Raw genomic sequence first — 57,671 nt, forward strand, 5'->3', positions numbered from 1 at the left:
CTGTTTCTTCAACATCATCTGTTTTGCTGAGGTCAATATAATTTTCCGCTCCTCTGTAACTGCTGCCTCGATCAAAGTTTCTTAAGACTTTGCGCAATGCTTCGGTAGCAACATGCTGATTTGCGGTATTTACGGTTGTATAAACGTGAAAACCTTGAGTGTAGGCTTCTTCGCCATATTTTTCATATAGTTCCTGACGAACCATTTCTGCTACATACAACGCGTTTTGATCAATTTTTTGTACAAATCGCTCATAATGTAATTCTTCTTTTAATGCGTCGTCACGTTGCTGAGACGTAATCATCCCTTCTTCCAGCATATTATTCAGGATATAAGTTTGCCGCAGTTTGGCGCGTTCAGGATTCACAATGGGATTATATGCAGAAGGAGCCTTAGGTAGGCCGGCCAGCATGGCAGCCTCGGCCAAAGTCAAATCCTTAACATTTTTGTTGAAATAAATCTGCGCTGCCGAAGCAAATCCGTAAGCACGCTGCCCCAAGTAAATTTGGTTGAAGTAAAGCTCTAAAATCTTATCCTTGCTCAAGGATTGTTCAATTTTATAGGCTAAAAGTGCTTCATTAAATTTTCGGGTAAATGTACGTTCACTGCTTAAATAGAAGTTTTTGGCAACCTGTTGCGTAATAGTGCTTGCACCAGATTGAACGCCTCCCGCAACGATATTACTAATCGCTGCTCGGGCAATGCCCCAAACATCTACGCCCCAATGTTCGTAAAAGCGTTTGTCTTCTGCGGCAATAACCGCGTTCTTGAGAATATCGGGGAAGTCGTTGATTTTGGTAAATTCACGCCGTTGCTCACCATAGACGCCAATAATTTGCCCGTCTGCCGAGTAAATGGTCAATGGCATTTTGGGTTGGTAGTGTTGTAAGGAGTCTAAGGGGGGGAGTTTGGGGTAGGTTACTAAAATTGCTATAGCAATCAATCCAGTAGTAAAAATTGCTAGGCCTAACATCAAACCGATACAGGTTGTTATAATCTTTTTAATCATGACTAGGTAATAATTTTGCCATTATTGGTATTAAATAAAGTAAAATAGATATCGATTTCTATAAAACACGGCATTTCTCGTGTAAAGAGGAAGTCCTTTACGGATATCGAAACAGTTACTCACTCCTAATAATACAGGGAAATCTTATGATTGGCTTATCAAAAAACCCTAAAAATACAACTGGTAAGGCTGGAAAGTCCTCTTCAGGGTTAAGCAACCGTTCTTCCATCGGCATCGATATTAGTCAGCATGCCATCAAGATGGTTCAGCTGTCAGGGCGTAGTTTAAACCAAATTCAGTTGGAAAAATACGTTATTACTAAATTACCTAAAAATATTGTAAAAGGTAACAAAATTCAAGATTACGACCAGCTTGTTACTTATTTGCAACATGCATATTCGCAATTACGCAGTTCTTGCAAGAATATTATTGCAGCTATCCCTCAAGGATTGGCGACGATTGAGCAAGTGGTTTATTCACAAAAAGATACTGAGTTGGATTTGGATGAATTTGCAGAATCTGAAATCTCCTCGATCGGGCCTATCGATGAAATAAACTATGATTATCAGGTCGTAGGTGCGTCTGTTATTCCGGCAGGGCAGCAGATTTTGACGGTTGCAGCGCGTAAGGATGATGTTGAGCCTATGATCGAAATGTTTGAGGGGGCGGGATTGTCCTTATCGGCGTTAGATTTGGATTTATTGGCGCAGCATAATGCCTTCGTATTTTGGATTAACCAGTACGCTCCTGAATTAACAAATGAAAAAGTTGCTATATTTGGGATTTATGCAACACAGATGTATGCGCTGATTATCCAGAATGGGCAAATCCTATACAAGCAGGAAATGCCTGTAAGTACTGAGCAATTGAACCAATTGATTCAACGTACATATCAGGTTACAGAAGAAAAAGCTGCTCAAATGATGGTATCTACGAGCAAGCCAACTGATTATCAAACACAAATCGCAGACCGCTTCAATGTTCAAGTGGCTCAGGAAGTGCAAAGAGTACTACAGTTTTATTACACCACACAGCCGACAGATGCTTTTTCGAATGTAAAGCATATTTTATTAACTGGTTCTGCATCACAACAGACTGGTTTGGCTGAAAGCATTTTTTCGCAGACAAATACAGCGACACAATGTATTCAACCAGTTACATATGTGGAGCGAGGTGGTAAGGTCGATTTGTCACAGTTACAAGTTGATGCTTCTGCTTTGACACTTGCATTTGGATTAGCATTAAGGGGATTGTAATATGACTGAATTAATTAAAATTAACCTTCTTCCATATAGAGAAGAAATTAAGCAACGTAAAAGACAGCAATTTAAAATTTTGATGCTTTCTTCGTTATTAATAGGAGTTGGTTTATCTGCAATAGCTTATTTAGCGATCAATAATGCTATTAGTGATCAAGAAAGTAGGAATGCATTTTTGGAAGCAGAAATTACCAAGTTAGATAATGATTTAGGAGAAATAAAAAAATTACAGCAGGAAAAAGAAAACTTCTTAGCTAAAAAGCAAAAAGTCGAGGAGTTGCAAGAAAAACGCTCCCAAGCTGCATATATCATCGACAGTTTGAATGTGGTTATTCCAGATAATACTTATATCACATCTCTTGATGCAGAAAATCCGACCTCTTATAAGATTACAGGCCGAGCGATTAGCGATAATAAAATTGCCATGTTTATGCGATCTTTGCCAAGTACAGGTATTTTTATGCAGCCAGAACTCTTGGAAATTAAGAAAATTGATAATTATCAAGAGTTTAATGTTAAATCTATGATTGGTTCCGCGAGTATTCCAGTCAAGTCGGAGAGAGAAGTAATTAATGATGATTCGACGAAAGCACAGAACGGGGAGGAAAAGTAAATGGCCTCAGCTAAAGTAAAAAATTTGGATATTCAGAATTTATATTTGTTGAATCCTGCTGCAAAGTTTGTATTAGCTGCGTTAGCGATTGCAGGAGTATTGGCTGTTGGTTATGCAGCAGTATTTCGTGAACAGCTGGAAACACTCTCAACCCAAGAGGAAAGGGAAGCCGAGTTAAAGGAAACATATACGAAAAAGAGCATTGAGGCTGCAAGTTTAGATAACTTAAAAGCCGAATTAGCCTCTATTCGTTCTTCATTTGACATCTTGCTAAAACAGCTGCCGACTGATGCTGAAATTCCTACTTTGATTCAAGAATTGCACCAGGCAGGTTCAGCAAACGGTCTTCGTTTAGATAGTGTAATTCCACAGGTTCCAGTCAATGATGGGCCGATACAGAAGTTGCCGTATGAAATATCGATTACGGGTAAATATAATCAGATTAATCAATTTGCTAGAGATGTTGGTGGGTTGTCGCGGATTATTACATTAGAGTCGTTAAAAGTATCGCATGTCTCAGATGGTAAAAATAGCAAAGATATTAAAAACGATACTTTGATACTCAGAGCAATTGCGACGACGTATAAAGCCCGCCCAGCAGATGAAGTAGCAGCAGAACTTGCCACTCAGCAGAGTCAGGCACAGGGGAATTCAGAAAATGGCCAAGCCAATTCTGAACAAAAATAATAAATGATAGGAAAATCATGAAAAATAAAATTTTCTTACTTACAAGTATCCTGTCATTGACGGGGTGTACACCGGCATATGACGATTTGAATGAGTGGATGACTAAGACACGTCAGGATGCTAAGTCTCATATCATTCCATTTGAGGCTCCGGTAGTGAACCCTCCGGCTGTTTATAATCCACCAGCTTACAGTGGTTTAAATGCATTCGATTTTCGACGGTTGGATAATGCACCTAAAGGTAGCAACGCTCCAAATCCTAATCGTCCAAAAGAAGCATTGGAAGCATTCAGTTTGGAAAATATGCGGTACGTAGGGATGCTGAGCAATGGCAGTAAAACTGCCGGTTTTATTGATGTAAATGGACATGTCTATACAGTTTATCCAGGGAACTATATCGGACAAAATTATGGAAAAATCCAAAGCATTACTGATGATTTGATTGTTTTGACAGAGTTGGTTGAGGATAGTTCGGGCAATTGGATTTATCGAAAGGCGGAATTGCCATTAAGCAATAATGCTGAAAATAGTTCAAATGATGCCAGTAATGCTTCAGCAACGAATTCAAACTAATTTAAGGGGTCTCACTTCATGAAAACTAAGAATATGACGAAATTATTTGCTGGCATCAGTATGATTGCAGCAGCACAAATTGCATTGGCTGGTAATATTACTGATATTAATGTATCAACTTTGCCGGATAGTCAAAAAATTATCAAAATCCGTTTTGACCGGGATGTGATTAGCCCGAGCGGCTTTGTTACATCCACTCCGTCCCGAATTGCCTTGGATTTTGCCAAAACAAATATTCAATTGGCTCAACCTGTATTGGAATACGCGGATCCTTTGTTAAATCAAATTACTGCGGCTCAGAATAATGACCGATCTCGCATTGTTTTGGGATTGAATAAAGCGGCGCAATATAATACCGAAGTCCATGGTAATGAAGTATGGGTATTCGTTACAGAATCATCTGATCGAACCACAACTTCTGCGGCTATTTCAAATAATGCAAATGCACGTCAGAAGGCAGGCTCGTCTGAAGCAGTTAAACAAACGGTAAATTCAGCTAATATTGACTTCAGGAAGGGTGCACATAACTCAGGTATTGTGGAATTGAATGCGCCTGATTTCACAGGAAAACCTGAAGTGAAGCAACAACGTGATCGGGTTATTATTACTCTGAAAAATTATCCGTTGCCGACACAAGCGCAACGCAGTTTGGATGTTGCCGATTTCAGTACACCGGTTAAAAATATTACGTTAAAACGTATTGGAAATGATGCTCAACTCATTATTCGCAATAATGGCAATTGGGATTTCAATACCAAAGCTGCAAATGGTCAATTTGCTTTTGAAGTAATGCCTAAGTCCGCAAGTACGGAATCAAGTGGGCTGAATGCAAATCCAAACAAATCTTTCCGCGGCCGTAAAATTTCCCTGGACTTCCAAGATGTTGAAGTACGTACCATTTTGCAAATCCTTGCGAAGGAGTCAGGGGTCAATATCGTGGCCAGTGATTCCGTGAATGGCAAAATGACACTTTCTTTAAAAGATGTGCCTTGGGATCAGGCTTTGGATTTGGTTATGCAGGCGCGTAATTTGGATATGCGCCGACAAGGCAATATTATCAATATCGCACCTCGTGATGAATTGTTAGCTAAAGATAAGGCTTTCTTGCAGGCGGAGAAAGAGATTGCCGAACTGGGGCCTTTATATTCCCAAACTTTCCAATTGAAGTATAAGAATGTAGAAGAGTTCCGGAAAATTTTGCGTTTGGACGACAACAATAGTGGAAACTCCAATGGTAGAAATACCTTGTTGAGCGGCCGTGGCAGTGCGCTGATTGATCCTGCAACGAATACTTTGATTATTACGGATAATCGGAATGTTGTAGAAAAATTCCGTAAGTTGATTGAGGAATTGGATGTACCGACTCGTCAAGTTATGGTTGAAGCCCGTATCGTTGAAGCAAAAGACGGTTTTTCGCGTGATTTGGGCGTGAAATTCGGTGTCGCAGGTTCCAAAGGACGCAACGCTTGGGGTAACTCTTGGAGTAATGCGCAAGATAACCATAATACTAATTCGGCTGTTTTGCGAGGTGATGCAAATTACCGTACATGGTCTTTGCAACCGAATATTAGCCTGCCTGCGGCAGCGGCGACTAATAATATTGCTTTGGTGCGAGCTTTGTCATCGGGTGCATTAGGTTTGGAAATTTCTGCTTCGGAAGCTACCGGTAAAAGTAAGACCATTTCTAATCCGCGTGTCCTGACACAAGACCGTAGAGAAGCTACTATTGAGTCTGGTACTGAAATTCCGTATCAGGAGGCATCTTCCAGTGGTGCAACCTCGGTATCGTTCAAAAAAGCCGTGCTGGGCTTAACGGTAACGCCGAATGTAACGCCTGATGGTCAAGTTATCATGACTGTAAAAATTACCAAGGATACACCGCAAGACTGTACAGTGGACTCTTTGATTACGAAATGTATTCAGACTAAAAACTTGAATACTCAGGCAATGGTGGAAGATGGTGGTACGTTGATCGTTGGTGGCATCTACGAAGAAGATAATAGCGATACGATTAATAAAGTACCATTATTGGGCGATTTGCCAGTGGTGGGTAATTTGTTCAAGTCCCGTGCGAAAAAAGAAGAGCGTCGCGAATTGCTGGTTTTCATCACTCCGCGAATTATGGATGGTGTAGGCAGCAATCTCCGCTACTAAAATTGGAAAAGGCGTATGCTCGGAAGGGTATATGCCTTTTTTAATTGATACGAAGTAGATAGGGAGTTTTAGGGTTTTTTGTTTATTTTGGAAGGAATATGGTGAAATATCCATAAATGGTGATAGCTATATTCGATGATGTATTTCTATTCCCTGATGAGTTCAATCTAGACTTGCAGAGCGAGAGATTGGGTTTTTATACACTGAGGCTACTTTCATTCTAAATTGTTTGTGACAAATGAGTGGGGCAAAGCTGCTATTACTATAAATAGGTCGTCTGAAAACATCACGTAATCTTTAATACCATCCATGGTCTTAGGTAAGCAGGGTTAAACACGATATAATCGGTATTGTCGGAAAACTAAGTATAAATAAGCGCCAACGCATGCCTGGCAGTATTCATAAATCTTGTATCGGATGAACACCTTCATGGAAAAGCTCAATGGTAATTTAATTCTTATCGGATTGATGGGGGCAGGAAAAACAACGCTGGGAAGGCAGTTTGCTCAAATGTATGATTGCCCGTTTTATGATAGTGATTTGGAAATTTGCTCAGCATCAGGTGTTTCTATTTCCACTATTTTCGAGATGGAGGGAGAGGAAGGATTTCGCCACCGTGAGACTTTGATGCTGAAAAAGCTGTCGGCATTAAACGGCATTGTGTTGTCGACGGGAGGTGGCTCGGTTTTGCGTGAAGAAAACCGACGTTTCTTGCGTGAGCATGGTACGGTGGTTTATTTGCATGCATTACCTGAGGTGCTGTTGGAGCGTACACGTTATGATAGCAGCCGCCCGCTTTTAAAAACGGACGATCCTTTAAAAAAATTACGCGAATTGTATATGGTTCGGGATCCGATTTATCGTGAGACCGCGCATATCGTTATAGAGTCGGAGAGCTGTGCTAAAACCCTTCGAAAATTGGTTGAATGTTTGGATGGGCAGAAATTCATTGAATATGATGATTGAAGGTGTTGCCTTTGTTGATTAGGTCGTCTGAAATGTAAAAACGGTTTCAGACGACCTTTAGTTATATGTTTGCCCCCCCCCCTATTGGTTTTGCTTGATAAAATGTTCTTTATCTAGCTAGTCAGTTTTCAATAGAGCGGTAAGCGTATATTATTTTGCGTTGTTACTACATGATTTATTTTGACAAGGAGTCTTCTCCTATGCGTACTTTGACTGTTCAAACTCCGTCTCACCAATATCCTATTTTTATCGGGTATGACCTTATCGGGCAGGCTGATAGTTTACTTAAGCCTTATTTGAATAAAACAGCCGCAATCATAACCAACGAGACTGTTGCGCCTTTATATCTGAAAAATCTTCAAATGAGTTTGGACAGAATCGGTATCAGGCATTTCAGCATTATCTTGCCGGATGGCGAAAAATATAAAAACTGGCAGACATTGAACCTTATTTTTGACGGATTGATGGAAAACAGAGCCGAACGGAAAACTACACTAATTGCATTGGGTGGCGGGGTAATCGGCGATATGGTCGGCTTTGCCGCTGCAACGTACCAACGAGGTACGCCGTTTATCCAAATTCCGACAACTTTGTTGAGTCAGGTGGATTCATCCGTTGGTGGGAAGACGGGTGTCAACCATCCGCTTGGAAAAAATATGATTGGTGCGTTTTACCAACCGCAGGCGGTCTTAGCTGATTTGGAAACATTGAAGACCTTGCCGCGCCGAGAATTATCGGCAGGTATGGCGGAAGTTATTAAATATGGTGCGCTTGGCGATGTTGATTTCTTTGAGTGGTTGGAACAAAACGTTGCGGATTTGATGGCGCAAAACCAAGAGAAATTGACGCAGGCGGTATATCACTGCTGCAAAATGAAAGCCGATATTGTTGCCAAAGATGAAACCGAACAAGGTATCCGCGCGTGGCTTAATCTCGGCCATACTTTCGGACACGCCATCGAGGCGGAAATGGGTTACGGAGTATGGTTGCATGGTGAGGCAGTAGCAGCGGGTTGCGTGCTGGCAGGTAGATTATCCGAAGAATTGGGTAAAATTTCCGATGCGGACACACGTCGAATCGCTGTTTTAATGGAGGCTGCAGGATTGCCGTCATCGCCGCCTAAATTCCCGTTTGAAAAATGGATCAGCCATATGAGCCATGACAAAAAGGTCAGTAGCGGCGTGATGCGTTTTATCGGGCTGAACCGTTTGGGGGAAGCCAATATCACTGAAGTGAGCGATATTGATATTTTAAAGCAGACTTTGCAGTCGTATTTGTAATGTGCATTCCAGTAAATATGCCGTGCATATTCATTGTCGCATGAGTCAAAATAGAGAAGGTCGTCTGAAAAGTTTTCAGACGACCTTTTATATGATTAAGGTAGGAGTGGAGTTTGTATCAAACCGAGTTTTTCATCAAAGCCAAACATGATATTCATATTCTGAACAGCTTGTCCTGCCGCCCCTTTAACTAAGTTGTCGATGACGGACAGAGCGATCCATACATTGTCAGATGAAGATTTTTGGATGCTGATACGGCAAAGGTTCGCACCGCGCACGCTGCGGGTTTCTGGTGTTGAGCCGGCCGGCATGATGTCCACAAAAGGGCTGTCCCGATAAAATTCGCGTAAAACAGCTTCCGGATTACAACCGTCCTCAAGATGAAGGTATAAAGTGGCGTGCATACCTCGGATCATGGGTGTCAGATGGGGAACGAAGATGAAATGTTCGGCAATTCCTGGTTGCAATGTGGCGATGGTTTGCCGAATTTCGGGCTGGTGTCGGTGTCCCGTAATGCCGTAGGCTTTAAAATTATCTCCGGCTTCGCAAAGCAGTGAGCCGGTATTGGCTTTCCGACCTGCGCCGGATACGCCTGATTTACAGTCCGCAATCAGCGGCATATGTGGTTTCAGACGACCTTCTTTCAGCAGAGGGAGTAAAGGCAGTGAAACGCAGGTCGGATAACAACCGGGGTTGGCAACGATTTGTGCAGATGCGATGGCATCTCGGTTTAATTCACTTAATCCGTACACCGCTTGAGGAACAATATCCGGGCTGGCGTGCTTCATTTTGTACCAATGTTCCCATGTGGAAATATCCTGTATACGAAAGTCAGCGGATAAGTCGACGATGCGGATACCTTTTTCCAAAAGACGAGGAGCATCGTTCATGGCGATTCCATTTGGGGTGGCGAAAAAGACAATATCGCATTTTTCCAAACCGGCGTGTTCGGGTGTTTGAAAGGTCAGATCGTAGATTCCCCTCAGACTGGGAAAGTAATCGGAAACTGCTTTACCTGACTCGCTGCGGCTGGTTACCGTTGTAATTTCAATATTCGGATGACTGCTGAGAAGCCGCAAAAGCTCTACGCCGGTGTAGCCTGTTGCACCGACAACGCCGACTTTGATTTTCGAATTCATAGATTTCTCCAAGGGTAATTTTTAGATGTAGGCAGATTTGCCGGTATCGACTTCGTTCGAATACTGTTGTCCATTATAGAGGAACGGTGATGTATAGTGGAAACAGCCACTATGAGCAATACGAAACGGTACTGACATATATAAAAGAAAAGTCGTCTGAAAACATGGAAGACGAGTTTTCAGACGACCTTTAAAGGGAAACCACCTAATGGTTATTCCTGTTCATACAGAATAAATGGTGAGGAACCTATTTTATTTTAAACAGTTATAGAGCAATCTCTACTCAAAACAGCAATGAAGTAGGATCTCCGTCTGCCGGCAGATCATATTTTGGATAGGAAGGTGTAGAAGCTGCCGGTGGAGAGGTGTATTCGGCAGCTTTGGGTTTTCTCGGTGAGTATGCCGAAGCTGCTTTCGGAGTCGGAGTATCTTCCGCATCTATTTCGATTTCAGAACCGGCGGGCAATACTTCATCTTTCACAGGGGTGGGTTTCGGCATGACTTTCGGTTTGCTGAAGGTACTGGAGCCGCTCATCCATGCCAAGGATTTCAGCGGGGTTTTCAATTTGACGCCTTTAGCACAGGTCAAACAGTTTGCCGCCCCGGTACGCGCCTTCAAAATTGCATCGATACGGGCGGCATTAATCGTTTTGCTGTGCGCCTTAGCCCAAGCGGCAATACTTTTTTTCAGGGCATCGGTATCGAGGTTCTTTTTATTGTAAGGATCGCGATATGCAGCCAGCCAAAGATTTTTATTGGCATCTTCGTTGAGGCTGGCAAGTTGGTAAATGACGGAAGCAGGGGCGCCGGTTGCGATGGTTTTTGCAAACTCAAGCGCATCCGGAGATTTCATTCGCACGCAACCGTGGCTGCGGACACCCGGTACGCTGGCAGGCGCGTTCGTGCCGTGAATGCCCAAACTGAATTTCGGGTCGCCCAAACGGACAAAAACAGGACCCAGAGGATTATTGGGGCCGGGAGGTACGGATTTGACGCCGTCTCCGCGTTCTTTCTGAATAGATTTCGGAATGTGCCAAGTAGGATTAAAAGCTTTGGCTCCGATTTTGTGTTCCCCAAGGTTGGTTTGGGTCATGGCTTTGCCGACAGCAACAGGATAAATTTTTGTTAGTTGTCCGTCGGTATAGAGGAACAGACGCTGTTGCGGAATGTTGATGACAACATGTTGACCTTGTGAAACGGGCGAAACATCAGGAACGGGTGTGTTGGCAGTTGCGTAGGCGGTCAGAGCCGCGAGGCTTGTACTGAAGAGAATTTTTTTCATGTTTTAAAATTTAAAAAGGGGGGGGGAGGAAATATTTCGGGCAATCATACCTGAATCTTTTTGGTTTTGTGCGAGAATATGCGTTTTTGCAAACAAAATGTGCCCTGTCGGGCAAAATGGATTTTCTTGATGAAGATGCGGACAGATAACAGGCAATATGAGAGCGAGGCGGATATTTTTTCTTTGGATTATGAAGGAAGAGGTGTCGCGCGCGTTAATGGTAAGGCATTGTTTATTGAGGGAGCGATGCCGGGAGAGCGGGTGCGGTTTGAAATCATCCGTTCGAAAAAACAATTTGATGAAGCACGGGTTATTGACATCATCCGATATTCGGAAAATCGAGTTGAGCCGAAGTGTAGGTATTTTGATACATGCGGTGGTTGTTCAATACAGCACATTGATTCGACAGCCCAGATTGCATTTAAACAACGCATTATGGAAGAGCAGTTGGAACGCATCGGCAAAATCCGACCCAAGCAGATTCTCCCAGCTATATATGGAACACCATGGCATTATCGGGAGCGTGCCAGACTGAGTATTTTAAAGGATGCAGGTGGTCGTCTGAAAATCGGTTTTAAGGCAAAAAAGAGTCATGAAGTGATTGATGTCGATTCATGTATGGTGTTGCCGGCTCATATTTCTGAGAAGTTGCCAAAAATAAAGCAAATGTTGCAAAGTTTGATAGATTTGGATTTGCTATTCATTGAGTTTTTTAATAGCGAAAAACTAACGGTTTTGAACATTTGTTCCGGAAAAAAACCGCCTAGTCAAAAATTGAGACAACTTGAAAAATGGTTTGATACGATATTCGGTCATGAGAAAAAACAGTGGCAGATTTGGCTGCAAGCCCGAAGACAGGAGGCCCAGCCATTCTATCCGAAAGATTGTCAGTCTTTGGGATATGCTTTACCTGAGTTTGAGGTTGAAATGCCGTACAAACCCGGGGATTTTACCCAGATTAATGCAGGCTTAAATGGAGTGATGGTTGGCAGGGCTTTGAAACTTCTAGATATTCAGAAAAACGAGCGTATTGCAGATTTGTTTTGCGGGCTTGGAAACTTCAGTATTCCTATGGCAAAAAGCGGGGCTGAGGTGGTTGGAATCGAAGGTGAAGGTTCGTTGGTTAAGCGAGCACGAAACAATGCTTCGGCTAACGGTTGTTCCGATAGGGTATCCTTCTTTGAAGCGGATTTGTTTGAAACAGATGAGGTTGTGGTAGCGTCATGGGGTCAATTCGACAAGATGTTGCTTGATCCCCCGAGAGGCGGTGCCTATGCTGTTGTCAAATCACTACATGCTCCGTATTTGCCGGTAAGGATAGTATATGTTTCTTGCAATCCGGCAACCTTTGCCAGAGATGCGGAAGTGCTGGTAAATAAGGGCTATAAGCTGAAATTTGCAGGGGTAATGAATATGTTTGCACAGACTTCGCATGTCGAATCTATAGGTGTCTTCGATTTGGAAAATAGTATATAGGTATTTGCAAAATGGTTTTTTATGTAATTATCGGTTGAATCATGTTATCATAATTCACTCAGAAAATAAGATGATTCGGCAATTTTGATGGTTGCTGGATATGAATATAAAATATAGTTTGTTTGCTGCTCCACAGTAACGGGAGGTGTTCTTGGATTATTCACTTTTAATCGTATTGTTGGCGCTTTTGTTGGTTGTATTGCTGTTTATCCGCTTCAAACAAAGCGGAACGACACATAAAAAAACAACTAAGGTTGCCAAATCATCAATACATCATAACAAATCAAATCAAAAAGATGAGGATGCTCTCACTCCTGATTGGATGGATCAGGTCAATCAATCCGTTTCTAATACTGAACAGCAAGATTGGGAATGGGGTGGTGGAGAGACCTCTGGCTCAACAGCATCAGTATCTGCCCAGGAAGTTGATCCTCTGACTGAATATCAGGTGTACAAACAGTTCGGTTATGAAAGCAAGGCTGCGGAGTCTTTAGCCGGGTATCTGAACGGATTAGGTGATGGAGCTCCCGAAAAGCTGGTTCATGAATTAATCGGGCTGAGTCTCCGTGTCGGTAATATCGATATGTTGGCTGATGCTTTGGAAAAACACGGATTGGTTTTGCCTGAAGAGAGCTTGGCTGAATACGTTAAGATCGGTTTAATGACTGAGCCGACGCACTTGCGCCTGCGGGTTTTGGCGGAGGAACGTTTGGGATGGAGCTTGCAGGAAATTGAGCGCAGAATTGGTGAACCTTCAGGAATTGAAGATTCTTCAGAATCGGATTCAACTTCTTCAGATGATGTGCAGCACACTTCTCCAACTTCTCAAGCTTCAAAACGTTCTTTAATCGTGTTGGGAAAAAAAGAATTTAATGACATCACCCCTGAGGAAATGGGTGCAGTTATTGGGTTTGTTAAGCCTGAGCATGGTGCGAAAATTTTGAAGGATAAGGTTGATTATAAAACGGCCGTACAACAATACAACCGTGCTATTCAAACCTCTTCTAAACCTGCCAGCTTAATTATTGATGCTTTGAAGTTGGACTACCAAAATGAAGAAATTGGTCAGTTTGCGCAACATTTGTGGAAGCTTTATCACTCACTCGGCCAATATGGCCGCCAAGTGAAAGAACGTATGCTCGGCTGGGGATATAGTCTAGGCTATCATGAAGTTTTTGATGATTTGGAAAAGGGACCAAATGAGAACCGCGTAAAAGAAATCGGTTTGGCCAGAGGTTATTTGCAACCTACTTCTTTGCAAATGAAGGCAAAATACCGAGATTTGGTACAAAAAGACTCGTCCGTTATCAGCATGAATTCTTCACCTGCTGATGAGGCTCTAAAAGAAGTCGAGTCGCTATTGATGTATGGTCAGTTAGATTTGGCTGTTGATACTTTGGAGCAGGCTGTACTGCAATATCCGCAAGAGTCTCAGCTATATATCATGTTGTTTGATCTTTACGAAAGAGTTGAAGACTGGGCACGTTTGGAACATTTCTTACGCATCTTGCGTGAACGCGTTGTCAGTTTGCCGGAAGAGGTTATTTTGGCTATGAGCCGTTTGCTTCAACGTGTAAATCAATATTCAAAAAAATAAAATAACATTTAGAGAGTACCATCTATGGACAATCTGTTACCTAAAATTAAAACCATACGGGTTATGCTTCGTGATATGAATGAGCAGCAGGAAGCTGTATTCCGTATGGCTTTCAAAATGCACAATACGACGAATTATCAAATTATCGGTACGGATTCTGCTGAAAAGCCGGATTTGGTTCTGGTAGATACAGATACGGCTGACGGTATTGAGACTTGGAAAACGTTAAAAACCGAATATTCCGATATTCCAGTTGCGATGTTTTGCTCACAAGAACCTTCCGTGGAAACGCCATATCTCCCTAAACCGGTCAAATTTGATACCTTGTTTCCTGTATTGAGAAGTTTGGCTCAAGGTGGCAATGTTTTTAATCCTGCTGATAGTGAGGCAGCAAAACAAAATACTCAGGGTAATGGTAGTACAGAAGGGCGAAAAGCAACAATCAAACGGTTTAATCCGAATAAAGGATTGTTGGGAGCATTGAAGTTCGCTAGTCAAGGCCATCAGGATATTGCCGTTTTACATGAGGGTAAGCCGGTATTGATAGTTTTCCCAAGTATTCAGCGTGTTTTGTTGACTGTTAATGCGCATGATTTGGAGGGGCTTTGTAAAGATGATAATCTTTCTGTGGTATGCAAAGTAGTACCTGATAATCCTCAATGGAAGGAGAAAGCCAAAGTTACCATTATGTCTTGTCTGTGGCAGATGGCGATTTGGACTGCACAAGGTCGTCTGATTTATCCGATGACCCCTCAAACTATTTTTACATTGAAACGCTGGCCCAATCTGACCAGGCTGGCTCCAGTCCCTGAATCTATGAGGTTATCTGCCTTTCTAACTAAAACATCGGTTAATCTGAATATCCTCTATAAGGTTATGCCGTTGGAGATGCCTGATATATTGAATTATCTTGCAGCTACCTCCGTAACCGGTTTCTTGGCAACGGACACTGAATACGCACACAATCAGACTAATGTTTCCGAACAAGTTGATGTAAATAGCAATGTGCCTGATAGTCAGATGGTAAAAGATGCTGAGAAGATTGCAGGACCGTCGCAAGAACAGCCACGCGGACTGCTGCAACGATTGATGCGTAAGTTATTGGGAAAACGATAAGAAGGACATGTAATGAAGGAAAATAAGATTATCTTTACCGGTCCGGTCGGAGTGGGTAAAACAACAGCTATTTCAGCTTTGTCGGATGAACCTCCTGTGCAAACGGACGCATCAGCTTCCGATATGACATTGGTGCGAAAAGGTTATACTACTGTAGCAATGGATTATGGAGTTATTCATTTGGATGAAGAGGTGAAGGTCCACCTTTATGGTACACCGGGGCAGGAACGCTTTAATTTTATGTGGGAGATTTTAAGTCAAGGTAGTATGGGTTTGGTTCTACTTTTGGATAATACCCGTACTAACCCACTAAAAGACCTGCAATTTTTCTTAGAGGCTTTCCGTGAATTATTGAAAAAAGCCCCGCTGGTTGTCGGTGTCACCAAGATGGATATTCGATCACTGCCAAGCGTTGACGTTTATCAGAAATACTTGGCTCAAAACAATTTTAATGTGCCGGTATTTGAGATTGATGCTCGAAGAGAAGATGATGTAAAACAATTGGTAAGTGCAATGTTGTTCTCAATCGACCCGGGTTTAGAGGTATAAAATAAATGGAATCGACTCTTTCTTTACAATCAAATTTATATCCTAAAGTTACACCGGCAGGGGCATATTATGCGGTGACGAGTGATACTCCCAGTGCCAGCCGCACTTTGTTATATAGTTTGCTGAAAGCAAGCCCGACAGAGGTTATCAGCAGTGAGAAAATTTTGGCATGGGCAGATACCAGTGATATCAATACCGCTTTGAATTTGCTGTACCGCCTACAACGCCTTGAGTTTTTGTATGGTGATGAAAATGCCAGTAATGAGGATATGCATCTTACTGACGAGCAATTGCCTTCTGTATTGGAGCAACTTTCAAGCTCAGGTAAGGCATTATTGGCAGACGAGAACGGATTGTATTTTGCAAATGCGAATTTCCATCACGAGGCTGCCGAAGAGTTGGGGCTTTTGGCCAGTGAAGTGACAAAGATGGACAGCAGCCATCGCCTATTAATCCGTAATAATCTGCATATTAATAATAATGCATGGGGTATTTGCGATCCTTCAGGACAAAGTGAGTTGACTTTCTTCCCCTTATATATCGGTAATACCAAGTTGATTTTGGTTATCGGCGGTATGCCTGATTTGAACAAGGAGGCATTTGTAACCTTGGTCAAAGTTTTATACCACCGCTATGGAAGCCGTTAACACACTAGATACCGATTATTATTTTAGAATGGAATATGTATGCAACAATTATTGATTTCTGTATTGAGCGATTTGAATAATACCTCTCCTGATATTACTGCTTCAGCCGTTATTTCTACTGACGGTTTGCCTATTGCAACTATGCTGCCGTCGCATTTAAATGCAGACCGTGTTGGTGCAATGTCAGCAACATTGCTGGCATTGGGTAACCGCTCCGTCCATGAGTTGGCTTGCGGTGAGCTTGATCAGGTTATGGTGAAAGGGAAGACAGGTTATATTTTGCTGAGTCAGGCAGGAGAAAACGCTGTTTTGGCTTTGATGGCAAGAGAAAGCGGTAAGCTGGGCTTGATTTTGTTGGATGCCAAGCGTGCTGCGAAGCATATTGCTGAAATTCTATAAATTCCGGTATTTATCTGTATTTTGGGAACTTACACCATTGTATTTTTAAAATAGTGTTGACGTAAGTTACTTCTTTCTCTATAATCCAAAATCTTTCCCCGATAGCTCAGTCGGTAGAGCGACGGACTGTTAATCCGCAGGTCCCTGGTTCGAGCCCAGGTCGGGGAGCCAAATATAAAAGCCTGATTATTTCAGGCTTTTGCCTTATTCACTGAGAGGTCGTCTGAAATATTTCAGACGACCTCTCAGCTTTTATGATGTTTTAAATACGACGCATCCTTATTTATAGAAAACTTTCCAATCAGGAATATACAGCCTAATCCTTGCTTACTTAAGGAAAATGGTGGTTTAAGAACGTTTAGCGTTTAATTATGATGCTTGTACTGTTTTTACCTGGTTGCTTTTTATTAGATGTGTTCATTTATTAAATACAAGAAAATGTATAGGGTATAGGATAAATGTGTAGGAGTTTTAAAGCGGTATTAAGGGATACGACCTTAAATAGTTTTTGTGTTTTTTCATCAAACGACATCTTCTATAGGGGAATTCTCACAAAGCCTCCAGCATTGTTATGTTTCCCGTCTTAATCCTGTTGCTTGGTGAACAAAAAAAGCTACTTGGAAAATTAAATGTCGGCAGACCCAAGGAAATCTTGGAAGTATTTTATGTTTGTTTTTAGCAGGCAGAGTTGATGGATGATGAAATGGAAATGAATGAAAGAATAGCGATGACATTAGATGACTGGATACGGCAGTCTCCGCTACCGCGCATAGAGGCACGTATGCTTTTGCAAAAGGCAGGAGGTTACAGCCGTGTTCAATTAATAACGCAGGGAGCAGAAGCGATTCCAGCAGATGTTTTCGTACGGCTAGAGAGTTTGGCGGAGCGTCGTCTGAATGGTGAACCAATGGCTTATATCATGGGTGGACGGGAGTTTTATGGCCGTTGGTTTGAAGTCTGCCCTGATGTTTTGATTCCTCGTCCTGAAACCGAGCATTTGGTTGAAGCGGTTATCGAACATCTCCCGAAAAACGGACGGGTTTGGGATTTGGGTACCGGTAGCGGAGCGGTTGCCGTTACGGTGGCATTGGAACGGAAGGATGCAGAAGTACGCGCATCTGATATTAGCAGGCAGGCCTTGGTTGTAGCCTGTCGAAACGCAGAAAATTTGGGCGCAGCAGTTGAGTTTGCATCAGGATCATGGTTTGATACAGATAAAACGTCGTCTGAAGACAAATATCGTTTTGACGTTATTGTTTCCAACCCTCCTTATATTGAGGCAGATGACAGCCATTTGAATCAAGGAGATTTACGTTTTGAGCCTCAAACGGCATTGACCGATTTTGCCGACGGCTTGACCTGTATTCGGGAGCTGGTACAGCGTGCGCCTGAATTTTTGAAAGAGGGTGGATGGTTGCTGTTGGAACATGGATATAACCAAGGTGGGGCAGTACGGCAGATTTTGTCGGAAAATGGTTTTACAGAGATTGAAACCCGACAGGATTTGGCCGGTTTAGACAGGCTGACTTTGGGCATCAGGCGACATATTGAATAAGGGTTTTGGTAGTTTGAATAATAAAAAACCAAACGTCAAACCCGTACACACCAATACAGCCTGGAATTTAAAAAGGTCGTCTGAAAACCTAAAAATGAGGTTTTCAGACGACCTTTTTAAAGATTACGCCTTACAAATCAAATTCAGCCACGACCGGCGCATGGTCGCTGGGACGTTCTTGCGCGCGTGCGTCCAAATCGACATAAACGTCTTTCAACACGGCAGACAGGGCGGGGCTGATGAGCTGGTGGTCGATGCGCAGTCCGAGTTTGCGTTGGAACATCGCGCCGCGATAGTCAAACCAAGTGTAAAACGCGCCTTCGGGGTGGATTTGGCGCAGGCTGTCGGTCAGGCCTAAATCCAGCAGATTTTTGAACCACTGTCTCTCGATGGATGAGCAGTGGATTTTTTCATGCCATTTTTCGGGGTCGTAGCAGTCGGCATCGGCGGGCGCGATATTGAAGTCGCCGAGCAAGACCAGTTTTTCGTGGCGGGTCATTTCGTCGCGGACAAATTCAGTCAAAGCGGCAAACCATTGTTCTTTATATTGGAATTTCGGGCTGTCGAGGGCTTCGCCGTTGACGCAATAGACATTGATGACGCGCACGCCGTCGACGGTTGCGGCGATGACGCGGCGTTGCGGGTCGTCGGGCAGAGTGGGTAGACCGACGTGTACGTCTTGCGGTTCGCTGCGGCTGATGATGGCGACGCCGTTGTAGGTTTTTTGCCCGCTCCAAACGCTGTGCCAGCCCATCATTTGCAGGGCGGCGGCGGGAAATTTGTCTTGGTCGAGCTTGAGTTCTTGCAAGACGAGGACATCGGGCTGATGGTCGGCAAGCCAGTTTTGCACCTGCGGCAGGCGCACGTTGAGGGAATTGACGTTCCAAGTGGTGATTTTCATGCGGATTCCGTGTGTGAGGGTCGTCTGAAAAGCGTTTCGGGCTTTTCGGGCAAAATAAGGACAAAACAAAAGCGGTTCATGAAAACCGCTTTGTTGGGTAAACGGGACGCTATTGTATCATCAGGGGATTGGGGCGGCTGCCGGTTTTGAAACAAAAATCCGTTTGAGAAAACAAGGCTCAACAGCCTTCAGGCGGCTTTACGGTTTTCCAAATTGCGCAGCGTATCGAGGATGGCGGCGGCTTCTTCGGATACTAGCCGGTATTCGATGATGCGGTGGTAGCGGGTGAAATCGATCAGACCTTCGGAGCGCAGGCGCGCGAGATGGTTGGAAACGGCGGTCGCAGGTTGTCCGAGCGTTTCGGATAATTCGGCGATGCTGCGTTCGCTGTCCATCAGCATGAACAAAATGGTCATGCGTTCGGGGTTGGCGATGAGTTTGAGAAGGGAAGAGAGACGTTTGGTTTCCATGATGTATGCCTTTCTATTCGTTAGCTTGATTTGAGGAGTATTACAAAAAGAATATGATTGTGATTCTTTTTATATTTCTAAGAAATTTCAAATGCTTATGTTTGTAAGTGTACCGCATTCAGGTGCAAAAGAGAGCATATGCGTTTAAATTTGCCGTAAATAATTGTTGTTTGGGCAAATCCCGAAGTATTTTAAAATGGGTAAAAGGGACGATTTTTTAGAAATGAAAAACAGGCTTAATCTATATGAAAATAAAAACAGCAGAAGTATAGAATTAGGGTTTTATAAAAAATATTTATAAAACAATTAAATATAAAAATAAAACTGTTCTTCGGTATTTGTATTGATAGTGGTTAGCTGTTTTGGAATATTAACGAAGTTTTAGGGAAAGTCTTATCGGTACGTTTTTAGTCTGTAAAAATTTTACAACAGTTACTATCAATTTTGTTATTTGATTTGAAGGTGCATCTTGATGGCAACGGCGTGCAGGCAGTCAACGAGGTATCGACTGCCTGCGTATTCGGCTATACAATCCGACCACCTTTCTTCGGTATACCTTTATGTATATTCTGATTACCTTTTTCTTCAAACTCTTCGCCGCCATGCCGCTGCGCCTGTTGCACGCATTGGCGGGCATGTTGGGCGGCGTGGTTTATTATCTGCGCCGTGAAGATCGCGAACGCGTATTTGACAATATGCGCACGGCCGGTTTGCAGTCCGATGAAGCGGCGGTCAAGGCTGTGTTTCGGGAAACGGTCAAAGGCGGGTTGGAATTGCCTGTGGCTTTTTTCAGACGACCTGAAAGCATAGAAAAATTGTTTGTAGAAGTACGCGGTTGGGAGCATGTACAGGCTGCGTTGGATGCGGGCGAAGGATTGTTGTTTATTACCCCGCACATCGGCAGCTACGACCTTGCCGGACGGTATATCAGCCAACAGCTTCCTTTCCCGCTCACGGCGATGTACAAACCGCCTAAGCTCAAAGCAATGGATGAGGTCATGCAGGCGGGGCGCGTACGCGGCAAAGGTAAAACCGCGCCGACCAGTATTCAAGGCGTTAAACAGGTCATCAAAGCCTTGCGTGCGGGCGAAGCCACCATCGTTTTGCCCGACCATGTCCCCGCGCCCGAAGAAGGCGGAGACGGTGTGTGGGCAGAGTTTTTCGGTAAACCGGCTTTTACTATGACGCTGGCAGGCAAGCTCGCGCAGGTAAAAGGGGTCAAGGCATTGTTTTTCTGCGGAGAACGCCTGCCGCAAGGACGCGGGTTTGTCCTACATATCGAACCCTTACGCGGCGAACTGAACGGCAATAAAGAACACGATGCGCGGGTAATCAATGAAAATACGGAATATTGGATACGCCGGTTCCCGACGCAATATCTGTTTATGTACAACCGCTACAAACAGCCCGCAGGTGCGCCGGAGCCTCCCGGGCATGGGTGAAAAAATGTGAAAGGTCGTCTGAAAACCTGGGGTTTGAGTTTTCAGATGACCTTTTTTAATCATTTTTGTGGACGGATTCCACGCGACGGTGCTTGTGTTGTCGGCAGACACCGTAGTGAGGGCTTTGTCCGCGAGCCACTCAAAATTTCAAACATCTGTCCGTCAATTATCTTCGTGGGTAGAACCCACGCTACGGATACCGAGTCAGCCAAAACCGATAGAAAGTTCAAATATGAAAGGTCGTCTGAAACCTACATCGGGTTTTCAGACGACCTTTTTGTGTCAATCATTTTCGTGGACAGAGTCCACGCTACGGCACTTGTGTTGCCAACAAACTTTGTAGCGTGGGCTTCGCCCACGAATCGCTAAACATTTCAGACGACCTTTCCTACACCTTCCCACATCGGCAATATCAGGCTTCACTTCTGTCCGCTTTGTTCCACCTGTCGTTTGAAGCGTGTGCCTGCGGCGTGGTAGAAGGGGCGGGGGGAGAATTGGCGGGAGACTTGTGAGGCGAAGATGCAGGCGATGAGCAGCCAGAAGAGGAGGTTTTGTCCGCCGGTCATTTCCATCACGACGACGGCGGAGGTGAGTGGCGATTGGGTGGCACCGGCGAGGAAGGCTGCCATGCAGATGAGGACGAGGACGTGGGTGCCTTGGGCGAGTCCGGTGAGGATGGCGATGTGTTCGCCCAAGACTGCGCCTATGGTGAGGGAAGGGGTGAAAATGCCGCCGGGCGCACCTGTCCAGTAGGTTAGGACGGTGGAGAACCATTTGGCGACGGCGAGTCCGGCGGGGGCTTCGTGGATGCCGCGCAGGGCTTGGGCGGCTTCGTGGTAGCCTGTGCCGTAGGTTTTGCCTTGGTAAAGCGTGCCGATGGCGGCGAGCAGGATGCCGATGAGGGCGGCGGTAATCAGGGGATGGCGGCGGATGTGTTCGCGCCATTTGACGGGGGCGAAGGCGGTGGCGCCGAGATACAGGGTGCGCCCGAACAGTCCGCCTGCGATGCCGCACGCGAGTCCGCAGCCCAATACCCAGCCGAGCATATTGTCGAGCGCGCCGCCGCTGAAGCCTGAAAAATAGGGGTTGTTGCCTTGGATGGCGACTTGGATGAAACCGGCGGCGAGGACGCCGAGTAGGATTTGCCGCTCCCAACGCAGCATGACTTCGCGCCCGAGTTCTTCGATGGCGAAAATCACACCTGCCAGCGGGGCGTTGAACGCGGCGGCCAGCCCGCCTGCCGCGCCTGCGGCGATGAGGTCGTTTTCCTGCATGCCGCGAAAGGCGAAGCCGTGTTTTTTGCACCATGCGCCCCACGCGCTCATGACTGCCGCGCCGACTTGGACGGACGGTCCTTCACGCCCGACGGACGCACCTGCGCACATGGCGAGGAAGGTCAGTGGGATTTTGAGGAGGGTTTCGCGGAGGCGGATCAGGCGGGTTTTGTTGGCGCCGTAGGGCAGGGCGAGGCTGGCGAGCACTTGCGGGATGCCGCTGCCGGAGGTGTAGGGGGCGAAACGGCGGGTGATCCAGACGATGAGCGGCAGCCCGAAGGGCAGGGCGACCCAGGCAAACCAAGGATATTTTTGCACCAGCTCCGCGTTCGTTTCCAACGCGAAATCCGCCATCCAAGCAAACAGGAGGGCAGTCAGCGCAACCAGTGCCGAACCTGCCAGCAGGAACAGAAAAGCAATGCTTTTACGCGAAATACGGCGGGTTTGGCGGATTTTGTGCGTGATGTGGTAGGCGGGCGGTTTGGTCGGCATGGTATGCGGAAGTGTGGAAAAGGTCGTCTGAAAAGGGTTATTGCGGAAGGCGGTTCGCAAATAAGGTAAAAATAGCCCGTAAAGAAGGGCGGCAAGCGGGTTGAAAAACAGTATGGGTTTTCGCAGATAAAGCCCGCGTTACGGTTTGCGCTTGGTCTAAAGGTCGTCTGAAACGGTTTTCAGACGACCTTTTTTCGTGCTGCCTTAACCTGTATTGCGCAAACCTTGTGCTACGCCGTTGATGGTCAGGTGCACCATCAGGAGGGTGTGCGGGTCGTGCGGGTCTTTGCGCAGGCGTTTGAGCATGGCGACTTGCAGGCCGTTGAGTGCATTCAGGTACGGAATCCGCAGGGCGAGCGAACGGGCGAGGCTGCGGTTGTCGCGCAAGAGTTCGTCGGTTTGCAAAAGGTCGAGCAGGGCTTTGCGGCTGCGTTGGTATTCTTCCTTAATCATGCCGAAGATGACGGCGGCTTTTTCGGGAGATTCGCTCAAGCCGGCGTAGTTTTCGGCGAGGGTGATGTCGGTTTTCGCCATGACTTGTTCCATATTGGAGAGCATGGCTTGGAAGAAGGGGTTGTGCTGCGCATGTTCCCGCAGGGCGGCGAGGGTTTCGGGTTTGCCTTCGCACAGGCTTTCCACTGCGCTGCCGAAGCCGTACCACGCGGGCAGCATGAGGCGGTTTTGCATCCATGAGAACACCCACGGTATCGCGCGCAAATCCTGTATCCGCGCCAAAGTTTTGCGGCTGGCGGGGCGGCTGCCGAGGTTGAGGGTGGCGATTTCCTGTATGGGGCTGGTTTGCAGGAAATAGTCGATGAAGTCTGGGTGGGTAATCAGCTCGCGGTAGTATTTGAACGATACGTCCGACAATGCCTGCATGAGCGCGGGTTCGGGGTCTTTTTGATCGGGCAGCAGGCTGGCTTCGAGCGTCGCGGCGACGAGGGTTTCGAGGTTGCGCACGGCGTTGCCGGGGTCGGCGTATTTGGCGGTGATGACTTCGCCTTGCTCGGTGATGCGGATTTGTCCGGCCACGCTGCCCGCCGGTTGGGCGAGAATGGCTTGGTAAGACGGGCCGCCGCCGCGTCCGACGCTGCCGCCGCGGCCGTGGAAGAGGCGCATACGGACATCGTATTTTTTGAAGAGTTCGACCAAACCCAATTCCGCCTGATAGAGGCACCAAGAGCTGGTCACGTAGCCGCCGTCTTTGTTGGAATCGGAATAGCCGAGCATGATTTCCTGAATGTTGTCGCGGCTTTGCAGCAGGTCGCGGTACCATTCGTTGCTGAACATGGTTTCCATGACGGGGCAGGCGTTTTCGAGGGCTTCGATGGTTTCGAAGAGGGGGACGATGTTGATGCGGCTTTGCGGTTTGCCGTTTTCGACCGTCAACAGGCCGCTTTCTTTAAGCAGCAGCGCGAGGGCGAGCAGGTCGCTGGGCTGTTCGCAGTTGGAGATGATGCTTTGGGTAACGGCGTTCTCGCCGAATTCGTCTTTGATGTTGCGCGCTTCGTTGAAAATCGCCATTTCGCGGCGGGTGTGTTCGCTGTAAGTGATGAACGGGCTGGACAGCGGCCGCTGGTGTTTCAGCTCGCGCAGCAGGACGGTTTGTTTTTCCGTTTCGGAAAGGCTGCCGTAGTCTTCCAAACCGGCGTGTTTGAAGAGTTCGGCGACGACATCGGCGTGTTTTTCCGCGTGTTGGCGCAAGTCGAGCGGCATCATGTGGAAGCCGAACACGGACACGGAGCGGATCAGGTCGGCGAGTCTACCTTCGCCCAAAAGCGCGCTGCCGTTGTCGCGCAGGGAGCGTTGCAGCTTGTGGAGGTCGTCTGAAAATTCTTGCGCGGAGGCGTAAGGCATCATAAAGCCGAATTTGCAGCCCATACCCAAGCCGAGCGAGCGGGCTTTGCCCATGACGCGCGCCATGATGTAGGCGATGGCGCGGCGGTACGGCTCTTCGGTGCGGGCGATTTCTTCGTCGGGCGATTCGTCGGACAACGCCATCACGTCGTTGTTGACTTTGACGCGGCGGACGGAAAGCGGCAGCTCGCGGTAGAGTTTGTCGAGTTCGCCGCGGTAAAAGCGGAACACCGCGTCGGCATGGCGGCGGAAAGCGAAACGCAGGGTCTCGGCGGAGACAAACGGATTGCCGTCGCGGTCGCCGCCTATCCAGCCGCCGATTTTTAAGATGTCGGGCACATCCACATCAGGATAGGTCGTCTGAAACTCGCGTTCCATGCTGCGGTAGAGTTTGGGTAGCGCCTCGAAGAAACTCATCGGGAAGATGGATACGCCGTTGTTGATTTCGTCGTTGACGCTGAGTTTGTGGTGGCGCGTTTCGCTGGTTTGCCACAAGCCCAACAAGATAGTGTCGATTTCGCGGCGTAATTCCGCCTGCGCGTCGGGATGGGTGCAGCGTTCGCGGCGGGGCAGGAGGGCGCGGATGCGGCGGTTGAAATTCAACACGGTTTGGCGTTGCACTTCGGTCGGGTGCGCGGTCAGAACGGCGGTAACATTGGTCGTATTTAATTGTTTTTGAATCGCCTTGCCACCGATTTTCGCCGCTTTGAGTTTGCGTACCGTTTCCGCCAAGCTGCCTTCCGCACCGCCGTGTCCCGCCTCTTCGTGGATTTGGCGGCGGCGTTCGTGGTGTACGTCTTCGGCGATGTTCAGAATCTGCGCAAACAGGCCGCAGGCAAGCGTCAGGTCGTGGGTTTGCTGTTCGTCCAGTTGCGGCAAAACCTTCTCAATCAAAGCCGCGCTGTCGTCCGAAGTGGACAACAGTTTGACCGTTTCCACTACCAACGGCGAAGCTTCTTCGTGCAGAAGTTTGTATAAAGACTGTTTCAAAAATTCCGCGTCCGCCGCCAGAGCCGCGTCCTTTGGATTGTTCAGGATATGCAGTTGCATGATTTTCTCTCTTTATTTATCTCAAAAACAAACGTAAAACATTGTATAGCAGGTCGTCTGAAACCGCCATCGGAAAAGGTGTTGCAAAACACCGAAACTTGATGTAACCCGCGTCCGCACAAGTCAAGCCGTTAATTCCTTAACAAAGCCATCCGTGCATTTCAGTCCGATTATTCTGCCGTTCGTATCCGCAGCATAGTCCGAAGTGTAGAAATCCCGTAAAATACTGCGCCATAAAACCTTCTTTTCACGCAGGCACAGTATGTTCAACTTCAATTCCGTACGCGAAAACGACAAACGCCAACCCACCGTCCGCACCGCCGTGGCAAGCGGCTCCATCAACATGAGTACCTCCGCCATCAAAGTTTTGGCGGAAAACGCCACCCAAAATGCAGGCATCCTCAACGTCGCCCGTATCGCCGCCGTCCAAGGCATCAAGCAGGTCGGACTGCTTGTCCCGCTTTACCAGCCCCTCCCGCTGCAACACGTCCGCGTCGATTTCGATGTCGATGTCGAACTCGCCTACGTCAAAGCCACCGTAACCGTTTCCTCGGAAGTCGGCAAAAGCATCACGACCGAAGCCGTCACCGGTGTCAACATCGCCCTCATATCCATTTACGACATGATGAAAGAAGTCGACCAGTCCATGATGATGACCCGCATCCACCTCGAATCCGAAAGCGGCGGCGAACGCGGCCCGTTCGTATTCGACGATGCCTACGAAAACATCGAATTCTGATTGAACAAACAAAGGTCGTCTGAAAACCCGGTTTGAGGTTTCAGACGACCTTGTTTTTCAGCAAAGCTTTATGATGAAACGCTTTCGGACAGGGAGCTGTTTTTGTTTGATACGGTTTTTTGTTGGTGCTGTCTTATGATGAGGTAGGTTTTATCAGAAATTGTTCATGTTTTAAAATTCGATTATACTTATAAAGTATTAGTTTTTTAGTTATTTTGTATAGTATTGCAACAAATTCAAATAGGGAATACCTATGTCGTCATTCCCGCGCGGGCAGGCGTTTTTCTTTTTTAACCCACGATAAAACAACAGAGAGAATTTATGGACACATCCCAACCTGCGCCCCGTTCCGACCAACAAGCCAACCGCCGCTATCTGACCGTGTGGCGGTGGCATTTTTATTTCGGGTTATTGGTCGCACCCTTCCTGACCCTGCTTGCCATCACAGGTCTGGGCATGCTTCTATTCGCCAACATTACCGGCAAAGAGGGCGAGCGCATACACGTTACCCCGCAGGCGCAGGTGCAGCCTTTGTCGGCGCAGGCGGAAGCGGCGCGACAGTCTGTGAACCCCGAAACCGCTTCGGTGGTGCAATATATCGCGCCGCGCGCCGACGATATGGTTGCCGTATTCCGCGTGAACAACGACGACAAAGCGACCATGGTCGCCGTCGATCCTTATACGGCGAAAGTCGTCAATTCTATGCCGCGCAATGAGGGCTGGTATCACACGATGGACGGAATCCACGGCGATATGATGCTCGGCACGACGGGCGATTATCTGATAGAAACCGCCGCGTCGCTGACCATCCTGATGATGATTACGGGGATTTATTTGTGGTGGGCGAAACAGCGCAGCCTGAAATCCATGCTTGTGCCGCAAACGGGCAAAGGACGCTCGTGGTGGCGTAGCATGCACGGTGCATTCGGTACTTGGGTTTCTTTGATTTTATTGTTGTTCTGCCTGTCGGGTGTTGCTTGGGCGGGCATTTGGGGCGGTAAGTTCGTTCAGTCTTGGAGCCAGTTCCCCGCCGGCAAATGGGGGGTCGAACCGAACCCCGTATCCGTCGTGCCGACCCACGGCGATGTGTTGAACGACGGCAAAACCAAAGAAGTACCGTGGATTCTGGAACTCACGCCCATGCCTGTTTCCGGTACGACGAAGGGCGAAAACGGCATCAATCCGAGCGAACCGATGACTTTGGAAACGGTTGACCGCTTCGCCCGCGAAATCGGTTTCAAAGGCCGCTACCAGCTCAACCTGCCGAAAGGCGAAACGGGCGTGTGGACACTGTCGCAGGATTCGATGAGCTACGACATGGTCAGCCCGACCGCCGACCGCACGGTGCACATCGACCAATACAGCGGCAAAATCTTGGCCGACATCCGTTTCGACGATTACAACTTCTTCGGCAAATTCATGGCGGCGAGCATCGCGCTGCACATGGGGACGCTGGGCTGGTGGAGCGTGTTGGCGAACGTCTTGTTCTGCCTGGCGGTTATTTTTATCTGCGTCAGCGGCTGCGTGATGTGGTGGAAACGCCGCCCGTCCAAAGCGGGTGGACTGGTACCTCCGGCGCAGAAAATCGAGCTGCCGGTATGGTGGGCAATGGCTGTGCCGCTTTTGATCGTGGCGGTATTGTTCCCGACCGCCATCGCCGCCATCGTCGTGATTTGGCTCTTGGATACGGTGTTGCTGTCGCGGATTCCGGTGCTGTCGAGGTGGTTCAAATAATGGTTTGAGCCGTTTCCCGCAAACCGATGCGCAGCGTGGGCATCGCCCGCGAATAGGATGGGTTTGAAGGTCGTCTGAAAATCCGATTTTGGTTTTCAGACGACCTTTCCTTATTTTTACCCCGCGGTTTTCCTTTTCCGCCCGCTTCGGTATCATACCGCCTGTCTGTTTATCCCCAACGGAATCCCGATTATGTCTGACTGGTCCCTCCCCGATTTCGAACGCAAAATCTGCCCGCCCGAAGAATTGGCGCAACGTCTGCACACGCTTCCCCGCCCGCTGGTGTTTACCAACGGCTGTTTCGATATTCTGCACAGGGGGCATGTTACCTATCTGGCGCAGGCTCGGTCGGCGGGGGCGGCGTTGGTGCTGGCTTTGAACACGGATGCGTCCGTTCGCCGTTTGGGCAAGGGGGACGACCGTCCCGTCAACCCGCTGGAAAACCGCGCGGCGGTGGCGGCGGCATTGGCAAGCGTGGATTTGGTCACTTGGTTTGACGAAGACACGCCCGCCGAGTTGATCGAGCAAATCAAACCCGACATCCTGATTAAAGGCGGCGACTGGCCGGTCGAAAAAATCGTCGGCGCGCAAGAAACGCTGGCGCGCGGCGGCAAAGTGTTTTCCATTCCGTTCCTGCACCAGACTTCCACCACGAAAACGCTGGAAAAAATCCGCGCAGCCGAGGGCGGCAAATGACCGCGCTGAAACTGCCGCACAGTCGGGTTTTGGCGGAACTTGCCGACGGTCTGCCGCAACACGTTTCCCATCTCGCGCGTATCGCGGGCGTGAAGCCGCACCAGCTCAACGGCTTTTGGCAACAGATGCCCGCGCACATCCGCGGACTGCTGCGCCAACACGACGGGCAATGGCGGCTCGTGCGCCCGCTTGCTTTGTTTGACGACGAAGCGTTGCAGCGTTTGGGCGCGGAACGCGGTTTTCAGACGACCTTAAAACATGAATGCACGTCCAGCAACGACGAAATCCTGAATCTGGCGCGCACTTCGCCCGAACAAGCCCATAAATCGCTCTGCGTCGCGCATCTGCAAACCAAAGGCCGCGGGCGACAGGGACGCAAGTGGACACACCGGCTGGGCGAATGCCTGATGTTCAGCTTCGGCTGGGTATTCGACAAACCGCAGCACGAACTCGGCTCGCTCGCCCCCACCGTCGCGCTCGCCTGCCGCCGCGCCTTGGCAGCATCGGGTTTGGACATACAAATCAAGTGGCCGAACGATTTGGTCGCCGGCAGGGACAAACTCGGCGGCATCCTGATCGAAACCGTCCGCAACGAGGGCAAAACCGCCGCCGTCATCGGCATAGGCATCAATTTCGTCCTGCCCAAAGAAGTTGAAAACGCCGCCTCCGTCCAAGCCCTTTTCCACAACGCGCAGCTTGCCCGCGGCACCGCCTCCGTACACTGCATTCCCGCTTCAACGCTGTTGGACAAATTATTGGGCGAACTCAATGCCGTGCTGACGCAATACGCGCAAGACGGGTTCACCCCCTTCCTCGAAGAATACCAAACCGCCCACCGCGACCACGGCAGACCCGTCCTGCTCCTGCGCGACGGGCAAACCGTAAACGAAGGCACCGTACTCAATGTCGATGCGCAAGGCGCGTTGCACCTGATAACAGCCGCAGGCGAACAAACCGTCGTCAGCGGCGAAATCAGCCTGCGCCCCGACGACACGCCCCGCGCCGCCGCGCCGCGCCCGCCCGAACGCCTCCTCCTGCTCGACGGCGGCAACAGCCAGCTCAAATGGGCATGGGTGGAAAACGGCGTGTTCAACGAAGTCACCCGCGCGCCGTACCGCGATTTGAGCAAACTTGGCGAAGAATGGGCAGCGCGTTCAGACGACCGCACCCGTATCGTCGGTTGCGCCGTGTGCGGCGACCTCAAAAAAGCCCTGGTCGAAGCCCACCTGACCGCGCCCGTCCGCTGGCTGCCCTCCATGCCGCAGGCGCTCGGCATCCGCAACCACTACCGCAACCCCGCCGAACACGGCTCTGACCGCTGGTTCAACGCCTTGGGCAGCCGCCGTTTCAGCCAAAATGCCTGCGTCGTCGTCAGCTGCGGCACCGCCGTAACCACCGACGCACTCACCGAAGACAACCATTACCTCGGCGGCACCATCATGCCCGGCTTCCACCTTATGAAAGAAGCACTTGCCGCCAAAACCGCCAACCTCGACCGCCCAGCCGGAAAAGTGTACCCCTTCCCCACTACCACGCCCAACGCCATCACCAGCGGCATGATGGATGCCGTTTGCGGAGCCGTCATCATGATGCACGGGCGGCTGCAACAAAAAACGGGCGAAGACAAACCCGTCGACGTCATCATCACCGGCGGCGGCGCAAGCAAAGTCGTCAATGCCCTACCCAAGCAGTTTGTTTTGGACAATACAGTAAAAATTGTAGATAATCTCGTCATTTACGGCTTATTGAACTGGGTCGCGCAAGATCAGGAACAACCTGATAAATTGCCCGAATAAGCAGCAATGCCGTAGCGCAGAATCAAAAAGGTCGTCTGAAACGCAACACCGCTTTTCAGACGACCTTCAGACGCAGCAAACTTCAGCCGGTTGGCTTTGATGCCGATCCGCCACAACCAATAACAACACAAAACCGCCCGCACACCGCAACGGCAACCGAACACAAAAAAGGAAAACAACTCATGAAATGGCTTTTCGCCGCCCTCGTGGCACTCAACATCATCGTCTTCGGCGGCATGATTACGCACCGCCTCAACAACGCCAAATCCCCCAACACCGCGCCCGTAGAAGGCGGCGCCCACGAACTCGCCCAACCCGAATCCCTGCGCCCGCAGCAAGCCCCCGCGCCTGCCGACAACGCGCAACCCGACTGGCTGCAAACCGACGAAACACAAGCCGACCTGCCAGAACCCGAATCCGAAGAAGCAATAGCCGAACGCAAGAAAAAAGAAGAAGAGGAACAGGCGCGCCGCGAAAAAGAAAAAAAAGAACGTGAAGAAAAAGCCCGCCGCGAAAAAGAAAAAGCCGCCGCCGAAAACACCAATCCGAATGCTGCCGCCAACGAAAATCCCGCAGCCAAAAACGCATCCGCCGCCCGCCAATGTATGTCTAACGCCAGCGTTACCCTGGACGAAGACGACTACCACCGCATCAAAGGCCTGCTGACCCGCTGGCCGCACGCCGCCAGCCGCACCGTAGAAAAACGCGGCGCATCGAAAGACCACGCCGCCAAAACCTTCCGCGTCGTGCTGCCCGCCGACAGCGAAGCCATGAACCGCCTCGAAGCGCTCGGCAACAAAGGCTTCAACGGCACGCTTTACAACGGCGAAATCAGCCTCGGCGTGATGAAGAGCCGTTCCTCCGCACAAGTCCTCATCTCGCGCCTGTCCGCAGCAGGCTTCGGCGGCGCGCGCATCGTCGAACAAGACGACAAAGGCAACGCCGCCGACAGCACCCTCAGCGTCTCCCGCATGACCGTCATCTTCATGTCGGTCGATGAAAAAGACGCACAGGAAATCCGCAACATCGTCGGCCGCTACGGCAGCCTGAATATGAAAACCTGCAAATAAAACCCAAAGGTCGTCTGAACGTTTTCAGACGACCTTTTTACGGAAATATAGCCAATTCAAACCATAGAAGCTCCTGCTTTCCTTCCTGCTTGGTTGGAAAGGGAAGTGAGGTGTTTTTTTAATGGGTCTATTTCGGGCATGAAAGCTTTGCCGAATGCCTGAAACCGTCAATCCTCGGGAGTCCGTATTTATGAAACCCTTAATCTTCTTGCTTCCCGCCGTGTTATCCCTGCATGCTGCCGCACAGAACTACGTCATTGCTGACGACCGGCTCAGTAGCGGGGTGTTGACGCTTGAGGGCAGCAGTTTTTCCGTCAGTACCGTCAATCCAAACGGCAATGTGTGCGATTATGAAGGCATCGTTCGCAACCGTATTGCCAGCGACGGGGAGGGCTGTGTCGTGCATTTCAGTTTCAAGCGCGACAGCGTGCGTTTGGACATCCCTGAATCCGCCCGAGAAGCCTGTCAAAGCTATTGCGGGCATAACGCTTTTTTCGACAGGGTTTATTATAAAATGCCGACGGCCTGCGCCCCGAAATATGCAGAGGCGGCGGAGCGGCGTTTCCAAGCCGCCTATCGGGACAAACGTTTCCGAGAGGCGGCAAACCTCAAGCGGCAATATCTAAACCAATGCGGCAGATTCCTCTATCTGACCGACTGGATGCGGGTTTTGAATGACTTGGCAGTCAGCTTTAAAAATGCCGGAGATAAAGCGGCCTGCCGCAAAACGCTTGCCCCATTGTCCGAATGGCTGCGGGATTATCGGCCAAATTACATCAACGAAACAGATTACAAACGCGAAGCGTCTGCGGCAAGGTTTAACTTGAAACAGTGCGAAGCGGAATAAAACGAAATTCGGGCCGTATTTTCATATGATGGCCGATATGGTTATCTGTGGTATAAAAGCCATAATATTTCTTAAATATTAAAAAATAGATATTTTCTTCTAAAAAATCCAATTTAAAATTATATTGTTTTAATAAAAATCTATTGCTACATTCATAAAAAATCACGGGGTCGTCTGAAAAGCGGTTTTTCAGACGACCCCGTGTGCTAAACTTCGTTAAATACATACAAAACAGGCAAAGCAATATGTTTGCATTCAAATCACTGCTCGATATGCCGCGCAAAGAGGCGCTTGCCGTCGTTGCGGCGTTAATCGGAGCGATGGGTTATACCATCATTTCGCTGGGCTGGCTGCCCCATATGTCCATCATCGCCGCCATTACCGTCCTCATCCTCTACGGCCTCGCGCGCGGGTTGAAATATAACGACATGCAAAAAGGCATGGTCGGTGCGGTGGGGCAGGGCATGGGCGCGATTTACCTGTTTTTCTTCATCGGACTGATGGTCAGCGCGCTGATGATGAGCGGCGCGATTCCGACGCTGATGTATTACGGTTTCGGGCTGATTTCCCCCACTTATTTCTATTTCTCCGCCTTTGCACTCTGCTCCGTCATCGGTGTGTCCATCGGCAGCAGTTTGACCACTTGCGCCACCGTCGGCGTTGCTTTCATGGGTATGGCGGCGGCGTTTCATGCCGATTTGGCGATGACGGCGGGCGCGATTGTTTCCGGCGCGTTCTTCGGCGACAAAATGTCCCCGCTCTCCGATACCACGGGCATTTCCGCCTCCATCGTCGGCATTGATTTGTTCGAACACATCAAAAACATGATGTACACCACCATTCCCGCGTGGCTCATCAGTGCGGCATTGATGCTGTGGCTCTTGCCCAATGTTGCCGCCCACGATTTGAACAGCGTTGAATCCTTCCGCAGCCAGCTCGAAGCGACGGGCTTGGTACACGGCTATTCGCTGATTCCGTTTGCGCTATTGGTCGTGCTGGCGTTGTTGCGTATCAACGCCGTTGTCGCAATGCTCTTCACCATCCTCGCCGCGCTTGCGGTAACTTATTTCCACAGCACGCCCGACTTGAACCAGCTCGGCGCATGGTTTTACGGTGGCTACAAACTCGAAGGCGAAGCGTTTCAAGACATCGCCAAACTCATTTCGCGCGGCGGTTTGGAAAGCATGTTCTTCACGCAAACCATCGTGATTCTCGGCATGAGTTTGGGCGGATTATTGTTTACGCTCGGCGTGATTCCGTCGCTGCTGGACGCCATCCGCGCGTTCCTGACTACCGCCGGACGTGCCACCTTCAGCGTTGCCGCCACGTCGGTCGGCGTCAATTTCCTCATCGGCGAACAATATTTGAGTATTTTGCTTTCCGGCGAAACCTTCAAACCCGTGTACGACAAACTTGGTCTGCATTCGCGCAACCTTTCGCGCACGCTGGAAGACGCGGGTACGGTCATCAACCCGCTCGTTCCGTGGAGCGTCTGCGGCGTGTTCATCAGCCACGCCCTCGGCGTGCCCGTTTGGGAATACCTGCCTTACGCCTTCTTCTGCTATCTGAGCCTGATTTTGACGCTGTTGTTCGGCTGGACAGGTCTGACGTTGAGCAAGAAAGAAACTGCGTAAAGCAGCGGGATAGAAAGGTCGTCTGAAAACCTTCGGTATGGGTTTTCAGACGACCTTTTTTTATAGAAATGCTCTGACGGAATAGATGACGGCTTATTTGGGATTTTTCTCGATCAGGGCGACGAGTTGATCGATATAGCCTTGGACGAAGCTGCATGCCGATTCGATGAGTTTGCCGTTGTCGTCAAACAGGGTGGGGGAGTTGCCGAGGAAGACTTCGGGCTGTCCGGTCAGCGGCATATTGAAGTAGGACAAGGCAAGGCGCAGGTTTTTTTGCGAACTGTAACCGCCCATCTTGCCGACGGAATGGCTGATGATGCCTGCGGGCGTGTTTTTCCATGCGACGTCGGCGTTGGGTTTGGAGCCGATGTCTACCGCGTTTTTCAGACAGGCGGGGACAGTGCGGTTGTTTTCGGAGGTAACGAACAATACGCCGTCGGAGGCTTTGATGGTTTCGCGGAAGGCGGTGTAGCTTTCGGGCGTGGGGAAGTCGGTTTCGGCGGGGTCGTCGTAGTCGAAATTGTAGAGCGGCAAGCCGCCGATTTCGACGATTTGGGCTTCGTAGCCTTCGGGGAACATGGGGATGACGTTTTGCGCCACTTTGCGGGCAAACGAGCCTTTACGCAGGCTGCCTACTAAAATGCTGACTTTTTTTGCCATAAATTTTCTCCTGATTGTGTAAAAATAAAAACGATTCGTAAATTCATTTTAAAATGGGCGCGGATAACGGTCAAGATTAGGGCATCGCGTTAAGGCGGCTTTATCTACGGGCAGGTCGTACACGCTGAGATTTCGTTTCTTTGCGGTTGTTATGGGAATTTTGATGAAAATTCAGTTGCTTGAAGACATATCGACAGATGGAAAGCCTTGTTTTTTTCGGATTCACTGTATTCCTTGGGCAACAGTTTTAATTAGATATATAACTTTAGTAATTGTTTTATTGCGTGCGAATTGAAACTTACGCATAATGTAAAACATATGCAATATGGGATGGATTTTTGGGTTTGAGAGGCATCCCACATCGAGCATCAATAAAGAAAAAAGAGGGAAAAATCATGTCATTAGACTGGTGGAAACGCGAATTGTTCGGCGGTTGGACGCATTTCTAAGCGGTGTGGCTGCTGATGTTTTTGGGGATACAGGCGGTCGTGTTCGTCTTCAATCCCGACTCATGGCTGGCGAGCATTGCGGCGGTAACGGGCATTTTGTGCGTCGTCTTCGTCGGTAAAGGGAAAATCAGCAATTATTTGTTCGGGCTGATTTCCGTATCGCTGTATGCTTATGTTTCCTATACGTTTAAGCTCTACGGCGAGATGATGCTGAATTTATTGGTGTATGTGCCTGTCCAGTTTGTCGGTTTCGCTATGTGGCGCAGACATATGGCTTTGGGCGAAACGGCAGAAACGGAGGAAGTGAAGGCGAAGGCGTTGACGGTCAGGCAGTGGCTGCTGGTGGTTGCCGTGTCCGTTGTGGGGACTTCGGCATATATCGAATGGCTGCACCACTTAGGCAGCGCGTTGCCGACCCTCGACGGCGGAATGGTCGTCGTGTCGATTGTGGCTCAGGTGTTGATGATTCTGCGCTACCGCGAGCAATGGGCATTGTGGATTGTGGTCAATATCCTGACGATTTCGCTGTGGGCTGCGGCATGGTTGAAAAACGGAGAAACGAGCCTGCCGCTTTTGCTGATGTACGTCATGTATTTGTGCAATTCGGTTTACGGCTATATCAACTGGACGAAGCTGGTAAAACGGCATTCGGGAAAATAATTATCAAGCTTCAAAGGTCGTCTGAAAATCCGGTATCGGGTTTCAGACGACCTTTTGTATATACATGTTAAAATCCGTGTTCCTCAAACATTTCAATATGATGTTATGCATACTTCCGATATTGACACAGACGATACGGCTCACGAATACCATGCCGACAATCCCGATTTTCCTGCCAAAACCGTTGTGGCGACGCTGTTTATCGGCGCGTTTTTCGGCTATCTCAACGACACGCTTTTAAATGTTGCGCTTACGCCGATTATGAAGGACTTCGGTGTCGATAAGACCACCGTCCAATGGCTGACGACGGGCTTTTTGCTGGTGATGGGCGCGTTCACGCCGATTACGGCGGGCGTGATTCAATGGTTTGAAACGCGCAAGATGGTGTTGTTTACGCAGGCGACGTTTCTGGCGGGTTCGCTGATTTGCGCGTTTGCGCCGACTTTCGGGATTCTGGTCGTGGGGCGGATGGTGCAGGCGGTGTCTGCCGCGTTTTTCGTGCCGCTCCTGTTTAACGGCGTTTTGTCGATTTACCCGCCGAACAAACGCGGAACGGCGATGGGCGTGATTACCATGATGTTCACCGCCGCGCCCGCGATAGGGCCGACGCTGTCGGGCATCATCATCGACCACACGCATTGGCGCGTGCTGTTCGGCTTTACCGCGCCGTTTATGCTGGCGGCGATGGCGTTGGTGGGCAAGTATCTGACGGTCAATTTGAGCACCATCAGCCGTCCGAAGATTGATATTTTGTCTGCCGTACTGTCGATTGTTGGCTTCGGCGGGCTGGTGTATGCGAGCAGTAATTTCGCCAGTCTGCCGCTGGCGGAATTTATCCTGCTGTTTGCCGCCTCCGTCGCGCTGGTGGGCTGGTTTGCATACCGCCAGTCCCGCTTGGCGACGCCGCTGCTGAACCTTCGGGCGTTTGAGTATAGGCAGTTCCGCTACTGCGTCGTGATTCTGGCGGGTGCGGTATTCCTGTTTTTAGGTTTGGAACTGCTGATGCCGATGTACACGCAGCAGGTGCTGATGCTGACGGGTACGGCGACGGGGCTGATTTTGATGCCCGCGAGTATCGCCCAAGCGGTTGCCGCGCCTTTGTTCGGCAAACTGCTGGACAAGAAAGGCGGACGGTTTGTCGTGTTGCCCGCCACGGTGATGCTGACGGTGTCGCTGGCGGTGTTGTGGCTGTTTTTGCGGATTGACACGCAAGTCATGATGCTGACCGCCATGTTCACGCTGATGGCGGTGTCCGTCTCCGCCTGCGTAACGGGCGAAACCCACGGCTTGAATGCGTTGCCGAAAAAACTCAATCCCCACGGCGCGGCGATTCTGACCACCATCAACCCGATTGCCGGCGCGATTGGCGCGGCATTTTTCGTCGGCGCGACCAATATCGGCGAGAAACTGTCCTCCGCCGCCTCGCCGCAACAAGCCATGCTCGACGGCATCCATCTGGCAATGGGCAGCGCGCTGGTGTTGGGTGCGGTGATGGTGTTTTTCGCCATGCGCCTGAAGCGGCATCAAACAGAGTCATAGCGCGTACTGAGAATGTGAGGAAAGGTCGTCTGAAACCATGTATTTATAGGTTTCAGACGACCTTTTTGTGTTTTATGGTGGATGAACGTGAGTCCGAGATAAGCAAACAATTTCCCTTTAAATACAAAAAATTTTCTTGATAAGTAAATTCAACGGGCGACGGGTAGGGAGCGGCAATACCTGCCGCGGATTGTAGCGTGGACTTTGCCCACGGGATTGATGGCTTGGTTTCCGAGTCGGGCGATAAATAGTGTTGTTTTTTTCGTGGGCGGAGCCCACGCTACGGCTGGGGCAAGGTCGTCTGAAATCATAGGGTTACGATTTTCAGACGACCTGTTTATATTTAAAACCACATATGACTACATTTTTAAATATTATAGTTTTAATTGTAAATCATGATGTTATTTTAGTTCTGGTCGTCTGAAAAGGGAGTAGGTGGAAAATAGGGCGGTTTGGGCGATTGGGATGCCTATTTTCTTGTTTGAATAAAAATTCCTGATAAATGAATTAATTATATTTGTTTTGAGATGGATTGTTTAAAAACGTTCTGATTGGTTGATAGCGATGTAGGCTTTTTCAGCTAAGGGTTTGGGGTGTTTTGAGGCGGGAGTTTGGGGTTTTGTTTCTGAAGTATTGTTTATTAATGATTGAATTTTTTAAAAATATTTTAGAAAAAGTGTTTGACAGCCTGAAAATTATTTTTTAAATTTGTCCATACTTATAAAAACTACATCGCACTACAAAGGAACCCTATCATGAATCTGCACCAAACTTCTCCGTCTTGTTATAGATTGTCTTCTATCTCTGCCGCATCCGTCGTCGTCTGCTTTTGGGCAGTCGCGGCGGTCTGACGGCTCTTCGCCCGAATCGGGGTTTCCGCATTTCTGCGGACGGTTTGGGTTTTGAAAATTCTGTCTTTCCAGCTTTATTTCCTTTCCGAATTTAAAAATTATTAAAAATTTCTTATACCTCCACCTTAACCGAATTGTTTGTATTGAATTTTTTAACTGATTGTTTTTATTGATTTTGATTTTTTAGACGGCCTGATGGATTTGGGTTTTGAAAGGTCGTCTGAAAACGGTTTTGAAACCATTGTTTCTATTTGAACGGTTCGTTTCAGATTTCGCGGAAACTGGGCCGTTGAGTCGATACTGAAAAAAATCTAATCTACAAAGGAGAATTAACATGAGCCAACTTTCTGCCGGCACCCGTTTCCGCCAAGCTGTGAAGGAGTCGAATCCCCTTGCCGTGGTCGGTTGTGTGAACGCTTATTTTGCGCGGCTGGCGACGCAGAGCGGGTTTAAGGCGGTGTATCTGTCGGGCGGCGGCGTGGCGGCCTGTTCGTGCGGGATTCCGGATTTGGGCATCACCACGATGGAAGATGTGCTGATTGATGCGCGGCGGATTACGGACAATGTGGATACGCCTTTGCTGGTAGACATTGATGTCGGCTGGGGCGGAGCATTCAATATCGCGCGCACGATTCGCAACTTCGAGCGTGCGGGCGTGGCGGCGGTGCATATCGAAGATCAGGTGGCGCAGAAGCGTTGCGGCCATCGTCCGAACAAGGCCATTGTTTCTAAAGATGAAATGGTTGACCGCATTAAAGCCGCCGTGGATGCGCGCGTGGATGAGAATTTCGTGATTATGGCGCGGACGGACGCGCTGGCGGTGGAAGGTTTGGATGCCGCCATCGAGCGGGCGCAGGCTTGCGTGGAAGCGGGCGCGGACATGATTTTCCCCGAAGCGATGACGGATTTGGCGATGTACCGGCAATTTGCGGATGCGGTGAAAGTGCCCGTGTTGGCGAACATTACCGAATTCGGCGCGACGCCGCTTTATACGCAGCGCGAGCTGGCGGACAACGGCGTGTCGCTGGTGCTGTATCCGCTCTCGTCGTTCCGCGCCGCGAGCAAGGCCGCGCTGAATGTTTATGAGGCGATTATGCGCGACGGCACGCAGGCGGCGGTGGTCGATACCATGCAGACCCGCGCCGAGCTTTACGAGCATTTGAATTACCACGACTTCGAACAGAAGCTGGATAAATTGTTTCAGAAGTAAAAACCGTTTTCAGACGACCCTCAACCTTGAATAGGTCGTCTGAAAGCCCAAAACCCATAAAAACACAAAGGAGAAATACCATGACTGCAACCCCCGAAACCCCGACCTTCAAACCGAAAAAATCCGTCGCCCTCTCCGGCGTGGCGGCGGGCAATACCGCGCTGTGTACCGTCGGCCGCACCGGCAACGATTTGAGCTACCGCGGTTACGACATCCTTGATTTGGCGCAGAAATGCGAGTTTGAAGAAGTCGCCTACCTGCTGATTCACGGTCATCTGCCCAACAAATTCGAACTCGCCGCCTACAAAGCCAAGCTCAAATCCATGCGCGGCCTGCCTATCCGCGTGATTAAAGTGTTGGAAAGCCTGCCCGCGCACACGCATCCGATGGACGTCATGCGTACCGGCGTGTCCATGCTCGGCTGCGTTCATCCCGAACGCGAAAGCCACCCCGAAAGCGAAGCGCGCGATATTGCGGACAAACTCATCGCCAGCCTCGGCAGCATCCTGCTTTACTGGTATCAATATTCGCACAACGGCAAACGCATCGACGTCGAAAGCAAGGAGGACACCATCGGCGGCCACTTCCTGCACCTGTTGCACGGCAAACGCCCGACCGAATCGCAGGTGAAAGCCATGCACGTTTCGCTGATTCTGTATGCGGAACACGAGTTCAACGCCTCCACCTTCACCGCCCGCGTGATTGCCGGTACGGGTTCGGACATGTATTCCTGCATCACCGGAGCCATCGGTGCGCTCAAAGGCCCGAAACACGGCGGCGCAAACGAAGTTGCCTACGACATCCAAAAACGCTACCGCAACGCCGACGAAGCCGAAGCCGACATCCGCGAACGCATCGCCCGCAAAGAAATCGTTATCGGGTTCGGCCATCCGGTTTACACCATTTCCGACCCGCGCAACGTCGTGATTAAAGAAGTGGCGCGCGGTTTGAGCCGGGAAGCGGGCGACATGCGCCTCTTCGACATCGCCGAGCGCTTGGAGAGCGTGATGTGGGAAGAGAAAAAAATGTTCCCGAACTTGGACTGGTTCTCCGCCGTGTCCTATCAGAAACTCGGCGTCCCGACCGCCATGTTCACGCCGCTGTTTGTGATTTCGCGCTCCACCGGCTGGGCGGCGCACGTCCTCGAACAGCGCAAAGACGGCAAAATCATCCGTCCGAGCGCGAACTACACCGGCCCTGAAGACTTGGCGTTTGTGGAGATTGAAGAACGCTGAGACGGACCACAACCGTAGGAGGCGCCAATCGGATTTCAGACGACGTGTAGCGTGGGCGTTGCTCGCGAAAAACCGAATCCTGCCTACGGTTCCGCTTTTCAGACGACCTGTTGGAATATGCGAGAGAGAGAAGGTCGTCTGAAAAACCAGCCGCAACGTCTGCCGTCATTCCCGCCCCCGCCTAAGCGAGGACAGGCCGCGGCGGGAATGGCGGAGGCAGCGCGGCAACTTTCTGAAATAAAGGCGTTTGATTATCAAGAGGTAAATAAAGATTTTGGAGGGATTTTCTTTTCGAAAAACAATAATGTAACTATGTGGAAAGTATTATGGAGTAAATATGAAGCTGCCTGATTTACTGATGGGAATATTTTTGGCAGTTTCTGCAGCCCTTCTGAATGCAACTATCGGTATATTCAGTAAGGTATTAATGGAGCAGGGCTTGTCTGTTCAGCATATTGCATTTTTGAAAACTTTGACAGGTTTTGTGTTTATCAGCATTTTGCTTTGCCGTACCGGTTTTACCAGACAGATTGCGGATATTTCAAAAAAGAAAGAGGCAATCTTGCCGTTGCTGTTAAAAGTAGCAATTTGTGCTTTTTTCGGAATTTACACTTTGTTTTTCTTTGAAACCACCGCTTATCAATACGGTAATGCTGCGAATGTAGTAGTTGTATTAATGGCATCGGCTGCTGTATCTGCCTTGATATTGGACAGCATACTATTAGACGAACGTATTTATATTTCTTCAGTCGTCGGTGTGGGTTTGGCAGTATCGGGGATCGCGGTGATTTCTTGGACTGGAGAAGGAAATTTAGGGTTGATTCTGAATGCCGCACTGGCGGGCTCGGGTTACGGTTGTTTTTCCGTTTTGATTAAAAAATTCGGCTTAAACGGCGGTATTTATTTGACACGGATCTTGATGTTTTTTGGAAGTATTTTTTTGTTTATCCCTTCATTGGAAGGTATTGAGGATATACATTGGCAATGGTCTTTGATTCCGCCACTCTTGGCACTGTCTTTATTGCCGACGATTTTAGGATTTTATTGTACAACTAAAGCATTGGATTATTTGAGTGCCGCGAAGGTGCAGGTAACTGAATTGGCCGAGCCATTATTTGCCGCCGTACTGGCTTGGATGTTTTTGAATGAAATACCGGAAGGACGCTTCTTTGTCGGCGCTATTCTGATTATTGCCGGTATTGTGTCTATCAATGGATTGTATAGACCATTGTTGAAGCGAGTTGAATAGTTTTTATTTCCCAAGATTTCAGACGACCCCTTCAAAAACGTCGTCTGAAACCCCAAACCACAAGAAAAATAGATCCACAGGAGAACTGAACATGGCTGCCAACCAACGTTACCGCAAACCGCTGCCCGGTACGGATTTGGAATACTACGACGCGCGTGCGGCGTGTGAGGACATCAAGCCCGGCTCTTACGACAAGCTGCCTTACACGAGCCGCATTTTGGCGGAGAACTTGGTCAACCGCGCGGACAAGGTCGATTTGCCGACGCTGCAAAGCTGGCTGGGCCAGCTGATAGAAGGCAAGCAGGAAATCGATTTTCCGTGGTATCCCGCGCGGGTGGTGTGCCACGATATTCTGGGACAGACCGCGCTGGTGGATTTGGCGGGTTTGCGCGATGCGATTGCAGAGAAGGGCGGCGATCCAGCCAAAGTGAATCCGGTGGTGCAGACGCAGCTCATCGTCGATCATTCGCTGGCGGTGGAGTGCGGCGGCTACGACCCCGATGCGTTCCGCAAAAACCGCGAAATCGAAGACCGCCGCAACGAAGACCGTTTCCACTTTATCAACTGGACGAAAACCGCTTTTGAAAATGTGGATGTGATTCCGGCGGGCAACGGCATCATGCACCAAATCAATCTGGAAAAAATGTCGCCCGTCGTCCAAGTCAAAAACGGCGTGGCGTTTCCCGACACCTGCGTCGGCACGGACTCGCACACGCCGCACGTTGACGCGCTGGGCGTGATTTCCGTGGGCGTGGGCGGTTTGGAAGCGGAAACCGTGATGCTGGGGCGCGCGTCCATGATGCGCCTGCCCGATATTGTCGGCGTGGAGCTGACGGGCAAACGGCAGGCGGGCATTACGGCGACGGATATTGTGTTGGCGCTGACCGAGTTTTTGCGTAAAGAGCGCGTGGTCGGGGCGTTTGTCGAATTTTTCGGCGAGGGCGCGAGAAGCCTGTCCATCGGCGACCGCGCGACCATTTCCAACATGACGCCGGAGTTCGGCGCGACTGCCGCCATGTTCGCCATCGACGAGCAAACCATTGATTATTTGAAACTGACCGGACGCGACGACGCGCAGGTGAAATTGGTGGAAACCTACGCCAAAACCGCAGGGCTGTGGGCGGACGATCTGAAAACCGCCGTTTATCCGCGCGTGTTGAAGTTTGATTTGAGCAGCGTAACGCGCAATATGGCAGGCCCGAGCAACCCGCACGCGCGTTTTGCCACCGTCGACTTGGCGGCGAAAGGGCTGGCGAAGCCCTACGAAGAGCCTTCAGACGGCCTCATGCCCGACGGCGCGGTCATCATCGCCGCGATTACCAGTTGCACCAACACTTCCAACCCGCGCAACGTCGTTGCCGCCGCGCTCTTGGCGCGCAACGCCAACCGCTTCGGGCTGAAACGCAAACCGTGGGTCAAAACCTCGTTCGCCCCCGGCTCGAAAGTGGCGGAAATCTATTTGAAAGAAGCGGGCCTGCTGCCCGAAATGGAAAAACTCGGCTTCGGCATCGTCGCCTTCGCCTGCACCACCTGCAACGGCATGAGCGGCGCGCTCGACCCGAAAATCCAGCAGGAAATCATAGACCGCGATTTGTACGCCACCGCCGTACTGTCGGGCAACCGCAACTTCGACGGCCGCATCCACCCGTATGCGAAACAGGCTTTCCTCGCTTCGCCCCCGCTGGTGGTGGCATACGCTGTCGCGGGCAGCATCCGTTTCGATATTGAAAACGACGTACTCGGCGTTTCAGACGACGGCAAAGAAATCCGCCTGAAAGACATCTGGCCGACCGATGAAGAAATCGATGCCGTCGTTGCCGAATATGTGAAACCGCAGCAGTTCCGCGATGTGTATGTGCCGATGTTCGACACCGGCAAAGCGCAAAAAGCACCCAGTCCGCTGTACGACTGGCGTCCGATGTCCACCTACATCCGCCGTCCGCCCTATTGGGAAGGCGCGCTGGCGGGCGAACGCAGCCTGACGGGAATGCGCCCCTTGGCGATTCTGCCCGACAACATCACCACCGACCACATTTCGCCTTCCAACGCGATTCTGGCGGCGAGTGCGGCAGGCGAATATCTGGCGAAAATGGGTTTGCCCGAAGAAGACTTCAATTCCTACGCCACCCACCGCGGCGACCACCTCACCGCCCAACGCGCGACTTTCGCCAATCCCAAATTGTTTAACGAAATGGTGAAAAACGAAGACGGCAGCGTGCGCCAAGGCTCGCTCGCCCGCGTCGAACCCGAAGGCGAAACCATGCGCATGTGGGAAGCCATCGAAACCTATATGAACCGCAAACAGCCGCTCATCATCATCGCCGGCGCGGACTACGGCCAAGGCTCCAGCCGCGACTGGGCGGCGAAAGGCGTGCGGCTGGCGGGCGTGGAAGCCATCGCCGCCGAAGGTTTCGAGCGCATCCACCGCACCAACCTCATCGGCATGGGCGTCTTGCCGCTGCAATTCAAACCCGGCACCAACCGCCACACCCTGCAACTGGACGGCACGGAAACCTACGACGTGGTCGGCGAACGCAAACCGCGCGGCGACCTGACCCTCGTCATCCACCGCAAAAACGGCGAAACCGTCGAAGTCCCCGTTACCTGCCGCCTCGATACCGCAGAGGAAGTGCTGGTGTACGAAGCCGGCGGCGTGCTGCAACGGTTTGCACAGGATTTTTTGGAAGGGAACGCGGCTTAGAGGTCGTCTGAAAAGCTAAATCAAAAACAAGGAGAAACAGAATGCCGCAAATCAAAATCCCCGCCGTTTACTACCGCGGCGGCACATCAAAAGGCGTGTTTTTCAAACGCTCCGACCTGCCCGAAACGGCGCGGGAAGCGGGCAGCGCGCGCGACAAAATCCTGTTGCGCGTACTCGGCAGCCCCGACCCCTACGGCAAGCAGATAGACGGTTTGGGCAACGCCAGTTCGTCCACCAGCAAGGCGGTAATTTTGGACAAGTCCGAACGCGCCGGCCACGATGTCGATTACCTTTTCGGACAAGTTTCCATCGACAAGCCTTTCGTCGATTGGAGCGGCAACTGCGGCAACCTCACCGCCGCCGTGGGTGCGTTCGCCATCGAACAGGGCTTGGTCGATAAAGCCAAAATCCCTTCAGACGGCATTTGCACGGTGAAAATCTGGCAGAAAAACATCGGCAAAACCATCATCGCCCATGTTCCGATGCAAAACGGCGAAGTCTTGGAAACGGGCGATTTCGAGCTGGACGGTGTTACCTTTCCCGCCGCCGAAGTGCAAATCGAATTCCTCGACCCCGCCGACGGTGAAGGCAGCATGTTTCCGACCGGCAATCTGGTGGACGAGCTGGATGTTCCCGACATAGGTCGTCTGAAAGCCACGCTTATCAACGCGGGCATTCCGACCGTTTTCCTGACCGCCGCCGACTTGGGCTACACAGGCAAAGAGTTGCAGGACGACATCAACAACGATGCCGCCGCGCTGGAAAAATTCGAGAAAATCCGCGCTTACGGTGCGCTGAAAATGGGCTTGATTAACGACGTGTCCGAAGCCGCCGCCCGCGCGCACACGCCGAAAGTTGCCTTCGTCGCGCCCGCCGCCGGTTACACCGCCTCCAGCGGCAAAACCGTGAACGCCGCCGACATCGATTTGCTGGTACGCGCCCTGAGCATGGGCAAACTGCACCATGCCATGATGGGCACCGCCTCGGTCGCCATCGCCGCTGCTGCTGCCGTCCCCGGCACGCTGGTCAACCTCGCCGCAGGCGGCGGAACGCGCAACGAAGTGCGCTTCGGCCATCCTTCCGGCACATTGCGCGTCGGCGCGGCGGCAGAGTGTTCAGACGGCATCTGGGCAGTGAAAAAAGCCGTCATGAGCCGCAGCGCGCGCGTGATTATGGAAGGGCGGGTGCGCGTTCCCGATGATTGTTTTTGAAATCATGTAGGACGGACATCACTGTCCACTGTTTCAGACGACATTTGATAAAGGATTGCAATAAAGCCGAATAACCTAACCGCCGTCATTCCCGCGCAGGCGGGAATCCACAGTCGATATTCTGTTTCCTGATTTTTATCAGAGCTTGCTTGTGAGCAAATATGGATTTCCGCCTGCGCGGGAATGACGATAGAAAATGCGGCATACGCTTTGCCCAAAGAGGTCGTCTGAAACACACCCCGCCCAACGCCCATCCTTTTTCAGACGACCCCACCAAAAAAAACAACCACAAACTACAAGGAGAAACATCATGTCCGACCAACTCATCCTCGTCCTGAACTGCGGCAGTTCCTCGCTCAAAGGCGCCGTTATCGACCGCAAAAGCGGCAGCGTCGTCCTAAGCTGTCTCGGCGAACGCCTGACCACGCCCGAAGCCGTCATCACCTTCAACAAAGACGGCAACAAACGCCAAGTTCCCCTGACCGGACGCAACTGCCACGCCGGCGCGGTGGGTATGCTGTTGAACGAACTGGAAAAACACGGCTTGCACGACCGCATCAAAGCCATCGGCCACCGCATCGCCCACGGCGGCGAAAAATATCACGAGTCCGTCCTCATCGACCAAGACGTCCTCGACGAGTTGAAAGCCTGCATCCCGCTTGCCCCGCTGCACAACCCCGCCAACATCAGCGGCATCCTCGCCGCGCAGGAACACTTCCCCGGCCTGCCCAACGTCGGCGTGATGGACACCTCGTTCCACCAAACCATGCCCGAACGCGCCTACACCTACGCCGTGCCGCGCGAATTACGCAAAAAATACGCCTTCCGCCGCTATGGCTTCCACGGCACCAGCATGCGCTACGTCGCCCCCGAAGCCGCGCGGATTTTGGGCAAACCGCTGGAAGATTTGCGTATGATCGTCGCCCACCTCGGCAACGGCGCGTCCATCACCGCCATCCGAAACGGCAAATCCGTCGATACCAGCATGGGCTTCACCCCCATCGAAGGCCTCGTCATGGGCACCCGTTGCGGCGACATCGACCCCGGCGTGTACAGCTACCTGACCGCCCACGCCGGCATGAACATCGAGCAAGTCGATGAAATGCTGAACAAAAAATCAGGATTGCTCGGCATCTCCGAACTCTCCAACGACTGCCGCACCCTCGAAATCGCCGCTGACGAAGGCCACGAAGGCGCACACCTCGCCCTCGAAGTCATGACCTACCGCCTTGCCAAATACATCGCCTCGATGTCGGTCGCCTGCGGCGGCATAGACGCACTCGTCTTCACCGGCGGCATTGGCGAAAACTCCCGCAACATCCGCGCCAAAACCGTCGCCTACCTCGACTATTTGGGTCTGCACATCGACACCAAAGCCAACATGGAAAAACGCTACGGCAACTCAGGCATTATCAGCCCGACAGGTTCTACCCCCGCCGTTTTGGTGGTGCCGACCAACGAAGAGCTGATGATTGCCCTCGACACCGCCGCACTGGCAGGCTTTTTGCAAGAAGCAGGTTAGGGGTTGAGGCAATACGTTGTTGAAATAACAATGAAATAGAAAAGAGGTCGTCTGAAAGATAGGTTTCAGACGACCTCTTTGTTTGGAAAGACGATCTTATGCTTTTCTTTGTTATTTGGAAGAGAACTAAGAGGGTAGGGGATGTTTTTCAGCTTAAAAGCAAGGTTATGAAACAGATACTTTCCCGACTCAGGAAAAAGTTAAATTTTAGGAATAAATGTTTATTATGTTAATTTGAAATATTGAAATAGTTTCATGAGAAATTAAAAGAGGTAAGTAAGCAACAATGAAACGTAATTCAGATATGTTTTACATTCCGTATGGGATTAGAATGCCTGTAAATTATTCTTTAATAATCATTCTATTGAGTAAATAAAAATGACAATAAATTATTAAAGGGATGGTTTGTCATATTTCATTTAAAATAGTTACTTGATTGAGTAATGGTGCGGATATAGAATGCCCGGTTCCCTATATCTTATTTGACGTTTAAATTAAATCAATAAGATATTATTATTTAATAAACATAAAATAATATTCGATATTAGGTTTTTTGCGAATCCTTAGATTGATCTTGTTTTTGAAATCAAGGTAAATCGGAGCGGCTACGGATTTATCCAAGATTCGGATGTTAGTTTTGTAGAAAGCCTATTAGTTTAATACTCGGGTAAATTAAATCATGGAAACAAAGTCAGCAAACGGCGGGCAAACTCCCAGCACATCGGGCAAACCGGTCAAAATGCCGAACAGGCGCAAGCGGAATATGGCAGTGGTTACGCTGCTATTTGTTTTGGCGGCTATTGGCGTGGCATTTGCTTATGTTTTGTTTTGGCAGCACGAAGAAACAACTGAAGACGCATATGTTGCGGGATATTTGGTTCAGATTACGCCGCAAGTCGGCGGGACAGTGCGCAAAGTCATGTTTGACGACACGGATGTTGTGAAAAAAGGCGATGTTTTGGTTACTCTGGACGACAGTGATTTCCAGCTGGCGTATGACAGGGCGCAAAACGAGCTGATTCAGGCAATCCGTCAAAACAAGCAGCAGACGGCAGTCAATTCCCAGGCGAAAGCGCAAGTGTTGCTGCGTAAAGCCGATTTGGCACGCGCTCAGGCAGATTTGCGGCGCCGGGAGGCCCTGTCCGGTACGGATGCCATTTCCGGTGAGGAGTTGAGTCATGCCCGGGCGGCGGTCGTTCAGGCGCAAGCAGCATTGAAAGCAGTGGAAGCGGAAGAGGCTTCGGCTCAGGCTGCGTTGGGTAACAATATTCCAGTGCGCGAGCAACCTGCCGTTCAAACAGCAGTGAGCAAGATTAAAGATGCCTGGCTGAATTTGCAGCGTACACAAATCCGCGCGCCTATGGGCGGGCAGATTGCCAAACGCAATGTCCAAGTCGGACAGAGAATTTCGCAAGGCGCGGCGCTGATGGCAGTTGTTCCCCTGACGGATTTGTGGGTGGATGCCAATTTCAAAGAATCGCAATTACGGAAAATGAAAATCGGACAGCCTGTGGAAATGACTGCCGATTTGTACGGTAAAAAAGTGGTTTACCACGGTAAAGTCATGGGCTTGTCCGCAGGGACGGGCAGCGCGTTTTCACTTTTGCCGCCGCAAAACGCAACGGGCAACTGGATTAAAGTCGTTCAGCGTGTACCGGTCAGAATCAGCCTGGATCCTAACGAATTGAAAGCAAACCCCTTGCGCGTCGGTCTTTCTATGACAGTCAAAGTCGATATTGCCGAAGCGGGTTCGGGCAAGCCGATGACGGCGGCCGCCGTGAAAAATTCGGCAGCCCCGGAAACGGACAGCGTAGATTGGGCGGCGGCTAATGCATTAATCGATAAGATTTTTGAAAAATACGCCAAATAACCTGTTTCAGACGACCTTCGGTATCCCGACAGGTCGTCTGAAACGTTCATATCCGGCAAATTAGTGAAATAAGTAGTGCGATCAGGATGAGGGACTTGCTCATTCTGTTTCAAGAGAAAGTCGATACGGCAAACCCCGCCTAGGTTAAAAGCGGGAATGGCAATGTCGGCAGTGAAGGAAGATTTTGATGAATTATCCGCCGTTGACAGGCATCAGGTTGGTCTTGGTTACATTGTCGCTGAGCCTTGCCGTCTTTATGGAAGTATTGGATACGACGATTGCCAATGTTGCCGTCCCCGTTATTGCCGGTGATTTGGGTGCGGCAACGACTCAGGGAACGTGGGTGATTACATCATTTGCCGTGGCAAATGCCATTTCCGTACCGCTGACAGGGTTTCTTGCGAAGCGGGTGGGTGAAGTGCGGCTGTTTGTCGGATCGGTCATCGGCTTCGTGATTACATCTTGGCTGTGCGGTATTTCACCGAATTTGCAAACCTTGGTGTTCTTCCGTATTTTGCAGGGTTTTGTCGCAGGACCGCTGATTCCTTTGTCCCAAAGCCTCCTGATGGCATCTTACCCGCCGGAGAAGCGGACTTTGGCATTGGCACTCTGGGCAATGACAGTCGTGGTCGCCCCTGTTTTAGGGCCGATTTTCGGTGGCTGGATTTCGGACAACTGGCATTGGGGTTGGATATTCTTCATCAATATTCCCATCGGCATTTTGTCTGCGTTAATTGCCTGGCAGCAACTGCGCGACCGTGAAACCGATACGGTTAAAACGCCTATTGATTACACGGGGCTGATTTTGATGATCGTCGGTATCGGCTCGTTGCAAATGATGTTGGACAGGGGGAAAGAGCTCGATTGGTTCGCATCGGGTGAAATTATCGTATTGGCAGTCATTGCAACAGTATGTCTGACTTATTTCATCGTTTGGGAATTGGATGAAAAATATCCGATTGTCGATTTGTCTTTGTTTAAAAACCGCAACTTCACCATCGGCGTCTTGACGACTTCGCTCGGGTTTATGGTGTATATGGGCACGTTGACGCTTTTGCCGCTGGTGTTGCAGTCCAACCTCGGTTATACCGCCACATGGGCGGGATTGGCGGCTGCGCCTATCGGATTTCTGCCGATTTTCCTATCTCCTTTGATAGGGCGGTTCGGCAATAAAATCGATATGCGCCTGTTGGTTACCGGTAGTTTTTTGATGTTTGCCTTTACTTTTCATTGGCGGACGGATTTTTATGCAGGAATGGACATGAGCAACGTTGTCTGGCCGCAGTTTTGGCAGGGTTTGGGTGTGGCCATGTTCTTCCTGCCGCTGACTACCATTACTCTGTCGCACATGAAAGGTCCGCAAATCGCATCGGCAAGCAGTTTGTCGAATTTTCTGCGTGTCTTTATGGGTGGTGTCGGTGTGTCTGTCGTCAGTACCATGTGGGAGCGGAGGGAGGCTTTACATCATACGCAACTGACCGAACATATCACGCCGTATTCTCCGGATACCGCCGAAGCAGTCCGTCAGATGGCGGAAGCGGGTTTGAACGGAGAGCAGGCAGTCGGTCTGATAAACAGTACCATTACCCAACAGGGTTTTATCGTTGGCTCGAATGAGATATTTTTGGCGGGCAGTATCTTGTTCATTATCATGATTCCCATTATTTGGCTGGCGAAGCCGCCTTTCCATCACGACGGAGGCGGAGGAGGGCATTGATGAGTGTTGCTGCGGAAGGAACTGGAATCGCTAATTCGAGAGAAAAGGTCGTCTTAAAACGGTAACGACAGTTTCAGACGACCTTTTCATATGCAGAAGCTTTGGAAATCCGCTATAATTTCGCCTCATTCATTTCGCGGTCAAAGCGTTTCGCGAAAACAACATTTGGAAGATTTATCCCGACAGGCAGTCGGTTTTTTGTCAAAATGCTTGAACTAACGCTGTTTTTTATGGTATAAATCGCGTTTTACTATTTTAGAAGTTTGGAGACTAACCATGGCACGAGTTTGCAAAGTGACCGGTAAGCGCCCGATGTCTGGCAACAATGTATCACACGCCAACAACAAAACCAAACGTCGTTTTTTGCCTAACTTGCAATCACGTCGTTTCTGGGTAGAAAGTGAAAACCGCTGGGTTCGCCTGCGCGTTTCTAACGCTGCATTGCGTACCATCGACAAAGTAGGCATTGATGTCGTATTGGCTGATTTGCGTGCTCGCGGCGAAGCTTAATTTAAACCGTTAATTAAGGATTACTGCAATGCGCGATAAAATCAAACTGGAATCCAGTGCTGGTACTGGTCATTTCTACACCACTACCAAAAACAAACGCACTATGCCCGGTAAATTGGAAATCAAAAAATTTGATCCGGTTGCCCGTAAACATGTTATTTACAAAGAAACCAAATTGAAATAATCCGGTTTCTGGAAAATGGAAAAGCCTCTGTCGGATAGGGGCTTTTTTATTTGGAACCTTATATGTTCAAAGTTGCTGTGGAAAATATAGTGGATTAACTTTAAACCAGTACGGCGTTGCCTCGCCTTGCCGTACTATCTGTACTGTCTGCGGTTTCGTCACCTTGTCCTGATTTAAAGTTAATCCACTATATATAAAAGGTCGTCTGAAAAGCATTTCAGACGACCTTTTGATGTGTTTAAACGGATTAGCCGGTCAGTTGTTTGGTAATCAGTTTTTTCAGCGGCGGGAAGTTGTTGCTGGCGCGCAATACCAAGCCGCGCAGGATTTTGGCAGGCGCGGTTTCATTGGTAAAGAGTTTGAGCAGCATATTGGTGCCGTGGTAAATCGGCTGGGCATGGAGCATATGCTTGGTGCTGTATTTTTCCAGCAGGCTGGTGGCGCCGATGTCTTGACCGCGTTGTTCTGCTTCGAGAACCAGTTTTGCCAAGAGGTCCGCGCTGGATAGACCTAAGTTGAAACCGTGTGCGGTAACAGGGTGCATACCTACGGCGGCGTCGCCGATTAAGGCGCTGCGTTTGCCATAGAAGCGTTGGGCAATCATGCCGACCAAGGGGTAGTTGTGAATGGTGCTGACCAATTCCATGTCGCCCAAACGGCCTTTGAGTTGCTCTTTGACGCTGGCTGCCAATTCTTCGGGAGACATTTTTTTGATGGTGTCTGCCTTGTCGCTATCGACGGTAATGACTGTGTTGGTCAGATGTTCTTCCAAGGGCAGCAGGGCGATGGTGCGGCCGTAGTGGAAGCATTCGTAAGCGGTATGCTGGTTGGACAGGGTATGCTTCATGCGGCAGACAAACATGGTGCGACTGTAATCGTGCATATCGGAGGAAATGCCCAGTTGTCGGCGGGTTTGGGAAAAACGGCTGTCTGCTGCCAAGAGTAGGCGGCCGCTCAAAACTTCGCCGTTTTCCAAGATGACTTGGGCTTCATCTTCGGAAGTTTTGACTTCTTTGACGCCCGTACCGGTCAGAATGGTAACGTTTTCCAGTTTGGATACGACTTCATAAGCGGCTTTGCGGATATTGTGGTTTGAAATCAGATAACCTAAGCAGTCGGCAGGTTCGCCGCGCGCTTGGGTCGGTTGCGGGAAGTGGAGTTGGTAATCGGACTGCCCGTTCAAGACTTTTGCATCGCGTAAGGGGTAAATTTCGTCTTTCGGAATCAAATCCCACATGCCCAAGCGTTGCATAATTTCGCGGGACAGGTGGGTTAGCGCGATTTCCCTGCCGTCGTAAGGCGGATTTTGCAAAACCTCCAGGGGGCTTTTTTCAATCAGGGTAACTTTTAAACCGCTTCCGGCCAGTTCGGCTGCAAAGCTGAGTCCTGCCGGTCCCGCACCTACGACGAGAATATCGCTGTGTAAGCTCATAAGGCATCCTTTTTATTTGATGAAATGGAGGTTCAGGGGATCTTGGAGTAAGGTCGTCTGAAAAAAGAACTGGGTGTGATTATAGCAAAATAGATGGAGAAAAAAGAGAGATGCAAATGACTGGGGGAAATTTTACTTTGGTCTTAATGTAAATCAAGAATTCGGTAATGCCGGATTGCAGATGGTGGGTATTCAATACGACATATTTTGCAGTGATGGCCTCGCCAACAGGAATCGAACCTGTATTTTACGCTTAGGAGGCATACGTTCTATCCGTTGAACTATGGCGAGCGTGTTAAACTTTTCCTGCAATAAACGATAATAATCCTGCGGCAATCAGCGGACCGACCGGAATGCCGCCCATAAACGCCACACCGATAACCGTACCGATCAAAAGACCTGTTACCAAAACAGGTTGTTCGCTCATCAGCGGTACGCCGCGCCCTGCCAGCCAGGCGACAAGGATGCCGATTAATACGGCGGCAATCATTTTAAAATTGACAAACTCCGACAGCGGTGGAATTTGAACCTTCCCTGAAACCAGTGGACTTAAAACCCCGATTGTCAGCAAAATAATCCCAAAATGCAAGCCGTGTTTTTCCATGAAAGGAATATATTGCGACAAAGCAGTCTGCTGCATTAACAGCAAAATTGCTGCTGAAATCGTAATCGAGTTGTTGTTGCTGACGACGCCGAGAAAAATCAGCGTCACCAAAAACATCGGGACGAAATTGAAATTCATCGGATTTAAGAAACCCGTGCCAATGATTCCTCAGCCAACTGAATCATCGCCTGCTTGACTTCGCTGTCGGGCAATACTGCCAAAGAAGCCACAGCTTGCTCAACGGCTTTTCGTGCTTCGGAAATCGAATAAGTCAGCGCATCGGAATGGACAACATAATCATGGATTTTTTGGAAACTGCCGCGATCCGCATTTTCCAAAGCGTGGCGCACATCGTCCGCCACTTGTTTCGAACCGTTGCGCATCAGATAAATCAGCGGCAAAGTCGGTTTGCCTTCTGCCAAATCGTCGCCGACGTTTTTACCGATTTCTTCGGTTTCGCCCGAATAATCCAAAACATCATCAATAATTTGGAACGCTGTACCGACATACATGCCGTAGTCTTTCAACGCCTGCTCATGTTCGGGGGACGCATTGCCCAAAATCGCACCAACCTGCGCGGCCGCTTCAAACAATTTGGCCGTTTTATATTGAATCACTTGAACATATTGCGCTTCAGTAATATCGGTATTGCCGATGTTCATCAGCTGCATGACCTCGCCTTCGGCAATAATATTGGTTGCATCCGCCATGACTTCCAAAATGCGCATACTGCCGGAATCAACCATCAATTGGAAAGCGCGCGTATACAAAAAGTCGCCGACCAACACCGCCGCCGCGTTGCCGAACAGATTATTCGCCGTTTCGCGTCCGCGGCGCAAATCGCTTTCATCGACAACATCGTCATGCAGCAGGGTTGAAGTGTGGATAAATTCCACCATTGCCGCCAAAGCATACAGCTTATCTCCATCATAACCGACCGACTTACCTGCCAAAATCGTCATAATTGGACGCAGACGCTTACCGCCGGCGCTGATAATATAAGTACCGATTTGCGAAATCAGCGCAACATCAGACTGAACCGCTTGGTTGATCACCTCATTGACCCGTGAAAGGTCTTCAGGCAGATGGCGTTGGAAATAAGGCAGGTTTTCGAGCATAACACATTCTCAGTCGGCAAAATGAAGCAGGCTTGCCGTATAAATAAATGGGTTGGGTATAAGGCGGAAATAATATTGCCGCATAAAAAATATCGGCAATCCAACGCGCGATTATAGCAGCAAAGCCCGTTTGACACATCTTTCAGACGACTCTGACCCCACAAACGAAATAAACTTTGACAAAACAGGCAAATAGCAATAGAATGCTACGTTTCGCACAATGGTGTGCGGGATATTAACCATAATTCTCATGGAGTTGAGTATGTACGCGGTCGTAAAAACCGGCGGCAAACAATATAAAGTTGCCGTTGGCGAAAAATTGAAAGTAGAACAGATACCAGCCGAACTCGACAGCCAAATCGAACTGACCGAAGTTTTGATGATTGCTGACGGCGAATCTGTAAAAGTTGGCGCTCCTTTCATTGAAGGCGCAAAAGTAACAGCTAAAGTAGTAGCTCATGGTCGCGGCGAGAAAGTACGCATTTTCAAAATGCGCCGCCGTAAACACTACCAAAAACGCCAAGGCCACCGCCAAAATTTCACCCAAATCGAAATCGTGGCAATCGCCTAATTTTTGAAACTTAGGAGTATTACAAATGGCAAGTAAAAAAGCAGGCGGTAGCACCCGCAACGGTCGCGATTCAGAAGCCAAACGCTTGGGCGTAAAAGCCTACGGCAACGAGCTGATTCCGGCAGGTTCCATCATCGTCCGCCAACGCGGTACCAAATTCCACGCCGGCGACAACGTAGGCATGGGCAAAGACCACACTTTGTTCGCCAAAGTTGACGGTTATGTTGAATTCAAAACCAAAGGCGCGCTGAACCGTAAAACGGTCAGCATCCGTCCTTACACCGGTTCTGAAGAATAATCCGAGTTTGTCGTGATATTGAAAAAGCCGTATTTCTTAGGGAATACGGCTTTTTTGTTTGTATGGGTTGAGTGGTTTTACAGATCGGCATTAGCTGGGTCATTTGGTTTTTGATACGACACCTGTCATCAGCCGTCATTCAGTCTCTTTCTGCATAAGGACAAATTGTGGCGAGAATTTGCTTTTGAATTCCGGAAACCTTTTTCAAATACCTGTTTCTTGGAATTTTGATGAATTCCTGCCTGTCTGAGAATAGCTGCGGAGGATAGGTACTGCAGCAAAAATGAAGCAGATCGGTTTATATACCCAAAATTTCAGGTTTCCAATAAAACCAAAAGGTCGTCTGAAAACTTTTCAGACGACCTTTTTATCAACTGTAAATCTCAGCCCCTTTCTTCACAAACTCGACCGCTTTTTCCTCCATGCCCTGCCGTTGGGCTTTTTGCTTGTCAGCGTAGTCGCGCACTTCCTGCGTGATTTTCATCGAGCAGAATTTGGGGCCGCACATTGAGCAGAAGTGGGCGATTTTCGCGCCTTCGGCGGGCAGGGTTTCGTCGTGGAAGCTTTCGGCGCGTTCGGGGTCGAGGCTTAAGCGGAATTGGTCGCGCCAGCGGAACTCGAAACGCGCCTTGCTCAGGGCGTTGTCGCGCAACTGTGCGCCCGGCCAGCCTTTGGCAAGGTCGGCGGCGTGGGCGGCGAGTTTGTAGGTGATGATGCCGGTGCGCACGTCTTCTTTGTCGGGCAGGCCGAGATGCTCTTTCGGGGTAACGTAGCAGAGCATGGCTGTGCCGTACCAGCCGATATTGGTCGCGCCTATGCCCGAAGTGATGTGGTCGTAGCCGGGGGCGATGTCGGTAACGAGCGGGCCGAGTGTGTAGAAAGGCGCTTCAAAGCAGTGTTGCAGCTCTTCGGTCATGTTTTCTTTGACGCGTTGCAACGGGACATGGCCGGGGCCTTCGATCATGACTTGTACGTCGTGTTCCCACGCTTTGGCGGTCAATTCGCCCAAGGTGTGCAGCTCGGCAAATTGGGATTCGTCGTTGGCATCGGCAATGCAGCCGGGGCGCAGGCCGTCGCCGAGGCTGAACGACACGTCGTAGGCTTTCATGATTTCGCAGATTTCGTCGAAATGCGTGTAGAGGAAGTTTTCCTGATGATGGGCGAGGCACCATTTCGCCATGATGGAACCGCCACGCGATACGATGCCGGTGAGGCGGTTGGCGGTCATCGGCACATAGCGCAGCAACACGCCCGCGTGTATGGTGAAATAGTCCACGCCTTGTTCCGCCTGCTCGATTAAGGTGTCGCGGAACAAATCCCAAGTCAAATCTTCGGCGATGCCTCCGGTTTTTTCCAAAGCCTGATAGATGGGCACGGTGCCGATGGGGACGGGCGCGTTGCGGATAATCCATTCGCGCGTTTCGTGGATGTGCGCGCCTGTGGACAAATCCATAATCGTGTCTGCGCCCCAACGCAGCGACCACACCATTTTTTCGACTTCTTCGGTCAGGCTGGAGGTTACGGCGGAATTGCCCAAGTTGCCGTTGATTTTGACGCGGAAGTTGCGGCCGATAATCATCGGTTCGAGTTCGGGGTGGTTGATGTTGGCAGGGATAATCGCGCGTCCGGCGGCGATTTCTCGGCGCACGAATTCGGGTGTGATTTGGTCGGGATGGGTCGGGATGTTCGCGCCGAAACTTTGCCCTGCGTGCTGTTTCAAGAGCTTGGCGTATTCGGGTCGTCTGAAAAGTTCGTCCAGCTTCATGCGTTCGCGTATG

52 protein-coding genes, 2 tRNA genes and 1 pseudogene (1 of these 55 running past the window's edge) are annotated in these 57,671 nt (G+C 49.7%); 39 read left to right on the forward strand and 16 right to left on the reverse strand.

The genetic code is table 11. From position 1 onward, the window contains the following. The coding region (locus HMPREF2954_RS09975; RefSeq protein ID WP_210398487.1) for a transglycosylase domain-containing protein at positions 1–1,009 on the reverse strand (1,009 nt) is incomplete at its 3' end. 146 nt (positions 1,010–1,155) lie between these two features. Here HMPREF2954_RS09975 and pilM point away from each other — a divergent pair. From pilM to aroB, 7 genes are all read left to right on the forward strand, one after another. Beyond that, complete coding sequence (gene pilM / locus HMPREF2954_RS09980) at positions 1,156–2,265, forward strand: type IV pilus assembly protein PilM (protein ID WP_039408903.1); 1,110 nt, start codon at positions 1,156–1,158, stop codon at positions 2,263–2,265. Between the two features lies 1 nt (position 2,266). Then, positions 2,267–2,881 (forward strand): PilN domain-containing protein, encoded by a 615-nt coding sequence (locus HMPREF2954_RS09985; protein ID WP_045073082.1) that lies wholly within the window; start codon positions 2,267–2,269, stop codon positions 2,879–2,881. Next, positions 2,882–3,568 carry a type IV pilus inner membrane component PilO gene (locus HMPREF2954_RS09990; protein WP_070689117.1) on the forward strand — a complete coding sequence of 229 codons (687 nt, stop codon included), beginning with the start codon at positions 2,882–2,884 and terminating at the stop codon, positions 3,566–3,568. 17 nt (positions 3,569–3,585) lie between these two features. Next, positions 3,586–4,140 (forward strand): pilus assembly protein PilP, encoded by a 555-nt coding sequence (locus HMPREF2954_RS09995; protein WP_045073086.1) that lies wholly within the window; start codon positions 3,586–3,588, stop codon positions 4,138–4,140. A gap of 18 nt (positions 4,141–4,158) precedes the next feature. Further along, a complete protein-coding gene (gene pilQ / locus HMPREF2954_RS10000) occupies positions 4,159–6,294 on the forward strand; it encodes a type IV pilus secretin PilQ (RefSeq protein WP_045073089.1) in 2,136 nt (711 codons plus the stop codon). A 429-nt stretch (positions 6,295–6,723) separates the two neighbouring features. Next, complete coding sequence (locus tag HMPREF2954_RS10005) at positions 6,724–7,260, forward strand: shikimate kinase (RefSeq protein WP_231574622.1); 537 nt, start codon at positions 6,724–6,726, stop codon at positions 7,258–7,260. A 200-nt stretch (positions 7,261–7,460) separates the two neighbouring features. After that, complete coding sequence (gene aroB, locus HMPREF2954_RS10010) at positions 7,461–8,540, forward strand: 3-dehydroquinate synthase (RefSeq protein ID WP_045073093.1); 1,080 nt, start codon at positions 7,461–7,463, stop codon at positions 8,538–8,540. A gap of 95 nt (positions 8,541–8,635) precedes the next feature. Here aroB and argC read toward each other — a convergent pair whose 3' ends face one another. Together argC and HMPREF2954_RS10020 are read right to left on the reverse strand one after the other, a co-directional pair. Further along, complete coding sequence (gene argC, locus HMPREF2954_RS10015) at positions 8,636–9,679, reverse strand: N-acetyl-gamma-glutamyl-phosphate reductase (RefSeq protein WP_045073095.1); 1,044 nt, start codon at positions 9,677–9,679, stop codon at positions 8,636–8,638. Positions 9,680–9,962: 283 nt separating this feature from the next. Then, positions 9,963–10,961 carry a L,D-transpeptidase gene (locus HMPREF2954_RS10020; protein ID WP_045073097.1) on the reverse strand — a complete coding sequence of 333 codons (999 nt, stop codon included), beginning with the start codon at positions 10,959–10,961 and terminating at the stop codon, positions 9,963–9,965. A gap of 129 nt (positions 10,962–11,090) precedes the next feature. Here HMPREF2954_RS10020 and rlmD point away from each other — a divergent pair, with 129 nt between their 5' ends. The 8 genes from rlmD (at position 11,091) to prmC (ending at position 18,300) form a co-directional block, all read left to right on the forward strand. Further along, positions 11,091–12,437, forward strand: a complete 1,347-nt coding sequence (rlmD, locus tag HMPREF2954_RS10025) for a 23S rRNA (uracil(1939)-C(5))-methyltransferase RlmD (RefSeq protein WP_321178164.1) — start codon at positions 11,091–11,093, stop codon at positions 12,435–12,437. Between the two features lie 145 nt (positions 12,438–12,582). Then, positions 12,583–14,034: a tetratricopeptide repeat protein gene (locus HMPREF2954_RS10030; RefSeq protein ID WP_039404568.1), complete on the forward strand. Its 1,452-nt coding sequence runs from the start codon at positions 12,583–12,585 to the stop codon at positions 14,032–14,034. A 24-nt stretch (positions 14,035–14,058) separates the two neighbouring features. Next, positions 14,059–15,150, forward strand: a complete 1,092-nt coding sequence (locus HMPREF2954_RS10035) for a DNA-binding transcriptional response regulator (RefSeq protein WP_039404565.1) — start codon at positions 14,059–14,061, stop codon at positions 15,148–15,150. A gap of 12 nt (positions 15,151–15,162) precedes the next feature. Beyond that, positions 15,163–15,699, forward strand: coding sequence for a GTP-binding protein (locus HMPREF2954_RS10040; RefSeq protein ID WP_003743737.1), 537 nt, complete (start codon positions 15,163–15,165; stop codon positions 15,697–15,699). A gap of 5 nt (positions 15,700–15,704) precedes the next feature. Beyond that, positions 15,705–16,346 carry a hypothetical protein gene (locus HMPREF2954_RS10045; protein ID WP_039404562.1) on the forward strand — a complete coding sequence of 214 codons (642 nt, stop codon included), beginning with the start codon at positions 15,705–15,707 and terminating at the stop codon, positions 16,344–16,346. Between the two features lie 39 nt (positions 16,347–16,385). After that, positions 16,386–16,745 carry a roadblock/LC7 domain-containing protein gene (locus tag HMPREF2954_RS10050; protein ID WP_003743735.1) on the forward strand — a complete coding sequence of 120 codons (360 nt, stop codon included), beginning with the start codon at positions 16,386–16,388 and terminating at the stop codon, positions 16,743–16,745. 95 nt (positions 16,746–16,840) lie between these two features. After that, positions 16,841–16,916, forward strand: a tRNA-Asn gene (locus HMPREF2954_RS10055). Between the two features lie 520 nt (positions 16,917–17,436). Then, a complete protein-coding gene (gene prmC / locus HMPREF2954_RS10060; protein WP_082054509.1) occupies positions 17,437–18,300 on the forward strand; it encodes a peptide chain release factor N(5)-glutamine methyltransferase in 864 nt (287 codons plus the stop codon). 130 nt (positions 18,301–18,430) lie between these two features. Here the strand turns inward: prmC and xth are convergent, their stop codons facing one another. Together xth and HMPREF2954_RS10070 are read right to left on the reverse strand one after the other, a co-directional pair. Further along, the gene (gene xth, locus HMPREF2954_RS10065; protein WP_070689118.1) at positions 18,431–19,201 is read right to left on the reverse strand and encodes an exodeoxyribonuclease III; all 771 of its coding nucleotides are present in this window, start codon (positions 19,199–19,201) and stop codon (positions 18,431–18,433) included. Between the two features lie 188 nt (positions 19,202–19,389). Then, on the reverse strand, positions 19,390–19,671 hold the full coding sequence (locus HMPREF2954_RS10070; RefSeq protein ID WP_045073107.1) for an ArsR/SmtB family transcription factor: 282 nt from the start codon (positions 19,669–19,671) through the stop codon (positions 19,390–19,392). Between the two features lie 518 nt (positions 19,672–20,189). On the opposite strand from HMPREF2954_RS10070, the gene HMPREF2954_RS10075 reads away from it, so the two are divergent. After that, positions 20,190–21,113: a lysophospholipid acyltransferase family protein gene (locus HMPREF2954_RS10075; protein ID WP_321178099.1), complete on the forward strand. Its 924-nt coding sequence runs from the start codon at positions 20,190–20,192 to the stop codon at positions 21,111–21,113. A 419-nt stretch (positions 21,114–21,532) separates the two neighbouring features. Here the strand turns inward: HMPREF2954_RS10075 and HMPREF2954_RS10080 are convergent, their stop codons facing one another. Continuing rightward, a complete protein-coding gene (locus tag HMPREF2954_RS10080; protein ID WP_045073111.1) occupies positions 21,533–22,879 on the reverse strand; it encodes a chloride channel protein in 1,347 nt (448 codons plus the stop codon). Between the two features lie 204 nt (positions 22,880–23,083). Next, positions 23,084–25,786, reverse strand: coding sequence for a phosphoenolpyruvate carboxylase (gene ppc, locus HMPREF2954_RS10085; protein WP_045073113.1), 2,703 nt, complete (start codon positions 25,784–25,786; stop codon positions 23,084–23,086). Between the two features lie 262 nt (positions 25,787–26,048). On the opposite strand from ppc, the gene HMPREF2954_RS10090 reads away from it, so the two are divergent. From HMPREF2954_RS10090 to HMPREF2954_RS10105, 4 genes are all read left to right on the forward strand, one after another. Continuing rightward, a complete protein-coding gene (locus HMPREF2954_RS10090; RefSeq protein ID WP_003760475.1) occupies positions 26,049–26,525 on the forward strand; it encodes a cyclic pyranopterin monophosphate synthase MoaC in 477 nt (158 codons plus the stop codon). A gap of 321 nt (positions 26,526–26,846) precedes the next feature. Continuing rightward, the gene (locus HMPREF2954_RS10095; protein ID WP_045073115.1) at positions 26,847–28,259 is read left to right on the forward strand and encodes a PepSY-associated TM helix domain-containing protein; all 1,413 of its coding nucleotides are present in this window, start codon (positions 26,847–26,849) and stop codon (positions 28,257–28,259) included. A gap of 192 nt (positions 28,260–28,451) precedes the next feature. After that, entirely contained in the window at positions 28,452–28,955 is a 504-nt protein-coding gene (gene rfaE2 / locus HMPREF2954_RS10100) for a D-glycero-beta-D-manno-heptose 1-phosphate adenylyltransferase (protein ID WP_003756495.1), read from the forward strand. Continuing rightward, positions 28,952–30,751 (forward strand): bifunctional biotin--[acetyl-CoA-carboxylase] ligase/type III pantothenate kinase, encoded by a 1,800-nt coding sequence (locus tag HMPREF2954_RS10105; protein WP_045073118.1) that lies wholly within the window; start codon positions 28,952–28,954, stop codon positions 30,749–30,751. Before rfaE2 ends, HMPREF2954_RS10105 begins: the two co-directional genes overlap by 4 nt. Here HMPREF2954_RS10105 and HMPREF2954_RS12540 read toward each other — a convergent pair. Beyond that, the gene (locus HMPREF2954_RS12540; RefSeq protein ID WP_141755667.1) at positions 30,721–30,930 is read right to left on the reverse strand and encodes a hypothetical protein; all 210 of its coding nucleotides are present in this window, start codon (positions 30,928–30,930) and stop codon (positions 30,721–30,723) included. The two genes, HMPREF2954_RS10105 and HMPREF2954_RS12540, sit on opposite strands and share 31 nt — an antisense overlap. Positions 30,931–30,933: 3 nt before the next feature. On the opposite strand from HMPREF2954_RS12540, the gene HMPREF2954_RS10110 reads away from it, so the two are divergent. From HMPREF2954_RS10110 to nhaC, 3 genes are all read left to right on the forward strand, one after another. Further along, positions 30,934–31,821, forward strand: coding sequence for a hypothetical protein (locus HMPREF2954_RS10110; protein ID WP_045073121.1), 888 nt, complete (start codon positions 30,934–30,936; stop codon positions 31,819–31,821). A 190-nt stretch (positions 31,822–32,011) separates the two neighbouring features. Then, positions 32,012–32,668: a hypothetical protein gene (locus HMPREF2954_RS10115; protein ID WP_045073189.1), complete on the forward strand. Its 657-nt coding sequence runs from the start codon at positions 32,012–32,014 to the stop codon at positions 32,666–32,668. 245 nt (positions 32,669–32,913) lie between these two features. After that, positions 32,914–34,302 (forward strand): Na+/H+ antiporter NhaC, encoded by a 1,389-nt coding sequence (gene nhaC / locus HMPREF2954_RS10120; protein WP_003758210.1) that lies wholly within the window; start codon positions 32,914–32,916, stop codon positions 34,300–34,302. A gap of 93 nt (positions 34,303–34,395) precedes the next feature. On the opposite strand, the gene HMPREF2954_RS10125 is transcribed toward nhaC, so the two are convergent. Next, the gene (locus tag HMPREF2954_RS10125) at positions 34,396–34,962 is read right to left on the reverse strand and encodes an NADPH-dependent FMN reductase (protein WP_045073123.1); all 567 of its coding nucleotides are present in this window, start codon (positions 34,960–34,962) and stop codon (positions 34,396–34,398) included. Between the two features lie 452 nt (positions 34,963–35,414). Between HMPREF2954_RS10125 and pnuC the strand changes: the two genes are divergently transcribed. Further along, positions 35,415–36,071 carry a nicotinamide riboside transporter PnuC gene (gene pnuC, locus HMPREF2954_RS10130; protein ID WP_321178165.1) on the forward strand — a complete coding sequence of 219 codons (657 nt, stop codon included), beginning with the start codon at positions 35,415–35,417 and terminating at the stop codon, positions 36,069–36,071. Between the two features lie 105 nt (positions 36,072–36,176). Beyond that, positions 36,177–37,610, forward strand: coding sequence for an MFS transporter (locus HMPREF2954_RS10135; protein ID WP_045073125.1), 1,434 nt, complete (start codon positions 36,177–36,179; stop codon positions 37,608–37,610). A gap of 149 nt (positions 37,611–37,759) precedes the next feature. On the opposite strand, the gene HMPREF2954_RS12750 is transcribed toward HMPREF2954_RS10135, so the two are convergent. Further along, the gene (locus HMPREF2954_RS12750; RefSeq protein ID WP_156133775.1) at positions 37,760–37,921 is read right to left on the reverse strand and encodes a hypothetical protein; all 162 of its coding nucleotides are present in this window, start codon (positions 37,919–37,921) and stop codon (positions 37,760–37,762) included. A gap of 874 nt (positions 37,922–38,795) precedes the next feature. Here HMPREF2954_RS12750 and prpB point away from each other — a divergent pair. The 12 genes from prpB to rpmG all read left to right on the forward strand — a co-directional run bounded on the left by prpB (position 38,796) and on the right by rpmG (position 51,870). After that, positions 38,796–39,671, forward strand: coding sequence for a methylisocitrate lyase (gene prpB, locus HMPREF2954_RS10140; RefSeq protein WP_003779818.1), 876 nt, complete (start codon positions 38,796–38,798; stop codon positions 39,669–39,671). Between the two features lie 80 nt (positions 39,672–39,751). Further along, positions 39,752–40,906, forward strand: coding sequence for a bifunctional 2-methylcitrate synthase/citrate synthase (gene prpC, locus HMPREF2954_RS10145; protein ID WP_045073128.1), 1,155 nt, complete (start codon positions 39,752–39,754; stop codon positions 40,904–40,906). 51 nt (positions 40,907–40,957) lie between these two features. After that, complete coding sequence (locus tag HMPREF2954_RS13310; protein WP_231574625.1) at positions 40,958–41,257, forward strand: hypothetical protein; 300 nt, start codon at positions 40,958–40,960, stop codon at positions 41,255–41,257. Further along, complete coding sequence (locus HMPREF2954_RS10155) at positions 41,244–42,155, forward strand: DMT family transporter (RefSeq protein ID WP_045073130.1); 912 nt, start codon at positions 41,244–41,246, stop codon at positions 42,153–42,155. Before HMPREF2954_RS13310 ends, HMPREF2954_RS10155 begins: the two co-directional genes overlap by 14 nt. Before the next feature lie 91 nt (positions 42,156–42,246). Next, positions 42,247–44,856, forward strand: coding sequence for a Fe/S-dependent 2-methylisocitrate dehydratase AcnD (gene acnD / locus HMPREF2954_RS10160; RefSeq protein WP_045073132.1), 2,610 nt, complete (start codon positions 42,247–42,249; stop codon positions 44,854–44,856). A 41-nt stretch (positions 44,857–44,897) separates the two neighbouring features. Continuing rightward, complete coding sequence (gene prpF / locus HMPREF2954_RS10165) at positions 44,898–46,067, forward strand: 2-methylaconitate cis-trans isomerase PrpF (protein WP_045073134.1); 1,170 nt, start codon at positions 44,898–44,900, stop codon at positions 46,065–46,067. 161 nt (positions 46,068–46,228) lie between these two features. Beyond that, on the forward strand, positions 46,229–46,405 hold the full coding sequence (locus HMPREF2954_RS12755) for a hypothetical protein (RefSeq protein WP_156133776.1): 177 nt from the start codon (positions 46,229–46,231) through the stop codon (positions 46,403–46,405). After that, complete coding sequence (locus HMPREF2954_RS10175) at positions 46,378–47,589, forward strand: acetate kinase (protein ID WP_045073136.1); 1,212 nt, start codon at positions 46,378–46,380, stop codon at positions 47,587–47,589. The genes HMPREF2954_RS12755 and HMPREF2954_RS10175 overlap by 28 nt, the downstream gene beginning before the upstream one ends. Before the next feature lie 739 nt (positions 47,590–48,328). Continuing rightward, positions 48,329–49,459 (forward strand): HlyD/EmrA/EmrK family protein, encoded by a 1,131-nt coding sequence (locus HMPREF2954_RS10180; RefSeq protein ID WP_029609817.1) that lies wholly within the window; start codon positions 48,329–48,331, stop codon positions 49,457–49,459. A gap of 187 nt (positions 49,460–49,646) precedes the next feature. Beyond that, complete coding sequence (locus tag HMPREF2954_RS10185) at positions 49,647–51,176, forward strand: DHA2 family efflux MFS transporter permease subunit (protein WP_045073138.1); 1,530 nt, start codon at positions 49,647–49,649, stop codon at positions 51,174–51,176. Positions 51,177–51,452: 276 nt separating this feature from the next. Next, positions 51,453–51,686: a 50S ribosomal protein L28 gene (rpmB, locus tag HMPREF2954_RS10190; RefSeq protein WP_002216391.1), complete on the forward strand. Its 234-nt coding sequence runs from the start codon at positions 51,453–51,455 to the stop codon at positions 51,684–51,686. A gap of 28 nt (positions 51,687–51,714) precedes the next feature. After that, the gene (rpmG, locus tag HMPREF2954_RS10195) at positions 51,715–51,870 is read left to right on the forward strand and encodes a 50S ribosomal protein L33 (protein ID WP_003684373.1); all 156 of its coding nucleotides are present in this window, start codon (positions 51,715–51,717) and stop codon (positions 51,868–51,870) included. 72 nt (positions 51,871–51,942) lie between these two features. Here rpmG and HMPREF2954_RS13115 read toward each other — a convergent pair. The 5 genes and pseudogenes from HMPREF2954_RS13115 to HMPREF2954_RS10215 form a co-directional block, all read right to left on the reverse strand. After that, positions 51,943–52,062 (reverse strand): annotated as a pseudogene (locus HMPREF2954_RS13115) (IS5/IS1182 family transposase); the annotation flags it as partial. A 55-nt stretch (positions 52,063–52,117) separates the two neighbouring features. After that, entirely contained in the window at positions 52,118–53,302 is a 1,185-nt protein-coding gene (gene ubiM, locus HMPREF2954_RS10200; RefSeq protein ID WP_045073143.1) for a 5-demethoxyubiquinol-8 5-hydroxylase UbiM, read from the reverse strand. A gap of 216 nt (positions 53,303–53,518) precedes the next feature. Beyond that, a tRNA-Arg gene (locus tag HMPREF2954_RS10205) sits at positions 53,519–53,593 on the reverse strand. Between the two features lie 4 nt (positions 53,594–53,597). Beyond that, positions 53,598–54,044 (reverse strand): DUF441 domain-containing protein, encoded by a 447-nt coding sequence (locus HMPREF2954_RS10210; RefSeq protein ID WP_019271144.1) that lies wholly within the window; start codon positions 54,042–54,044, stop codon positions 53,598–53,600. Positions 54,045–54,049: 5 nt separating this feature from the next. Continuing rightward, positions 54,050–55,024 (reverse strand): polyprenyl synthetase family protein, encoded by a 975-nt coding sequence (locus HMPREF2954_RS10215; RefSeq protein ID WP_009312837.1) that lies wholly within the window; start codon positions 55,022–55,024, stop codon positions 54,050–54,052. A 262-nt stretch (positions 55,025–55,286) separates the two neighbouring features. On the opposite strand from HMPREF2954_RS10215, the gene rplU reads away from it, so the two are divergent. After that, positions 55,287–55,595 (forward strand): 50S ribosomal protein L21, encoded by a 309-nt coding sequence (gene rplU, locus HMPREF2954_RS10220; RefSeq protein WP_003763980.1) that lies wholly within the window; start codon positions 55,287–55,289, stop codon positions 55,593–55,595. A 25-nt stretch (positions 55,596–55,620) separates the two neighbouring features. Then, on the forward strand, positions 55,621–55,893 hold the full coding sequence (gene rpmA, locus HMPREF2954_RS10225) for a 50S ribosomal protein L27 (protein ID WP_002212328.1): 273 nt from the start codon (positions 55,621–55,623) through the stop codon (positions 55,891–55,893). A gap of 370 nt (positions 55,894–56,263) precedes the next feature. On the opposite strand, the gene thiC is transcribed toward rpmA, so the two are convergent. Beyond that, positions 56,264–57,671: the 3' portion of a phosphomethylpyrimidine synthase ThiC gene (thiC, locus tag HMPREF2954_RS10230; RefSeq protein ID WP_045073155.1), read on the reverse strand. It continues 494 nt past the right edge of the window; 1,408 of the gene's 1,902 nt are visible here — the last part of the coding sequence; its start codon lies off the right edge, out of view; its stop codon occupies positions 56,264–56,266.

Origin of the sequence: Neisseria sp. HMSC067H09, from assembly GCF_001814135.1 — a bacterium.
GTDB lineage: Bacteria > Pseudomonadota > Gammaproteobacteria > Burkholderiales > Neisseriaceae > Neisseria.

What these genes read in the sequence shown, in the direction of transcription:
- HMPREF2954_RS10210 (WP_019271144.1), bottom strand. Translation starts at nt 54,044, where the DNA reads ATGAATTTCAATTTCGTCCCGATGTTTTTGGTGACGCTGATTTTTCTC.
- HMPREF2954_RS10110 (WP_045073121.1), top strand. Translation starts at nt 30,934, where the DNA reads ATGAAATGGCTTTTCGCCGCCCTCGTGGCACTCAACATCATCGTCTTC.
- HMPREF2954_RS10040 (WP_003743737.1), top strand. Translation starts at nt 15,163, where the DNA reads ATGAAGGAAAATAAGATTATCTTTACCGGTCCGGTCGGAGTGGGTAAA.
- HMPREF2954_RS10185 (WP_045073138.1), top strand. Translation starts at nt 49,647, where the DNA reads ATGAATTATCCGCCGTTGACAGGCATCAGGTTGGTCTTGGTTACATTG.
- HMPREF2954_RS10020 (WP_045073097.1), bottom strand. Translation starts at nt 10,961, where the DNA reads ATGAAAAAAATTCTCTTCAGTACAAGCCTCGCGGCTCTGACCGCCTAC.
- ppc (WP_045073113.1), bottom strand. Translation starts at nt 25,786, where the DNA reads ATGCAACTGCATATCCTGAACAATCCAAAGGACGCGGCTCTGGCGGCG.
- HMPREF2954_RS10070 (WP_045073107.1), bottom strand. Translation starts at nt 19,671, where the DNA reads ATGGAAACCAAACGTCTCTCTTCCCTTCTCAAACTCATCGCCAACCCC.
- HMPREF2954_RS12755 (WP_156133776.1), top strand. Translation starts at nt 46,229, where the DNA reads ATGGATTTCCGCCTGCGCGGGAATGACGATAGAAAATGCGGCATACGC.
- HMPREF2954_RS10135 (WP_045073125.1), top strand. Translation starts at nt 36,177, where the DNA reads ATGCATACTTCCGATATTGACACAGACGATACGGCTCACGAATACCAT.
- rfaE2 (WP_003756495.1), top strand. Translation starts at nt 28,452, where the DNA reads ATGTCTGACTGGTCCCTCCCCGATTTCGAACGCAAAATCTGCCCGCCC.
- rlmD (WP_321178164.1), top strand. Translation starts at nt 11,091, where the DNA reads ATGAAGATGCGGACAGATAACAGGCAATATGAGAGCGAGGCGGATATT.
- HMPREF2954_RS09990 (WP_070689117.1), top strand. Translation starts at nt 2,882, where the DNA reads ATGGCCTCAGCTAAAGTAAAAAATTTGGATATTCAGAATTTATATTTG.
- HMPREF2954_RS09995 (WP_045073086.1), top strand. Translation starts at nt 3,586, where the DNA reads ATGAAAAATAAAATTTTCTTACTTACAAGTATCCTGTCATTGACGGGG.
- HMPREF2954_RS10125 (WP_045073123.1), bottom strand. Translation starts at nt 34,962, where the DNA reads ATGGCAAAAAAAGTCAGCATTTTAGTAGGCAGCCTGCGTAAAGGCTCG.
- HMPREF2954_RS10035 (WP_039404565.1), top strand. Translation starts at nt 14,059, where the DNA reads ATGGACAATCTGTTACCTAAAATTAAAACCATACGGGTTATGCTTCGT.
- rpmB (WP_002216391.1), top strand. Translation starts at nt 51,453, where the DNA reads ATGGCACGAGTTTGCAAAGTGACCGGTAAGCGCCCGATGTCTGGCAAC.
- HMPREF2954_RS10045 (WP_039404562.1), top strand. Translation starts at nt 15,705, where the DNA reads ATGGAATCGACTCTTTCTTTACAATCAAATTTATATCCTAAAGTTACA.
- prpB (WP_003779818.1), top strand. Translation starts at nt 38,796, where the DNA reads ATGAGCCAACTTTCTGCCGGCACCCGTTTCCGCCAAGCTGTGAAGGAG.
- ubiM (WP_045073143.1), bottom strand. Translation starts at nt 53,302, where the DNA reads ATGAGCTTACACAGCGATATTCTCGTCGTAGGTGCGGGACCGGCAGGA.
- acnD (WP_045073132.1), top strand. Translation starts at nt 42,247, where the DNA reads ATGGCTGCCAACCAACGTTACCGCAAACCGCTGCCCGGTACGGATTTG.
- HMPREF2954_RS10005 (WP_231574622.1), top strand. Translation starts at nt 6,724, where the DNA reads ATGGAAAAGCTCAATGGTAATTTAATTCTTATCGGATTGATGGGGGCA.
- HMPREF2954_RS10090 (WP_003760475.1), top strand. Translation starts at nt 26,049, where the DNA reads ATGTTCAACTTCAATTCCGTACGCGAAAACGACAAACGCCAACCCACC.
- HMPREF2954_RS10105 (WP_045073118.1), top strand. Translation starts at nt 28,952, where the DNA reads ATGACCGCGCTGAAACTGCCGCACAGTCGGGTTTTGGCGGAACTTGCC.
- HMPREF2954_RS12750 (WP_156133775.1), bottom strand. Translation starts at nt 37,921, where the DNA reads ATGATTTCAGACGACCTTGCCCCAGCCGTAGCGTGGGCTCCGCCCACG.
- nhaC (WP_003758210.1), top strand. Translation starts at nt 32,914, where the DNA reads ATGTTTGCATTCAAATCACTGCTCGATATGCCGCGCAAAGAGGCGCTT.
- HMPREF2954_RS10175 (WP_045073136.1), top strand. Translation starts at nt 46,378, where the DNA reads ATGTCCGACCAACTCATCCTCGTCCTGAACTGCGGCAGTTCCTCGCTC.
- prpF (WP_045073134.1), top strand. Translation starts at nt 44,898, where the DNA reads ATGCCGCAAATCAAAATCCCCGCCGTTTACTACCGCGGCGGCACATCA.
- argC (WP_045073095.1), bottom strand. Translation starts at nt 9,679, where the DNA reads ATGAATTCGAAAATCAAAGTCGGCGTTGTCGGTGCAACAGGCTACACC.
- HMPREF2954_RS09985 (WP_045073082.1), top strand. Translation starts at nt 2,267, where the DNA reads ATGACTGAATTAATTAAAATTAACCTTCTTCCATATAGAGAAGAAATT.
- HMPREF2954_RS10155 (WP_045073130.1), top strand. Translation starts at nt 41,244, where the DNA reads ATGAAGCTGCCTGATTTACTGATGGGAATATTTTTGGCAGTTTCTGCA.
- pilM (WP_039408903.1), top strand. Translation starts at nt 1,156, where the DNA reads ATGATTGGCTTATCAAAAAACCCTAAAAATACAACTGGTAAGGCTGGA.
- prmC (WP_082054509.1), top strand. Translation starts at nt 17,437, where the DNA reads ATGGATGATGAAATGGAAATGAATGAAAGAATAGCGATGACATTAGAT.
- HMPREF2954_RS10050 (WP_003743735.1), top strand. Translation starts at nt 16,386, where the DNA reads ATGCAACAATTATTGATTTCTGTATTGAGCGATTTGAATAATACCTCT.
- HMPREF2954_RS10080 (WP_045073111.1), bottom strand. Translation starts at nt 22,879, where the DNA reads ATGCCGACCAAACCGCCCGCCTACCACATCACGCACAAAATCCGCCAA.
- HMPREF2954_RS10095 (WP_045073115.1), top strand. Translation starts at nt 26,847, where the DNA reads ATGGACACATCCCAACCTGCGCCCCGTTCCGACCAACAAGCCAACCGC.
- aroB (WP_045073093.1), top strand. Translation starts at nt 7,461, where the DNA reads ATGCGTACTTTGACTGTTCAAACTCCGTCTCACCAATATCCTATTTTT.
- pilQ (WP_045073089.1), top strand. Translation starts at nt 4,159, where the DNA reads ATGAAAACTAAGAATATGACGAAATTATTTGCTGGCATCAGTATGATT.
- rpmG (WP_003684373.1), top strand. Translation starts at nt 51,715, where the DNA reads ATGCGCGATAAAATCAAACTGGAATCCAGTGCTGGTACTGGTCATTTC.
- HMPREF2954_RS10215 (WP_009312837.1), bottom strand. Translation starts at nt 55,024, where the DNA reads ATGCTCGAAAACCTGCCTTATTTCCAACGCCATCTGCCTGAAGACCTT.
- HMPREF2954_RS10115 (WP_045073189.1), top strand. Translation starts at nt 32,012, where the DNA reads ATGAAACCCTTAATCTTCTTGCTTCCCGCCGTGTTATCCCTGCATGCT.
- prpC (WP_045073128.1), top strand. Translation starts at nt 39,752, where the DNA reads ATGACTGCAACCCCCGAAACCCCGACCTTCAAACCGAAAAAATCCGTC.
- xth (WP_070689118.1), bottom strand. Translation starts at nt 19,201, where the DNA reads ATGAAAATCACCACTTGGAACGTCAATTCCCTCAACGTGCGCCTGCCG.
- rplU (WP_003763980.1), top strand. Translation starts at nt 55,287, where the DNA reads ATGTACGCGGTCGTAAAAACCGGCGGCAAACAATATAAAGTTGCCGTT.
- HMPREF2954_RS10180 (WP_029609817.1), top strand. Translation starts at nt 48,329, where the DNA reads ATGCCGAACAGGCGCAAGCGGAATATGGCAGTGGTTACGCTGCTATTT.
- rpmA (WP_002212328.1), top strand. Translation starts at nt 55,621, where the DNA reads ATGGCAAGTAAAAAAGCAGGCGGTAGCACCCGCAACGGTCGCGATTCA.